We start from the raw sequence: 57671 nt of genomic DNA, 5'->3' as shown, positions 1-57671 counted from the left end.
TTAAGAATGCACCAAATAAAACAAACAAGAAAATGTATGTTGCTGATACTCCAATTGCAGTCCCAAATATTCCTTCTGTTGTTAAGTACATATAGGTAGCAATATCTTCAATACTATAACCTCGATGGGCAATAATTCGTGGAAGGTACGGACCAAAATAAGCATAAAGCAAAAACAAAGCTGACAATATTGTCAAACCGTTACCGACAACTCTACGTCCGCCTTCTAACACAAGAATCACACTAAGGATACTAAAAAGCAGGTCGTTTAGGTTAGGTAACCCAGCACGATTAACAATGCCTAAGTAATCAACAAAAATGTAAATAATCGTAGCAAAAGACAACAGTGCCATTAAAATATCAATGATAGATGCTCGTCTTTGTGGTGCCTTTTTTCGTGAAGGATACAACAAAAAGACAAGGGCTAAAATCACACCTGTGTGCAAGGCACGGTGTTTTAAAGTAACTAACGGGCCGGTAAAAGAGGTAATAAGATGAAACAATGCCAAACCAACGGATAGAAATGTAACAAGCCTAATCATCCATGGTATATTCAGATTTCTAAACCTAGACTCAGAATCATATTTTTCAACAAGCTTCTTTTTTTTATCTTCCGTTAGCTCTGCAGTTTGCTCTACTGATTTTTGCTTCATTTGGTCCATCCCTCCCTACAATAATTTAACTTTTAAGCGCAACCACTCATATATGCTCAACGTTTCGTAATGGATTTGTACTTTGGTATAGTCGGGAACAACCTGTGACAATGGATACCTCTTGTCCTTGTGTTCGAGATAATAGTTTGACATCGGTACATAATATAAGGAATAATATGGAATTGTCCTTTTAATCCCAGTAACGCGGACAAAACCATTTTCTAGAAATTCCACTTTCCCACTTGTATCTGGAGTTCCCGCACCATAGGATTTATAAGTGGTAGATTGGAAGGTTAGTTCACCGGAATTTGTTACGGCATATGTTTCTTTCCAAGGTGTTAATTCAACCGAATGCCTCCATCCAATCGTCACATTTGTTTTCCCCCATGGATAAAAATGAAGGGGAGCACCCTCTATATTTGTTAATAGAAAACCGGATTGAACCGGAATCAGCCAGATCCCGGTTATGATTAATACGAATCCGCAACTTGCTAATATTTTTTTCACCATAAATAACCTTCTACTAATCGTTTATTCTGAAATACCTTGTTCATCGAAATACTTTTTTGCACCAGGATGTAGTGGTGCCGGAAGATTTTCTAACGCCTTTTCCATATCAATGTCTTTCGCAGCATTATGCGTATCTTTTAATTGGTCAAGGTTTTCAAAGATCCCTTTTGTCATTTCATATGCGACCTCATCAGAGACGTCCTTATGTGTAAGCAAAACATTATTAACTCCAATAGTTGGTACATCTCTATCCGTATCGTATACATCCTTTGTTACTGTAGCAGGGAAGAACGCAGGATAATCCTCTTGCATTTTCAGGACTTTCTCCTCGGCAATTTCCACGATCACAATTTCTTTACTTGTTTGGAGTTCCAACACACCAGCGTTTGGTAACCCAGATGAAATAACCACGGCATCAATTGTTCCGTTTTGAATTCCTTCAACACCCTCGGCAAACGATAGGAAGTCTTCTTCAATATCTTCATACGTCATGTCATATGCAGCCAGTACACGTTTTGCACTAATTTCGGTACCTGAAGCAGGGGCCCCAACAGCGACATTTTGCCCCTTTAAATCTTCTACTGTCTTTATGCCAGATTCTTTAGTGGCGACAATTTGTAAATAGTTTGGATATAATGATGCAATCGAGCGTAAATTCTCCTGTGCACCTTGTTCTTCAAAACTATCGGTCCCTTTGTATGCATCTGAAGCGGCATCCCCCATAGAAAAACCGATTTCGGCTTTCCCTTGATTCAATGTTGTTGCATTCGCTGAAGATGCTGCAGTTGATTGACTATTCGCATTGGCGCCCATTTCTTGGTAAATCTTTGCTAATGCCCCTCCAAGTGGATAATAAACACCTGAAGAACCACCAGTAAGGATCGTGATAAACTCACCCTTTAAAGGTTGATCACCGTCTCCTCCTGTATCGTCAGCACTATCTCCCCCATCCTTTTCATTGCAAGCGCTTAACAAAATTGCGAAGAAAAAAAGCAAACATAAAAGCAAACTAAATTTTTTCATTTTATTCTCCCCCCCGTGTTTTTATTGTAGAGTCGTCACGTGTTAAGACGATGATGTGTACAAGCAAAACAGGTATAATTAATGATATGCCGTTATGTGAAAAATCATGTTTTCTGCTTGTGAATTAGATTAACAAAACAGCCTAGGTTGCTAACCCAGGCTGTTTTATTAATATCTGTTTTATTATTTTTCTCAACCAGTACTTCTATAAAATCAATCCCTCACCAACTTAAACGTCCCAACTCCTTTAGCTAACATATTCTCTTCCGCATCGTGCAACTCCCCTTCCGCTGTTACGGTGCGATAACCTTGCTGTAATATCCTTCCATAGGCAAATATCTCCCCATATTTAACGGCTGAAAGATAGTTTACATTCAAATTTATAGTCATACAACGCGTTTTCGTTATCGACCTGATCGTCATGCCGATTATCGTATCAAGCATTGTTGCATGAACACCGCCGTGTAAAGTGTCGTTAGCATTAAGTAGTTGTTTGGTTATTGGAAGTTTTAAAAGTACATTGCCTTCTTGAAAATGAATGATTTCAAATCCAATATGGGAAAAAAACGGACTCGATTCGAAACTTTCTCGTACATCAGCTTCAGTCAAATGTAACCACCTCCTCCACAAACCTACTTCCCACCAAACACCGCTTCACGCTTCCCTAAAAATGCTTCAACCCCTTCATCTTTATCAGACGAATTGAAGAGTACCGCTTGTGATAGTTTCTCAAGCATTAGGCCCGTTTTCATATCAGTCTCCGTCCCCATGTGTACCGATAGTTTTGCTAGCTTTACAGCTAAAGGTCCCTTGGCTAAAATTTTCTTGGCATATTTTTTAGTAGTTTCAGCGAGCTTCTCTGGCTCCACTGCTTCCGACACCAAACCAAATTGAGTCGCTTCGTTCGCATCAAGCAGTTTTCCTGTTAAAATCATATCTAATGCTTTTCCTTTGCCTACTAGTCTTGCTAACCGTTGTGTGCCGCCTGCACTAGGGATAATTGATAAATTTAATTCTGGTAAACCGAACTTTGCATTCGTTGAGGCAATGCGAATATCACAAGCCATGGCCAATTCACAGCCGCCACCTAAAGCATAGCCGTTTACCATCGCGATTGTTGGCTTTTCATAGCTTTCGATTAGGTCATACACATGCTGCATTCCTTCTTGCTTTAGTGCGTCAGCTGCGGTTTTTTCCTTCAATTGGTTAATGTCCGCTCCTGCAGCAAACGATTTATTTCCCTTGCCAGTAAAGATGATACAGCCTACTTCCTCGTTATGGGCGAGTGCATCAAGTGCGTGTACCATCTCATCCAATGTTTCTTGGTTTAGAGCATTCCGTACTTCTGGTCGATTAATTATAATATAAGCCAGTTTTTCCTTTCTAACTAATTCGATATATTGATATGTCACATCTACTCATCCTTTCCCTAATATAGTTTCTGTTTGATTTGTAAATAAATGGCGGGACAAGTAACCTGTCCCCATGTCCCAGTTCATCCTTATCCTAATGTAGTTTCTGTTCTATTTGTAAATAAATGGTGGGACAAGTAACCTGTCCCCATGTCCCGCTAAATATGTTCCAGCATTATTGCCATTCCTTGGCCGCCACCGGCACATAATGTTGCTAGGCCTATTTGATCGTTTCTTTTTTTCATTTCATGTAGTAGGGTGGTCATGATTCGTGCTCCACTTGCTCCGACTGGGTGGCCTAATGCGATTGCTCCGCCATTTACATTGACTTTTTCTGGATCTAATCCAAGCTCACGGATGACCGCTAGTGATTGGGAGGCGAATGCTTCATTTAACTCGACCAGATCAATATCAGCAAGTGACTTTTCCGTTTTGTTTAACAGCTTACGGACGGCTGGAATAGGGCCAATTCCCATGATTTCCGGGGAAACGCCAGCAGTTGCCCAGTCGATAATCCGAGCAATTGGTTGCAGTCCTAATTCTTTTGCCTTGGATTCCTTCATGATTACCAATGCTGTTGCCCCATCATTCCGTCCACAAGCATTGCCAGCTGTCACCGTACCATTTTCCTTGAATGCTGGTTTTAATTTTGCTAGTTTATCCTTCGTTGTAGTTGGTCTTGGGTGCTCATCTGTTTCCACAACAAATGCCCGTTTCCGTTCTTTAACTTGGACAGGAACAATTTCGTCTTTGAACTTTCCTTCTGTTATTGCTTGATTGGCTCGCCGTTGACTCTCCAAGGCAAACGCATCTTGATCTTCCCGGGAAATATTATATTTTTCAGCAACGTTTTCCGCAGTCACACCCATGCCAAGATTTTTTCCGTAAATCTCAGTTGGTTGTTGTCCCGCTTCTAGATTAGCGTCAACCATGGTTGGTTTATCCCCGCCAAACCTAGCATTGCGAAGATAAAGTGGAGACCTGCTCATGCTTTCGGTTCCACCTGCAACGATAATTTCAGCTTGATCAAACGTGATTTGCTGTACAGCTGAAGCGACTGCCTGCATACCGGATGCACATAAGCGATTAATTGTGTAGGCTGTGGCTGTTTCCGGTACTCCTGCCCGTAATGCAGCAACGCGCGCAACATTGGAAGATTCGGTTGTTTGGCGAACCTCTCCCATGATAACTTCATCCACTTGCTTAGGGGATAACCCTCCCTGATTGATCGCTGCTTCCATAGCAATCGAGGCTAAGTGCCCTGAACTCACATTTTTAAATGATCCGCCATATGCACCAATCGGCGTACGAACGGCACTGACAATGACAACAGATTCTTGCATCTAAAAACCCCCTCTTATTGTGTCCTTTCTTAACTATATTCCTTTTTCAATTGACCACTAATAATATTTTTCTGGATTTCCGATGTACCTTCATAGATTCTGGTGATTCGTGCGTCTCGGTAAAATCGCTCAATTGGAAAATCAGCGATGTAACCAATTCCACCATGTACTTGCACTGCTTTATCAGCTACTCGGTTGTATACCTCCGAGCCATATAGTTTAAGCATCGCTGCCTCTTTAATCACTTTCTTTCCTTCGTCAACCATACTAGCAACCCGATATGTGAAAGATCGTAATGCCTCCACTTCGACTGCCATTTCAGCTACCATATGTGCAACGGCTTGATGTTCGATGATCGGTACACCAAATTGTTCCCGTTCCAACACTTGGTTCATCGATAAATCTAGCAGTTTTTGACAAGAACCTAAATTTCGCGCCGCCAATCCAGCCCGACCATTTGCCAGGATCTTCAGGGCATTAACATAACCCTTTCCCTCTTCTCCTAACACGTTTTCAGCGGGAACCTCACAATCTTCCAAAATAAGTTCAGCTGAATGGGAGCCTTTTAATCCCATTTTCGGTTCTACAGCTCCAACTCGGAAACCTGGAAAATCTTTTTCTACGATAAATGAGGTAATTCCTTTTGCCCCTTTACTTGGATCGGTTACAGCCATTACAGTGAATACGTCTGCTTCGGTTGCATTGGTAATGTAATGTTTGGTGCCATTTAAAATATATTTATCGCCCTTTTTAACAGCGGTTGTTTTTAGATTACTAGCATTAGATCCAGCACTTGGTTCGGTTAGCGCAAATGCCCCAATTTTGTCACCTCTTGCCATTGGCGGCAGGTATTTTTCCTTTTGTGCTTTCGTCCCCAGCTCGACTATGCCCACAGTTCCAATTCCTGTATGTGCACCAATCAGTGTTGTATAGCCATTATGGGTTGCACCAATTTCTTCATATAGCGCACATTTTCCGACCATTCCAATTCCAAGACCCCCGTATTCCTCAGGGATGCTTAACCCAAACAAGCCCATTTCCTTCGACATGTCAATAATAGTGGCCGGTATTTTGTCTTCCCGTTCAATATCCATGGCAACTGCTTCTACCTCGGATTGCACAAAAGCACGAACATTTCTTTTTAAAAATAAAATATCTTCATCGAATTGATAATCCATTATCGTTCCTCCCTACGCTTTATAGTGATAAAAGCCCCGCCCTGTTTTCTTGCCCAGGTATCCAGCTTTTACATACTTGACGAGAAGTGGACAAGGACGAAATTTCTCACCAAGCGTTTGATGTAGGTACTCCATATTTGCAAGCCTTACATCCAATCCAACCAAATCAGCTAATTCCAATGGCCCCATCGGATGATTCAATCCAAGCTTCATCGCTTTATCAACATCTGCAATGGATCCAACACCTTCCATGACCATGTTCATTGCTTCATTGCCGATCAAACAATTCATGCGGCTGACGGCAAATCCAGGAAATTCATTAATTTTTACGCACTCTTTATCGATTTTTTCACCAAATGCAAACGCGCGTTTAATTGTTTCTTCAGATGTTTCTAGTCCACAAATAACTTCAATTAATTTCATTTTTGGTACTGGGTTGAAAAAGTGCAAGGCAATACATTGATCAGGTCGATTCGTTTGTGCTGCAATCTCTGTCGGGCTCATTGTCGATGTATTCGTTGCTAGAATCGTATGTTTAGGGGTAAATACGTCCAACTTTTTAAACGTTTCTATTTTTAGGGACATGACCTCTGGAACTGCCTCCACAACTAAATCCGCGTTTGATGCAGCCTCTTCAAGACTCATCGTATACGTGATGTTACGACTCAGCTGTTCCACTTGGTCACCGGTCAACTTCTCCCGATCAACATATTTCTGAAATTGACGCTGATGATATTCCTTCGCATCTGTTAGTCCTTGCCCATGAATATCCTGAACAATTACAGTCAACCCCGCAACAGCGCAAGAAAAGGCAATTCCTCTTCCCATTGTTCCGGCACCAATTACACTTATATGTTGCATCTTTTTCACCACCTGCCCTTAGCTGCTATATTCATAGAATCCTTTGCCAGTTTTCCGTCCAAGTTCTCCTTTTTCCACCTTTTCCTGAATCAATGCTGCGGGTTTATCCGCTTCATCACCGGTCTCTTGATAACGTTGCGACCTGACAAAGTAATTCACATCAATACCAGTTAAATCCATTAAAGCGAATGGACCGATCGGATGATTCAACGCCTTATTACAAACGACATCAATTTCCTCATGTGTGGCATAGCCATTTTCCAACAAGAAAACTGCTTCATCTGTCAGCTTGCCGAGAATACGATTGGCGATAAACCCGGAAATTTCCTTTTTTAGTAATACAGGCGTTTTATCTAAAGTCTGAATGAAATCAAAAGCAGTTTCAGCGGTTTTATCTGACGTATGTGGTCCTTTCACAACTTCAACTAGCTCCATGACTAGTGGCGGGTTGAAGAAATGGACATTACATACTCTGTCTGGACGTGTTGTTGCATCAGCAATTTTTGAACTAACAATTGTTGAACTATTTGTCGCCAAAATAGCATGATCGTTTGTGATCGCATCTAGTCTGGAAAATAACTCCCGTTTGATATCCAACTTTTCCACGATTGCCTCCACAACGAAATCGGCTTCTTTCACGGCGGCCAAATCCGTGACAAAAGCCATTCGGCCAAACGCTGCTTCCACTTCTTGTTCTGTCAGTTTCCCCTTTTCTATCCGGCGATTCATATGTCCTGCAAGTGATTCTCTAGCCTTGATCAGACTTGAATCCTCAATATCATTCAGTAGGACGTCATACCCTTTAAGTGCACATACCATAGCGATTTGCGCACCCATTGTACCCGCTCCAATAACAGCAACTTTATTGATTTGCATCATTCATCATTCCTTTCCATTTTTCTTTTCTTGATCGACCAATTTGCGCTTTAATAGCTTGCCAACTGTATTTCTTGGTAATTTCTCCAACACTTCAAATTCCTTTGGTACCTTATATGGTGTTAAGTTCTTATAGCAAAACCCAGTCAATTCCTCCACATCGATCGAGCATCCTTCTTTCGGAACAACATAAGCTTTGGCAATTTCCCCCTTTTCCCGATCAGGCAGACCTACAACAGCTGATTCCTTCACGTTAGGATGTTCATATAAAACGCTTTCAACTTCTTGTGGATAAATATTGAATCCACCCATAATAATCATTTCCTTTTTCCTTCCCACAATATAAAAGTAGCCATCCTCATCCATCATCGCCAAATCACCTGTGTGGAGCCAGCCATTTTGCAGTGCTTGATTGGTAGTTGTTTGGTTGTTCCAGTATCCCTTCATAACTTGTGGTCCTTTAATTAGTAATTCACCGACGGAATTTGTCCCCATTTCATGCTGTTCCTGATCAATTATTCGGCAATCTGTTTCCGGAACAGGGATACCGATACTACCAACTTTTACTTCTCCAGTAATTGGTGTCCGATGTGTCGTTGGCGATGTTTCCGACATGCCGTATCCTTCAAGTATTTTCGTCCCTGTGATCGCTTCAAACCGTCGATGAACTTCAATTGGCAATGGAGCAGACCCGGAAGAACAAACTTTCAAGCTATCCAGTCCGTACATTTCGGCATCCGGATAATTGATAAATGCATTATACATTTGTGGTACGCCTGGAAAAAATGTCGGCTGATAATCTTTTACAAGCTTCATCACCTCGTCAATGCGAAACTTCTCTATTAATAATATGTTCGCTCCCATATAGATACCTAGATTCATCGCGCTTGTCATCGCATAAACGTGATACAACGGCGTAGCGGCTAGCACGATTTCTTTGCCTGGGGTTGCTCTTTCTTTGTACATGGCATAACTTTGTAAGACATTCGTTATGATATTTTGATGTGTTAGCATTGCCCCTTTTACCTCTCCAGTTGTCCCGCCAGTGTATTGAATGACCGCCACATCGCGTTCCACATCAATGAATACCGGACTTTCAAGCACAGCTTCCTCTTGAATAACCTCTTCAATACTTAATACAGAATCACTTGTCTCAGACGTTTTTTGCGCTACAAAAATCTCCTTAAACGTATAAATCGCTTCCATTTCATTCACTGTTTTTAAGGAAACAGCATCAGCAACAATATAAGTAACCTGAGAATCCGTTAAAATTTTAAAAAGTTCCCTTTTGGTGTAAGCAGGATTGATTTGCACAACAATTAACCCCAACGCAAGTGCCGCATAATAGGAGATAATGTAACTAGGATGATTTCCAACCATCAACCCAATACGTTCCCCCTTCTTAAAATTTCGCTTTTTCCATCCGCCTGCTAATTGATCAACACGACGTTTTAATGCTTGATACGTGATATTTCCCCCGGCAAACGTAATCGCTGTTTGGTTCCCATAATTTTTTACAGTTTCCTCTAATATAGAGTAGAATGACCCTTTAGGAATTTCCAATTTCATTGAATCACGATGATACTTTTCCCATGGTCGATGCTTAATTTCTTGCAAACTTACCCCTCCCAATAGATTGACGTTCATTAATTGGATTCTTGTGCCGCTGGTGATTCTAGTGGTTGCTTCTTGTTCACGTTTGGTTTTACCAACACCGTAAATAAACCAGCAAAAATCAAGACGATGACAGCCATCGCGAGAACTGAATAATTGTAGCCCAATATTTTATCTGATCCGGAAAGGCCAATAATAAATCCTGTGAACATCGGACCAACAATCCCAGCAACATTCCCGGACGATGTTAAAATACTTGTCATCAGCCCACCACGCTCAGGCATTTCGTTAATCATGATCGTTGGGCCGATTGGTAATATCGCATAAGTTAACCCCTTAGCTAGACACATCGCTGCAATCACCCAAACCGGATGTTGAAAAATCGTAATCGATGCCATGCTTAATGCTCCTATCACCATTGAAATGCCCACAACGAACACCCGAGAAGACCGCCAATTTTGGCTTTTCTTATACATGTAATCAGACACCATCGAAACGGACATATAGATCAACGTAGAAACAATGCCAATGACCATCACACCATATCCCATTTCAACCGATGTCATATTTACAACTTCAACCAGATAAATAGGAAGCCAGACCGAAATCCAGACAACTAAAATATATGTTGAGAAATAAGCTAATGTCGTGAATAAAGCAGATGGTGATGCAAGTAATTTCCCAAAATCTTTTAAGTTAATTTTTTCTAATTTAGCCTTTCTTTTTGCCTTTTGCTCCTTGTACGCCTCAACCGGACTTTCTTTTGTAAAAATCATAAAGATGACAGCCCAGATAATACTTGCAGCACCTAAGCAAGCAAACGCTATTTTCCAGCCGAATATGCTGATTAACGCTACTAAAGCTGGTGCAACAACCATTGCACCAACCGTTGCTCCAGAAACAACGACTGAATTAGCAAATCCCCTAAGCTTTGGCGGAAACCATTTATGTGCATGACTGTAAGCTACAGGGCTAAACGGCCCCTCAAAAGCCCCCAGCAATACACGATAAATAATCAGTAATGGTAAAGCTGTGATCGCCAATACGCCAAATTGCAGCACTGCCCAAATAAACATTAGTGAACACAACATTTTTTTGGCCCCAATTTTATCGGCCCAGGCTGCACCAAAGATACCTGTAATTGGATAAAGCCAATAATAGCTACTACCCACAATTCCCCATGCCTCATAAGAAAGATCCAAATCCTTCATAATTGGTTCTGCCGCAATACCTATAATTGATTTATCAGCAAAGTTTATAATCATGCCAAGAAACAAGATACTTAGAACAATCCAACGCATATACACCCTCTTTTCTGTAATTGTGTGTTCAAAAAGGAGGATAAAAAAGACCAAGAAGTTCAAGGCGGCGTAGCTTTGAGTACCGGAACGGGCTTCCATAGGATGTGGTGACTTCTGCGTTACCCACAGGACGTGGGCGGTTTTAGCAGAAGTTCCTTAGCCCGTGAGGAACGGTGAGTCTTGCCAACGAGCTTCCACAGGACGTGGTGACTTCAACGTTCGACATAGGACGTGTCGGTACTTAGTTGAAGTTCCCCTTAACGATGTGTCATTTTTACCAGACTTTTTGAACAACCTCTATAATTAATTTTGTTCTAAAACATTCCTAGCAATAATCAGACGTTGAATTTCGTTTGTCCCTTCATAAATCTTTGTAATTCTCGCATCACGATAAAACCGTTCAACAGGATATTCCCCCATGTAACCAATTCCACCATGAATTTGCACCGCTTTATCTGCAACCTTATTGAAAACTTCCGAAGCAAATAACTTAGCCATGGAAGCTTCCTTAATCACTTTTTTCCCATCATCGATCTTTTCCGCTGCCATCATCGTCAACGTCCGAGCTGCCTCTGTTTCCGTTGCCATATCAGCAAGCATCCATTGAATCGCCTGATTACTGGCAATTGGTTTGCCAAATTGAACTCGCTCCTTCGCATAACTCGCTGACAGTTCGATTAGCTTTTCACTAGAACCAACAGCCCTAGCAGCCAATCCCACTCGTCCTTCACCAAGGATTTTTAGCGCGTTCATGTACCCCATACCAACTTCGCCGATCACATTTTCTTCTGGAACCATACAATCCTCAAAAATAACTTGTGCAGTATATGAACCGCGTAATCCCATCTTTTTATCGCTTTTACCGATAATAAGTCCAGGAAAATCCCGTTCAATCAAAAATGCCGTGATGCCACCCTTCGCACCTTTTTCTTTATCTGTCAATGCGAACACAGTGAAAACATCAGCAACAGGTGCATTGGTAATAAAATGTTTTGTCCCGTTAACCACCCATTGATCGCCAACCTTTTCTGCTTGTGTCGCCAAATTAGTCGCATCAGACCCTGCACCTGGTTCTGATAAAGCAAATGCACCGATTTTCTTCCCAGCAGCCATGTCAGGCAAATACTTCTGCTTCAATGATTCAGATGCAAGTTTCACCAATCCCGTACTGCCAATTCCCGTATGTGCACTGATTAACGAAACAAAACCATTATGCGTCCGGCCCAACTGTTCAAGCACGATCGCTTTCCCAACCGAATTTAGGCCAATGCCACCATATTCTTCCGGAATACTCATGCCAAATAAGCCAAGTTCTTTTGCCTTTTCGATCAAATGTTGCGGAATCGCATCTTCCTCTTCAATTTGCTGTGCATATGGTTCTACTTCCTTTTCAACAAAATTGCGTATCATTGTCTTCATTTGTTGCAACTCATCTGCTACTACTGTCGTCATTAAAAATTCCTCCTCATAACTCTTCTATTCTAACTATTGCAATAATCATGCCAAATTGTGCTATGTAGTCGGTAAAAGCCTTGATGAGAAGGGGATTTTAATGTTGTTGGGCGAGTGGATATTTTTTAGTTTGCCAAAAAAGATTCAAAATTGAATTAAAAATGGAGGGGATGCGTATTGTTTGTGATTCATTTTTAAATCAGGTGATTCATATTTGAATGAAAAAAGGCCATGTCAAGTTGACTGGTCCAATAGTGTGCATCTTTTGTAAATGTGGTGTTTTATAAGTTGGTTGGCTTCGTTCGGAGGATACGTGCGGTGTGTTATTTGGGGGCGAGCGTTGTATCTTGGTGTTCGCGTGAGTGTCCGGCGAGTTTGTGCGATTGTTCAGCGACTTTTGGCGTTTGTCCGGCGACTTCGGGCGGGGGTCCGGCGACTTTTCACTTTTGTCCGGCAACTTTCGGCGAGGGTCCGGCGACTTTTCGATTTTGTCCGGCGACTTCGGGCGGGGATCCGGCGACTTTTCGATTTTATTCGGCGACTTCGGGCGGGGGTCCGGCGACTTTTCGATTTTATTCGGCGACTTCGGGCGGGAATCCGGCGACTTTTCGATTTTGTTCGGCGACTTCGGGCGGGAATCCGGCGACTTTTCGATTTTATTCGGCGACTTTGGGCGGGGGTCCGGCGACTTTTCGATTTTATTCGGCGACTTCGGGCGGGGATCCGGCGACTTCTTTGATTGGTTTTTGCTTGCTTATGTCACCTGGGTGAATGATCATCTAATAAATTCCCAGTCACTCAAGATTTTTCACAATGAATCATTTCACTTTAAATATTCAGCTTCCCATTTCTCCTGTTTTTCAATAGGATCCATTTGGGAAACATCATCATAACTATAATCTATATTCATTTTTCCTGTGTTATCTAAAGTAAAAGTTAAGTTAGTCCATTCTTCTTGTTCTTGCTCTTTAAATTCTTTGCGTAAACTTGAAAAACAATTGTACAAATTATCTTCTAGATCCTCAAACTCATCCTCATCAACATTAAATAAATCAGGAATATCTAGACTATATACTGGTTCACCACCAGCTTCAGGAAAATAGTAGAAAAAAACCTTTCTATAACCTTTTCTAACCTCTGCATATAAATGAATTTTATTCCATTCTTCGGGAATTGTATTAACTAATGTATCAGCAATTTGTTGATATATCTGTTCCATTATTTTAGTTTCCATCTTCCTAACCTCCTTGATAATTAGGTAATCTGTCTGAATACTTTTTACCATCTATTGTATAATTATTTTAAATTCACTTGGTCTAATAGATTGCCCACCATATTTTGGTTTCACTTTAATATTCACTTCTTTATCCTTTTCTAAAGCTTTTTTCCAAGTATTCTCTAATGTTTTATACTCACTCCTATTTAATTTAGAATTCATAGGCACTAAGTTATCAATATCCCCTGATCCTTTAAAGATACTTGCTATAATGTGACCCCCATCATCATTAGGTAATCTGTCTTCTCTGCCTACAGTTCTTTGAGCATATGAATTTCTATCTGCTTTACCTAATTTCAGGGTAGCTTCAGCACTGGCAATACGTCCTTTTTCGTCCGTTGTATATTTGTATCCTTCTTTTGTCGTGTATTTTATATTAGGTTTTAATACCTTTTTGCGATTTACTTTCGTGTATTGTTCGCCATACTCTACTTTTTTTGTACCCTTATCAACTTTCCTAGCGTCCCTAACCTTATCTCCAGCCTTAAATGCTTCTGCTCCTTTTCCAACTAACTTAACAGGCTTTGCAAACAGAAACAATCCCGCCATCAACCTATCCTCAGCTGTCGAATCTGGATCAATCATAGTCCCAATATCTTCAAAAGCAAAATTAAATCCGGCAGTTGCGATGTGCCCCATCATGAAGGAATCTCCTGCCAGATCCGAATAGCCGCCAGCGACTTCTTGTGTATGCCAGAAGGTTAATGGCTCCCTTGCCGAGTAATATACTTCTTCTGACGACTGAGGTGATTCAACGTTTACTTCGCTTTCCATTTCTTGCACATCTATTTCCGGTTCATCTGTGTACTCTCTTCTCAAATAATTGGCTATTGCAATGGATTCTGGATCTGTCAATCTGTTTTGTTCGGCAACTTCTTTGATTGGTTTTTGCTTGCTTATGTCACCTGGGTGAACGTTTCCAGCATTATGATTACGGTATGTTATCGGGAACAGCATATTCGGGTTAAGTCTTATTTCAACCGAAGTCTTCCCATCCGTGAGATTTCTGCGTACAAGAGCTATACTCATCCTCCTAGTATTTACTGTCAGGGTACAAAAAAGAAACCTTGAAAGGCATTGAGCCAATCAAGATTTTCCTGTTAGTATTGCATATCAATCAATATCTTTTTTAATTCCTTAAAAATTCCCTTAAAACCTGATTAACGCCTCACAAAGTTAATCAGCACCTAAAATTCTATCATCAAGCTTTTCTCTATCTTCAGCAATTTGTTCATGTGAACGAATAAGATTATTAACATAATCAATTTGAACTTCCCTATTATCTTGAAACAAATGTACAGTAGCCCCTTTACTTATTAAGGCCTCCATTGTTTTCTTGAAGCCCTTTAGTTCATCTGTATCAAAATAATCACATTCTAGGATCACATTATTATCTTCTACATTTCTCTTAATCTCTTGAATACTTGCTCCATTATTCTGTCTGATAATCGATACATACTTTAATTTATTTGAATCATCATCAACTTTGAGTCTCATCTTCACCATAAAATCATACCTCCCTAAAAATCTTTAATTGGAATTATAGGCTCACCTGGAATACTATTCCTCCAATTCCTTCCGTGCCATCCGATAAAATGTTCACGAAAGGTTACTGGATAGATTATTTCTCCCTTATCAGCCAAATGCGGATATTTCGAAGCACTATAACTGTGATGCCCTGCAATTGGCTTACCATCAAATTTAGGAGTTTTACCATCAAGAATATCTTGTACCTGTTCTCGAGACCAATTTCGAGTAGGCGGTTCTTTATTTAATATTCTTTGTTGTTCTTGGTACCAAAATTCTTTAACGCCTTTATCTCTTCTTTTAGCAAATTTCTTATTCCAGATGTAGTCTGCATACTCTTGTTTTGTAATAGTTCTATTATCAATCCTTTCTCTTAATTCCTTCATTTTCTTAGAACTCATTTGTTTTGTAATAGTTTGATGTTCATTTAAATCTAATCTTTTTGTTCTCTCTGCTATAACATCTTTTGCTTCTTTTACATGAGGCACATCAGAAATTTCTCTAATAACTTCTTCATTACCCTTATCAACTTTCCTAGCGTCATTAACCTTGTCTCCAGCCTTAAATGCTTCTGCTCCTTTTCCAACTAACTTAGCAGGCTTTGCAAACAGAAACAATCCCGCCATCAACCTATCCTCAGCTGTCGAATCTGGATCAATCATAGTCCCTATATCTTCAAAAGCAAAGTTAAATCCGGCAGTTGCGATATGCCCCATCATGAAGGGATCTCCTGCCAGATCCGAATAGCCGCCAGCGACTTCTCGTGTATGCCAGAAGGTTAATGGCTCCCTTGCCGAGTAATATACTTCTTCTGACGACGGAGGTGATTCAACGTTGACTTCGCTTTCCATTTCTTGCACATCTATTTCCGGTTCATCTGTGTACTCTCTTCTCAAATAATTGGCTATTGCAATGGATTCTGGATCTGTCAGCTTATATTGTTCAACAATTTCATTGAAAAAAGCATCCGTCTTACAGGGACCACCATAAAGTAAAACTAAAAATATAAATTGCTAATACATTATATCGGGATTACAAGAGTTACATTTAGCCTCATATTGATAGACAATTTATTCGGTACTGGGTAGTAGATTTAAAAAAGCCACCTTAAAAGTGTTTTGCCAATTAAGGTGGTTATAATTAATTATATTGCTTTCAATACTTCATCTACAGAATTGCCAAACATATCTGGGTCTTCACTTTTTATGTCTCTTAATAAGTTTATTATTATCTCTCTAGTCTTGATATCTAGTTTAGATAGTACATTACCGTATATTCTTCTTACTTGTTCATGATTTAAAATTCTGTAATGTAATACTTCCATCCATTCTCTTGCCCTGTCAATAACACTTGGGACAGCTGAAGCGATTAAATATAACCCTTCTTCAATATTTTCTTTATAAAGATGCTCTATTCCATGTACTAATCCGAACATTATTTCATATTGTTCTGTATCATCGTCAAATCCCATGCATAATCCTGTAATAACTGATTTATCCCCTAAACCAATGAGATTATTTAAGGCTACTTCAAATTCAGATATTTCTTTTTGAGATTGTAAAAGTCTATTTGTGTAGACTTTCTTTAATTCCAATTTCACGTCCATACACTTCCACCCCACTTACTTATTAAATAACTCAGGATATAATTCTCTGTTCTTTCTAATTGTATTTATAAGCTCCTTTTTTATTTCAGGTGTGTAGACACCATCCTTCGTGTATATCCTTCTTGCGTCTAATATATCATTAGCAAGGGCATCACGGTAACTTAGGTTTAAATATTCTTCTAATTTATTTCCACTTAAACCATAGGTATATGTTTCTCTATGCCTTCCTCCCACTCCTGGATGGGGCTGTTCCATATTCATACTAACACCATCGTTCCTTTTCACCCCTGCTCGTTTCATCTTAGCTGCAGAAGGCATATGATGTGGTGTAATATTATCAAATGCTGTACCTTGTTTTGAAAGTTCCTTGAATGTCCCTACTTTACCTTCTGTAGGCAAAAGAGGTTTACCCGTACCCTTATCAACTTTCCCAGCATCCCTAACCTTATCCACACGGTTAGCACCGCCAACCACCTTATCCGCAGCTTTCAACGGCTTACCAAACAGAAACAATCCCGCCATCAACCTATCCTCGGCTGTCGAATCTGGATCAATCATAGTCCCTATATCTTCAAAAGCAAAATTAAATCCCGCAGTTGCGATGTGCCCCATCATGAAGGGATCTCCTGCCAGATCCGAATAGCCGCCAGCGACTTCTTGTGTATGCCAGAAGGTTAATGGCTCCCTTGCCGTATAATATATTTCTTCTGACGACGGAGGGGATTCAACGTTGGCTTCGCTTTCCATTTCTTGCACATCTATTTCCGGTTCATCTGTGTACTCTCTTCTCAAATAATTGGCTATTGCAATGGATTCTGGATCTGTCAATCTGTTTTGTTCGGCAACTTCTTTGATTGGTTTTTGCTTGCTTATGTCACCTGGGTGAACGTTTCCAGCACTGTGATTACGGTATGTTATCGGGAACAACATATTCGGGTACATCATCATCACATATGGCCCAGCAACACGGTTAAACTGGTTTTGTTTTCTCAATGCCGCATATGTAACTCTCTAAAAAGACCTTGTAAGAACGTATCTTCCAAAGTCTAAATGTTAATTTACACTTTTTCTATATAATGTCTAGCCTTTGACAATTAAAGGATAAAAAATCACCATCATTTATATCTCCTGGTAATGTTGTCTAACTTCAGTAATAGTTTACCACCATCACTGTTTCAGGTTGTTTATCAGCTAATTTTCCCGACAAACCATAAGCAAAATATTCTCCAAGTTTATCAATAGTATAAACTTCTCTGTCTAACTTGAGAATATTTGTAACATTATAATAGAGTATTGGATCATTTAATTCACCACCTACTTGATGATTGAATGGTTGTGCAAGACAAATTATTTCAAATTCTCCATCTGTAACCAGTACTTAAGCTTCAGAATCCTCTTATGATAACCAAACTACTTTTTTAATTCCTACAGTTATCCTCCTTTACTTTATTCCTATACCTAAACTTGGTGTTTTCTTAGAAAGTTCTTCGACAATAGCGGAACCGTATTTTCAATAAAATAATATGTACTTTCCCCTTCTTTTGACCTCTAAAGATTTGCAATGATAACGTTAAAATGCAAAAATGCGTAGAAATGAGGTGGTTTTTTCACATTACTACGCATAAATGTATTTATTATAGAATAAATACGAGAAGTTTCTCCAAGATTCCTAATGATCATCTAATAAGGTCAACAGCCACTCGAACTATTTACAATATATTATTCACTTTAAATATTCAGCTTCCCATTTCTCCTGTTTTTCAATAGGATCCATTTGGGAAACATCATCATAACCATAATTTATATTCATTTTACCTGTGTTTTCTAATTTAAATGTAAGGTGTGTCCAAGGTTCTTGATCTTGTTCTTTGAATTCATTCCATAAATGCCTAAAATACTCATATAGCTTTCTTTCCATTTTCTTAAGTTCCTGGTAATCAATATTAAAAATTTCATCAATATCTAAACTATAAATAGGTTTATTAGAATTCTGTGGATAATAATAGAAAAATACAGTGGCCATTCCCTCTCTTACCTCGGCATATAATAAGATTTTTTCCCATTCTTCTGGTATCATTGCATTCAAGTGGTTTGCTACCTCTTGATAAATACTTTCCATCCTTTTTGTTTCCATATTAATTGGCTCCTTCATTATAATTAGTTAAATGAGTTCTATGCTTTTTTCTATCTATCTTATATTCTATTTCAAATGATTGTGGTCTTACTGAATTCCCACTATATATTGGTTCAATTTTCACTTTAACAACTTTATCATTATCTAAAGCCTTTTTCCAAGAGTTCTCAAGTGTTTTATACTCACTCCTATTTAATTTTGCATTCATAGGCACTAAATTATCAATATCCCCTGATCCTTTAAAAATACTTGCTATAATGTGACCCCCATCATCATTAGGTAATCTGTCTTCTCTGCCTACAGTTCTTTGAGCATATGAATTTCTATCTGCTTTACCTAATTTCAGGGTAGCTTCAGCACTGGCAATACGTCCTTTTTCGTCCGTTGTATATTTGTATCCTTCTTTTGTCGTGTATTTTATATTAGGTTTTAATACCTTTTGGCGATTTACTGTCGTGTATTGTTCGCCATATTTTACTTTTTTTGTACCCTTATCAACTTTCCTAGCATCCCTAACCTTATCTCCAGCCTTAAATGCTTCTGCTCCTTTTCCAACTAACTTAACAGGCTTTCCAAACAGAAACAATCCTGCCATCAACCTATCCTCGGCTGTCGAATCTGGATCAATCATAGTCCCTATATCTTCAAAAGCAAAGTTAAATCCCGCAGTTGCGATATGCCCCATCATGAAGGGATCTCCTGCCAGATCCGAATAGCCGCCAGCGACTTCTCGTGTATGAAAGTTAATGGCTCCCTTGCCGAGTAATATACTTCTTCTGACGACTGAGGTGATTCATCGTTTACTTCGCTGTCCATTTCTTGCACATCTATTTCCGGTTCATCTGTGTACTCTCTTCTCAAATAATTGGCTATTGCAATAGATTCCGGATCTGTAAGTTTATATTGTTCAGCAATTTCCTTAATCGGCTTTTGCTTGCTTATGTCACCTGGGTGAACGTTTCCAGCACTATGATTACGGTATGTTATCGGGAACAACATATTTGGGTACATCATCATCACATATGGCCCAGCAACACGGTTAAACTGGTTTTGTTTTCTTAATGCCGCATATGTAACCGGGGTATCTATCAGCATGTTTTGGTAGAATCCGATACTATCTACTATATATCTTTCTATATTATGCAGATTAATTGCACAAAAAGACGGTTACCTTTTACGTAGCCGCCTTTAATCGGTGTGTTACTTCTATCTGATCGTCCTTAAATGAATATCACTTATTTATTACCTCCTTTAACCAAACTTTAAATCATCTAGCTCTTCATTTTGTTGTTGTATTTCTTTATATCGATAGAACACATTCACTAGATCTTCCACTGACAGCTCTCCTCTGTGCATGGTGCAGGCTGTTTTGTACTTAAGTTGGTTCCTTAACTTAAAAACTCTTAAAGGCATAAAGGGCCAATCAGGTTTTTAATCTATTAATTTAAAAAGGTAGATAACTGGTTTAACCAATCTATAAAGTTTTCAGCTTCTTTTTCTATATTGTTATCTTCATGTGTTAAATTGGTAAACAATATCCATTACCTAAGTGAATATATAGATTATCTTTATTATCTTTTTTAAAAACCTCCCACTCCTCATTTACTCCCTTATCAAGATAAGCAATGAAACTTTCCCAATTGTCTTTACCTTCTATTATCCTATCTTTTTTTAATGCCCATTGATTTTCAATAAGATTATAAAAAATTGTATCCCGATGTTCTAAACTTGTAGAAAGTGCAATGGTATTCTTTTTAACTGATTTAATTAGACTTGATATATCATCAATTCGTTCTGTCCCTCTAGCCCCAATCAACCACATTAGTTTTAATTCATCTGCACTTATATTTTTTATAATTTCTAAGTCATCTTCTGCCTTATATTTCAAGAATGTCCATAATTCTGTAAACTGCTCTGAATTTAATATAATAGTTTTGTATCTATAATCTGAGTCTAAAGGATTTTTGGGAATCCATACTATATGGTCACCATATTTTCTAGCAATTACCGAAGAAGTATTACTCGTACCATAATTTAGTTTTAACTCTAAATCACCTGTTACTGAAGTTACTAAGTTATCTGTATATCCCTCATATATTATTTGTGAGTCATACTTGAAATTTAACAATTCGTTTGTAAATTCTCCATAAGTTTTATAATCAAGTTTTTTCAAGTGCTTTCAACCTCCTATTTATGGAGTAACTTGGGATGGTAACTTCCAACGGTTAGAATACCGTTTCCAATCGCTCTGTGGAATAAACGAACGATGGGTTACTACATCGTCTTTAAGTGTTATATGATAGACACCTTGTTGACCATTGATAGTTCCTGTGTGTAAATATTCTGCACGTCCATCTGGTCTAACAACTGATGGCTTGTTAGATAAAATCGTTTTGTCAAAAGATGTAGGGAAGCTATGATGTCTACCTGTGTCTTCTTTCATCCTTTTTAAAACTCTGTCATCATATTGATTATCCGCACCCTTATCAACTTTCCCAGCATCCCTAACCTTATCCACACGGTTAGCACCGTCAACCACCTTACCCGCTGCTTTCAATGGCTTTGCAAACAGAAACAATCCCGCCATCAACCTATCCTCGGCTGTCGAATCTGGATCAATCATAGTCCCGATATCTTCAAAAGCAAAGTTAAATCCTGCAGATAAAATGGTGGTAACTGTTGATTTTATGATTAACTTTATGAGGTATTAAATCGATCAAAAGCGGTGTACGTACTATATAATTCATAAAAATATAATATATGGGTTACAAGGGTTATCTCTATTCTCTAAATAACAAGCAGTATATTCAGCTAGCCCAACACAAAAAAGAAACCTTGAAAGGCACTTTGCCAATCAAGGTTTTTCCATTATTTTATATTTCTTGCTTAACTAAATCCAATAAGAAATCACCAAAGTCGTTAGCAATTATTTCATATGTTTGGTTCTCTAACTCAACTCCAGGTACAAAAGATACTACTTTAGGTTCTCTATTTTCATCACGTTGATTATAGTCTAAACAAAAAAGTTCATCACTTCCAGTATCATATATAATCAACAAATTACTAGGAAGATTAATTTCCTGTCGTTCTGTTAAAGTATACCATATAGCATCTGGAACAGAAGAGTTCTCAAAATCATTACTAATAATTCCGTAAATCTCTTGGGCTCCAAAGTTACCTGCCCCAAATGTCTGTAAATAGTCTAAATATAAACCAGTAAACTTTAACCCTAACTTTTCTTCAGCCGAATTTATTAAATCACTTGTACGACCTCCAACAAAGTCAGCAATATCATCATTCAATATTATTTGTTTTGCTTCATTATAAGCCTCGACACTCATTTTTATCCACCATTTTCACATTAAAAATCATCGGCTCTATTTTTCCAGTAACTAGTTCTCCACTTATTAAATTCAGTTCTATTTATTCCCGAAGGTACAGTATTAGGATTAATATGAATTATAGAACTATTTTCTTTATGAAATGTCTGTGTAACCTCTGCTATTGAACTCTCATTTTTCTGTGTCGTGTGATGAAGATTTACAGACTTTCCATCTGGTCCAAGTGGAGCTAATCCCTTTTTCATTCTCTCAAGATTAGTTTTTCCACGTGCATCTTTCATATTTATGTCTATAATATCATCTCTTTGATAAGATCTCGAATTTTTAAATTCCTCGTTTTATTCCAATAGTTATAACCATTACCCGTACCCTTATCAACCTTCCCAGCGTCCCTAACCTTATCCACACCGTTAGCACCGCCAACCACCTTATCGGCTGCTTTCAATGGCTTTCCAAACAGAAACAATCCTGCCATCTGTTGTTTTTCGCCACGAGCTTTGTCATTATCGTTAGTTTGTAAGCCGTTCCATATCATAACTATCCCTGCCGTGTAAAATGTCATCTCGCCCATTTCTCATTCCTATTAAGTTCCGCCAAGTATCAAAACGATACTCCTTGATGGTACAACAATCACGAGTTATGAATTTCATTAGCATTTTTTATATTGTCTATAACTCATAAAAAACACTTGATGCCCGAAATGGCAATCAAGTGCTTTATAGCTAGCTATATGATTATTGTGAGTATTAATACTTTATAAATTTAAACTTCTTCTCCTTTTAATCAGTAGTTGTCCTTAAAAATTCTATACTTATTCTATCAACTTTTATTTCAATATATTTATTCATCAATTCAGGATAATCAGAGAAATATTCATCTTCATCAGTAAAAATTACTCCTGCATCAATTGTATCCTCATGTAACAAACCTCTTATATAATAATCATAACCCAAACCAATACGTTCTATTTCTTTTTTCTCTCCCTGGATTTCTCGAATCATTAACTCATTTAAGATAGTAAACCCTATTGATACAGGATAACTTTTTCCTGCTTCAATTTTATAAGGACAAATAAATGCAAATCCTGTAAATTCAATACCCTCGATCTCAATTGTCACTTCTTCCTCAATTTGTGGGTCTAGCCTTTTAATAAGAGCCGTATATACCATATATAAATCCTCACTTCCTACTCTGCTGGATTAATCACTGGAATATTTTCACCATTAATGGTCTTCCAAATTTTTTTGCCACTCTGAGTATGGTAGGTCGTAATATCCCCATTATTATTAGTACCTACAAATTCAAATTTTGCTTTACCATTTTTGTTATTCCCCATAAACTTGACATATCCTGTCCTTATTTCACCTTTATATTCATACTTCACCTTTATGCCATTATTAATAACCTTTTTTGCACCTTTAAGATACTCGTCGGCATTTTTATATAATCCGCCAAATTCCTTCCCATGTTTATCAAAATGTCCTTCTAGTTTAGCACGATCTGCAAAATCTGAAGGGCTTTTACCCGTACCCCTATCAACTTTCCTAGCATCCCTAACCTTATCTCCAGCCTTAAATGCTTCTGCTCCTTTTCCAACTAACTTAACAGGTTTGCCAAACAGAAATAATCCCGCCATCAACCTATCCTCAGCTGTCGAATCTGGATCAATCACAGTCCCTATATCTTCAAAAGCAAAGTTAAATCCCGCAGTTGCGATATGCCCCATCATGAAGGGATCTCCTGCCAGATCCGAATAGCCGCCAGCGACTTCTTGTGTATGCCAGAAGGTTAATGGCTCCCTTGCCGTATAATATATTTCTTCTGACGACGGAGGGGATTCAACGTTGGCTTCGCTTTCCATTTCTTGCACATCTATTTCCGGTTCATCTGTGTACTCTCTTCTCAAATAATTGGCTATTGCAATGGATTCTGGATCTGTCAATCTGTTTTGTTCGGCAACTTCTTTGATTGGTTTTTGCTTGCTTATGTCACCTGGGTGAACGTTTCCAGCACTGTGATTACGGTATGTTATCGGGAACAACATATTCGGGTACATCATCATCACATATGGACCAGCAACACGGTTAAACTGGTTTTGTTTTCTCAATGCCGCATATGTAACTGGGGTATCTGCCAGCATGTTTTGGTAGAATCCGATACTCGCCACCGTATGTCTATCTATATTATGCAATGTGATTTCACCATTTGTAAACACGGACTGGATATCAATAATGTAATCTTTCATCGTTCTAAGCTGATCCTCAATTGATCCAAGTGCCTTTGTCTGCGAATTATCTAAATCATGAAGCTGCTCAACGGTTTCTTTTGTTCTCTTTTTGCCACGTTGTACGTGATGTAAAAATTCTTCGTCATCAAGCTTTGGAAGGGCAACGATATCCTGCACACTATCCATCACGGAATTTGCTTCATCGGTTAGGCCTGTTGTAACATTTTTAACCTTTTCCAATCCTGACGTCACATCATTTTCCAAAAAGTCCTGTCTTATCATGCCGTTTGTTTCCGGCTCATACGACAGAACCGCCCGCTTCATCTGATCCAGGATTTCCTCATAATCTATTAAAAAATTGTACATGTATATTAGGAACGGTTGATGACACTCATTATAAAAAGCGCGAATTGCCTCTCCACCTTTTCCTTTCAGTGATTCATGCAGCGTCGTTATACCGCGAACAGCCTTTTGGATTGATGTGATTTGACTTTGAAAATGGTGAATCTCCTGTTTTGTTTCATCGATTCCTGTATGTAAACTCTCCGCATCTAATACCTTCACAAACGTCCTCCTTCCCGGCTCAGCTAGTCTTAGCTGCTACTTAATAAATTGAATAGCAGATGCGATGGTCTTCTCATTTTCAATGAATGATTCGATCGCTTGTCTGGTTTCCTCCACATTAGTTGTCAGTAATGTTTGATAAGACGTGAGAATTTCTTCATACGCTTGTTTTATTCCATTCACTTTGTCGACCATTTCAAGTATATTTTCCCCATTAATTTCTTTTGAAAAAGTCGTTTCTAGTGATTGGGCAGCCACATTCAAATCCGCTAATGCTGCTTCAATTGAGTATGGAACAACCTTAATTTCCTCGCTCATTTATGCAAACTCCCTTCTTCTTTGGCTAATCAAACTAGAGAGGCTAGCATTTTGGGATGCAATGCTCGCCTCCAAATCGAGAATCGTCTGTTTAACCTCTTGAATCTTTTCTGCCAATTTTGCAAGTGCATCCTGTAATTGTTCATCTGAAATGACGATATAACTTGCCTGTAATTCATTTTCTCTAAGAAGGTCAAAGTCTCCGGCTAATTTTCCGTGCCAAGTCGTTGGGGTTAATTCCGGCTTCAAACAAAGATGCTGATTGCTGTTGAAATCACTTTGGCAATCCAGTAATTGTGATTGGGCCCTATTTAAGCGCTCTAACTCTTCTCTTTTAATATTTAGCTGATGATTCATGCTGCTGATGGAACTCTGGAGGGAAGCTATTTGGCTGTTAAGACTGGATATCGTATTCATTTTTATCACCTCTGAATACTATTTATAGGTAGGAAAAATAAACCAATTGTAATAATTATATGATACATCCGATGTGTGTTCGAGATGTATTTTGATCTATTTATCTTGCTTCTGTCATTACTTTTTACCTAAATACAACTTAACATTTTATGGTATATTGGCCGTAATTTTACCCACGCAGGTCATGGATAGACGAGTTGTTTGGAAGGATAATGTCGTCTTAGTCAAAATGGAATGGAAGTAAAGTAGAAGGGGGGATCAGCACCATACTTAAAATCCCCTTTGTTTTGAGGTGTGAAGCTTCGTATCTAATTTATATTTTTTCAATTTCCTAACCACAGTTGGCTGACTAGTTTCTAGTGCATCTGCAATTTCATACGTATTGTTATATTTCTCTACCGCAAGCTTAAGTACTTTCTCCTCAGCGGCCTCCACTGCTTCTTTTAAAGGAACAATCGAGTTAATGATCGTCTTATTTGTGTCGCAATAGTCTGGAGGGAGGTTTTCCATCCTGATTATTTCATTTGGTGTCGTTACAACAAGCCGCTCAATCAGATTGGAAAGTTCTCTAATATTCCCCGGCCAATCATAAGCATAAAAGAAGTCTTTCAAATCATAATCGAATCGCTTTTTCATGTTATATTTCTCATTGAATCGGTTTAAAAACAGTTCTATCAACGGAATAATATCATCGCGCCGTTCTCTTAACGGAGGAATCACGAATGGAATTACATTTAATCGGTAAAATAAATCTTCCCGGAAGTCACCCGACTCCACCATATCCTGTAAATTGCGATTGGTAGCTGCGATAATGCGTACATCTATTTTCTTCGGTTTTGTACTACCTATTCGTTGAAGTTCACCTTCCTGCAAAACGCGCAGTAATTTTACTTGCAATGTTAATGGTAGTTCTGCAATCTCATCCAGAAAGAGAATCCCTTGATCGGCCATTTCAAACATGCCCGGTTTACCTTTCTGATTTGCACCGGTAAATGCTCCGCTTTCATACCCGAACAATTCAGATTCCAATAAATCAGGTGGAATGGCTCCACAGTTAACTTTGACCAAATCCCCTTCTTTTGCGCGAGTACTGTTTGAATAGATATAGTTTGCTAGCACATCTTTGCCAACACCGGTTTCACCTAATATTAAAACCGTCGCATCAATATTGGCTATGCGTTTGGCTGTGTCATAAATTTTTTCCATCTCACTACTCTTTGTGATGATTCCCTCTAATTGTTGGGCATTATTTTTTAAGCGAATGATTTCCTCTTTATATTTGTCATTAAGTTGATTTACCTTCCTTAATTCCGTCTGCAGTTCATTCAAATCGGACAAATCGCGTATATTTGTTACGATTTTTTCAATGTCCCCTTCTTCATTAAATACGGGGGTTCCCGTTAGCAGTGTCTCTTTACCTGTGTAATTTTTCTGCACGACTGAAACCGTTCGCCGGTGCTTCAAAACTTTTTCTGTAACAGATTTATTTAATATTCCTCTTTTAATAAGTGCACTGACATTTTTTCCGATGTAATATTCTTTCGGTATCCCGGTAATTCTTTCGATGGCTGAGTTTGTTTTCCACGTTACTCCGTTGTGATCGGTTATATAAATACCGTCATAAGAATTTTCAATAATGGCATCTAATTCCCGATTCAGATTTTTAAGTGTGTTATTTTCTGTTCTTAACGACGTCAGGGCTTGCGTTTCCATACCAATTAAGAGCCTGCTTGCCGAATCGGAATCAAAGGCCTCCTCCATAAAAACAAAACTTTTATCATCATACATGGCTGTAATCAATTTCGAGTCAAGATTACGACCCCAATGTGTAAACAGGTTTTTAATGTTATAGCCTTTTTTGATTGTATTTTTCAAGCAAGCTCCCATTTTATCGTTGTAAGAAACAATTCCTTCATCCGCGTCAATCACGATAGCAGGGAACGGGATAACTTCAATTGCATCTAGACTAAGCATTTTTTTGCCTCCAGAAGTTTTTATGACGTTGTTGCATATAGAACGTGTTTAAAAAGTGCCAAATTAGAAGCAAGAAGGTCGAGGCGGTGTAGTTTTGAGCACAAGCTTCCCCGAATTCACATCCCACGCGGGAAAAGTCATTTTCTTTTCCAAGGAGCGGAAAAACAAGCCAACGAAGAGATTCATAGCTTATCATTTGGTAGCTTTTTGAACAACCTCATATAGAATTAATTCGATATACTATTTGAAAATCCTTCATATTTGGATCATTTTCACCACTTTACATCCTAATATGTAGATATTTGCACGAAGCAAAATATTGGAATACTTTACGTGCTTTTTCACTGCCCCACACATGTAGACAAATGTTTTGGAAAAATTAGCAACTCCATCTTATTTTTTAGGTTTAAAGCAACAATTATTGAATACAATGATAATAATACATTAATGTTTCTAAAGTTTCGATCTTGTGTTAAAATGGAGGTAAGAAGGATGGTGTTTAATTTGGCTCTAATACTCAAACAAGTACCATTAAAACCTGAACAGGAAAAAGTCATCACTAGTGAACAAGTAAAAACGTATATAAAGATGGCAATTCTTGAACAAAAAATTCAAAAAGATAAGAACGAGCTTTCAAAAACACTTACAAAAAAAGAAAAGCAATCCATCGATGCATATTTCAATGTTCCAAAATATCTTACCGTCCGCGAAGTATCAAATCTTACAGGTCTATCACAACAAATTATTCGCCGTCATTGCGCTAACGGAAAATACAAGGGTTACCAAGCTTCTGGACAAAATGGAACCTGGCATGTTGAATCTGAGCAATTTACTAATTTGCCGAATTGGATCGAATTCATAGCAAAACGCGCCGAAGAATTTGAACAAACCAAAACAGCTGCCAGACTTGCACAAAAACTGTTAGAGGAATCTGATGTGGATTAGGAGAAAATGATGGAACCACAAGAGGAACTAAAATCACAGCAAATCACAAAGTTGTATATGCCTGATACCAATTGTTTCAGGTACAAAGCATATGTCATTCATAGCACTAATTCAGATAGTGAAAAAGATAGAAGACGAAATAAAGAAGCTGCGATTCGATTTTGGAATAAGATTATTTTAGAATCTGATGCACAAAAATCAAAAATTTTAGTTAGTTCGGAAGTGGCTCATGAGTTAAAAGTACAATCTTATACGCTAAATAACAAGGAAAACAATAATATTAACAAATTAATTTCCGCTCTAGACATCGAAACTGCAGAAGTTCCACAAGATGTAGAATTTCTTTTACGTGAATTTAGTAATTATGCTAGGAAAAATTATGGGAGTTTACTAACTCCTCCGGGATTAAAAATGGATTATCTAAGAGCATCTGATGCACGTATCTTTGTGCATAGTTACTTAAACGACGGTATTCTTACAACAGCAAACATTAAAGATTTTCTTCTATATCCACTTTTCTTTGGACATACTGAACAAAAATTATACAACATTTTGAGTTCGCAATTTATAACAACTCCTTTGGCGAGTCGAGAAATAGTAGAACAAGATATAATGTTCCAGAATTTATTATATAAAATGAGAGATTTAAAGTACTAGACTTTTATAATCTCTCATTCTACATTTTAGAAAAACTCGGCATCCGCCACGTCTATAGCGGGTGCCGAAGTTTTTCTTATACTTTAATCTTATAAAATTTTATCCTTAAAGTGTAAAAAAGCTTAAGATAGAATATCAAATAATAAGCATGGTCAAGCTTCTAGTCACCAATCAAAATAGCTTGAGAATTATATTCTACTTGATCACGGTAACATCCATTAAATTGTAATAACGCCTATAAGTAACGCGATAATTAACAACACAATACTCAGTCCCCACGTCCATAGTAAAGAATAGCGGATGTGACGACCCATTTCCAATCCTGCTAATCCAAGTGCAAGCCAAAGCGCCGGTGAAAACGGGCTGATGAATGTACCTACAATGTTTCCAATAATCATCGAATACGCTGTGGATAGTGAAGCTATATCAAAGCCTGTAGCAATTTGATCGACTACTGGTAGCAGTGCAAAGTAATAGGCATCCGTACTCAATAATAACTCAAAGGGTATACCGAATAATCCGATAATGAGATGTAAATATGGGGCAACGAATGCCGGTAATATTTGAACAAGGTCTGTTGCAATAGAATCCAGCATCCCCGTTCCAGTCAATATTCCTAAGAATGAACCTGCAGCAAGAATAATTGTCGCCATTGTCAAAGCATTTGGTGCATGTGCACGAATTCTTTCAGTCTGATCTTTCATTTTTGGATAATTAATCGGTAACGCAATACAGACACCGATCATAAAGGCAAAACCTGCTGGAATGATTCCCCAGACTAAGATCGCGATAACACCAATTGCCAATATAACGTTTACCCAAAACAATTTTGGACGGACAAGTGTATTATCCTTTGTTGAAACTTCCTTGTTCTCTTCCGCTATTTGATCACATGAAACGTCGACGTCGAGTACTGCAGCTGTTTCTTCATGTCCATAACGTTTCGTGATTCTACGTTTTTCCATAAAACCGAGAAATCCGGCCAATATAATCATTAGCACCATTCCGATAATCTGAATTGGAATAAGTGGTCTCCACAATTCCGTAACATCCATTTCCAAAACAGAAGCAGTTCTTCCCAGCGGTCCTGCCCATGGTAACATGTTCATGATACTAGCACTTCCGGCAATCAGCAAAAGCAGCAAATATGGATTCATTTTCAGCCGCTTATACAAAGGAAGCAATGCTGGAATCGTAATTAAAAATGTGGATGCACCTGATCCGTCCAATTGAGCAATTGCTGCAATAATGACGGTTCCAATACTTATAGTAATCACATTTCCCCGTGAAATGGCAATCATTTTATTAATTAATGGATCGAAAAGTCCTACATCTTGCATAATACCAAAGAATAGAATCGCAAAAATAAACATAATGACAACGTTTATAACAGATGCAATACCTTCATTAAAAAATTCACCAATATCTCCCATACCAAATCCCGCGACAATTGCAGCGACTATAGGTACTAAAACCAGCGCGATAATAGGTGTTATTCTTCCGCTTATAAGCAGTAATACAATAATTAATATCGTTGCGAATCCTATCAAACTCAAACTTAACATCGTTTTTCCCCTTTCTTTCATACTAAAGATAGCCTTTCCTGATGAATGTACATATTCCACGCTTCAATGAAAACGCTCGCATTTTTTTATTGAAAAAATAACTTCAATAATTTTTAGACTTCTTAAATTTAGCATGAATAAAAAGTGGGATAAACCTTCTCGTCATAATTTGCTTATTCGTCATACTGCTTATTTTGTTCATAAAATTCACGTAGTACATATTGGCGCTCGGGTCTACCGACATTCCCGTATTTAAGTGTTGGCCTAGCCTCCTTAATGGACACTAAATATTCCAGGTAGCGTCTAGCTGTAGAGCGACTGGTTCCGACTTGTTTACCGAGTTCAACAGCAGTAATTCCGTTCTGTCTGTTCGATTTTAGTAACTGCCTTATATCATTTAATGTAATCGAATCAATTCCTTTTGGCAGATGACTATTGGATGTAGGGTTGGAGCGAGCTACATCATTAATTCTAGTAACGCTATCAATATCTTCCTGTTCCATTACTTCCTTCGATGCTAAAAAACAAAGCCGCTCTCTATACCGCTTTAACGATTGCTTCAAACGACTCGCATCAACTGGCTTCACTACATAATCGAAAATGCCCCCGCGTAATGCTGCCCCAACGTTTCCGTTTCTTTAGCGGCAGAAACAACAATTATATCGATTTCATGATAGGTCTCGCGGATTTGCCACAATAGATCAAGTCCCTCTACATCAGGAATATAAATATCCAAAAGAATGAGATTTGGCCGATTATCGCAATGCTGTAAATAAGCTAAAGCCTCTGCTCCTGTTTTGACTACCTTCGCTGCGACAAACCCGTCCATTTTTTCCACAAATTGACGATGAATACCCGCTATCCGAAAATCGTCCTCTACAATGAGTACATGAATTTTTTCATCCATTCGTAATCCCTCCATTTTTGGGAATGATCATCACGAAACATGCTCCGCCCAGATCCCCTTCTTCCAGCGTAATTTCTCCGCCAATCGCATGCAGGACGTGCTGTGTTAATGCTAGTCCAGTTCCCCGGTGCTTGCCCTTCTTCGTTGAAAATCCTTGTTCAAAAATAAAAGCCGCATCCGCTGCCGAAATACCTGATCCAGAATCTTCTACCTCCACTACTATATCTTCCCCGATATCTGTAAAAAAGATGGACACCTGCCGCCTCGTTTCCTCCTGGTCTTTTACTGCTTCCATTGCATTTTCAAGCAAATTACCAAGCCCTGTTATTAGTGCTTCTCTTTTCGTCCCATATATGCGGTCGGTCAGCTGGCTATCCGGGTGGATGGATATCTTCACCCCAAGCTCATTTGCCTGATTAAACTTCCCTTGCAACAGTCCATGAACCATTGGATCTGTTACATTTTCGAGCAGAAAACGTGACCATTTCTGCTGCATATTTGTTACCTTTTTTATATACGCAATTGCTTCCTGTTTTTGATCCAGCTGAAGTAACCCTAAAATGATATAGAGCTTATTGGAAAATTCATGTGTTTGGGCACGTTGCGCATTGGCATATTGTTTAATTTGCAATAACTCCTTTGTCACATGTTCTATTTCTGTTTTTTTGCGAAACGTGGAAACAGCACCAATCGTTTTCTCTTCATTATAAATAGGCATTCGATTTACCAACACAACATTTTCTCCAAGCACCATTTCCCTGTCATGATGATTTTCACCATTTTCCAGCACATCGAACAGTGCGGTGTGTGGCAATAATTCCTCTATTGGCGTTCCAATAACGTCACTTGCTTGCTGCTCAGATTTAAACAAAATTCGTTGTGCCGCTTTATTCATCATCGTTATGAGCCCTTTATGATCAACAGCAATAATTCCTTCGTGTGTAGACTGTAATATTGCTTCCTTCTGTAACAGCAAATGCGAGATTTCCTCCGGTTCCATATTAGATAGTAATTTTTTAATATAATGGGAAATAAGAATGGCACCTATAATACCCAGTAGCACAATACCAAGTAAGGTTAGCCATAACGATTTACTCTGTTCTTTAATAATGCCTTGTACATCATCATTCAGAAACCCGACAGATACCAACCCGATAACGTCTCCCGTTTCATTGTAAATCGGCACCTTCCCGCGGATGGATAATCCTAATGACCCGATTTTCTTAGAAACATAGGATTCCCCTTCAAACAAAGCACGGTCATTGTCCCCGCCAACCATTTTCTTTCCAATATGATCATGTCTTGGATGGGAGTACCTAATTCCTTCCCTATTTCCAACCACAATAAATTCAGCACCTGTTTCCTTTTGGATTGGTGCGACAATTTTCTGAATCACGGAAGCAGGGTCATCTAACTGAAATGCCTTTTCTATCTCCGGAATGTTGGCAACACTCCCCGCTACCCCCAATGCCCGCTTGCCAATTTGATTTTCGATTGTATTGGAAATAAACGAATGAAGAAACACAGAAAAAACAATAAATATACCAATAATCAATAAACTGATCAGTGCTATCATTTTTACTTTCAGATTAAATTTGACAGATGAATATTGGTTCCGATTTTTGTTTTTTTGGTGTTGGTGAATCATGAGGTATGGCTCCTTCGGGTTTGGTCTAGTCTGTTTCATAACATCATTATATATCATTTGACGGAAACCAGTTTAACAGAATCGGTGGTGAAAAACACGATAGATGAAAAACTTAAACGCATTCAGCAGGAGTGTCTACCATCTACTATACGAGCGAAAGAAACACCCCGATTTTCCAACGTCATTCGGGCATTTTACTAACATTCAATTTTGATAAAGCCGTCACATCCTAATTATAATCCTCGACGACTCCCCTTTTGCAAGGTTATCAAATCCTTCATTAATTTTATTTCGTGTCATTGTATTGAATGCAACTCCAGTGAGGATAAAATTGGAGGCAATCAAAAAGCTACTCCAACCAAAAACGTTGCTTTATCCCATTAAAGCATGATACAATCCAACACAATATTCAAAAAGAAAGGATGGAATAAAATGTCACTTGAAAGTGTAAAAGAGCATTTTAAACAGTGGAACCGTGATCAGGACATTATGGAATTTGATAATTCAAGTGCCACGGTTAGTGAGGCAGCTGATACGATTGGTGTCGCTCCAGCGCGAATTGCGAAAACGCTATCCTTCAGAGGAGAAGGAGAAAAGGCGATCCTGGTTGTAGCGGCAGGGGATGCCAAAATTGATAATAAAAAATTCCGTAACACATTCCACCTCAAGGCGCGCATGCTTTCACCTGATGAAGTACTACAACAGACTGGACATGCCGTCGGTGGCGTTTGCCCATTTGGATTGGCAAATGACCTTGACGTCTTTCTGGATGTCTCTATGAAACGCTTTGAAACACTGTTCCCAGCCTGCGGAAGTACAAACTCAGCAATTGAATTAACCCAAGATGAATTATTTACCTTTTCAAATGCAAAGGAATGGGTCGATGTTTGTAAAGGCTGGGAAGAAGAGCAGACGAAAGAAACTGTGGGTATGAAAAATATGACGTAATCGTACTTTCTTCAAGTAGTTCAGGCAACCTGGGTTCTTGGTTCATTAGCTTAGGTTGCTTGTTGTGTTCATCAAATGAGCATCCATCCAGCAATCCCGCAACGCCCTAGCAAATGAACAGAAGCAGCTATCAAACTACCCCCACTCCCCCACTATTTCCTGTGTCGACGTGATTAGTTCCCTTAATTTTTCAATCGGTATTTGCCCCGGTGCTGAGCTTTGGACCCCCAAGCCGAAAGTCATAGCGGATCCATATGCCCAGCCGATTATTCTGCTCAAACTGCCGATTTTCCCCATGGACATACTTATAATTGGTATCGTTAGTGCCTCGTCAGCTTGTTTGGTCAGTTCCAATAACTGTAATACATCTTCTTTGTCTTTTGGCATCACGGCTATTTTTGCTATGTCTGCACCAAAAAATTCAGCCATAAAAACCCGCTTCATCATTTCCGAATTGGCTGGTGTGAAAGTAAAATTATGATAGGACAAGATTAATTGCTTCTTATTTTCTTTTGATCGCTTTCTCAGCTCGTGAATATGTTCAGGTCTGTTGGATACTTCAAAGTCAATCACATCAATCGCTTGGTTTTCACACATTTGGCTCAACAACTGAACCTTTTCTTTCTCGGACAAGGATATTTTCTGTCCACCCTCTTTTTCCGAACGAATGGTAAAAAGCAGCGGAACATCAATGACAGCAGCTATCCCTTCAGCAATCGATAGAACATATGCAGTATTACTAATTTCCTCCAAGAAATCCGCTCTCCATTCAATGACATCCGGCTTTTTCGGAATAATGATTTTCAGTTCATCCATGATCTCCTTTTTATTAGTTCCTGTCAGTGGCGTACAAATATATGGTGCCTTTCTATCAGAAAAAAATGTAGTTGTCATCCAAGCAACCCCCGATTCAGTTTAGAATAATCCACAATAATACCACTATCTTAAACTGTCATCCTCATTTTTACAATTGGGACATGGGTGGCGGGACATGGGGACAGGTTTGCTGTCCCAGCAAAAACCTGGTCAAGAAACCCGGTCCTCCGCCCTTCTTGCCCTAGCAAAGGTCGGGACAAGGGACCTGTCCCCATGTCCCACTAGTCTATTTTTCCTATTAAACTTGAAATATTTACTAAACGAATTGTGACTTTGGTCGATATATATATAGTGTGTTTTAATTTACAGCGAAGAGTACTGGAGGAGTATATATTGAAGAAAAAGAAGTCTGGCAAATTTTCATTTAGCTTAAAGAGTAAGCTGATTTTATCTTTTCTAATTGTTTTGCTGATTCCCAGCATTGTTATCTCTCTTACATCCTATAAGAGTGCAAAGAATAATGTTGATGAGCAGATGCTTGATCAAGCGCAAAAAGACGTTGATTTGGTAAGTCAAGCAGTCAACCAGTTTGTACATGCCCAAATGGAGAATGTTGAATATCTATCAAACGCGATTACTCCTGGCGATATTGTTAAAAATAGTGATGACCAAACAAGAAAAATACTTGATACCATTCAAGACTCGAAGGCAGATGTGGAACAAACTTATGTGGGGACAGAGTCTGGGGAGTTTATGAATTCACCGACGTCGTTTAAGAATCCAGCAGACTATGATCCACGCGAACGGCCTTGGTACAAACAAGCGATGGACAACGAAGGTACTGTCATTATTACGGATCCATATGTATCAAAGTCTTCAAAGCAAGCAGTCGTAACACTGGCAAAAGCAACTGTGGACGGTAAAGGTGTTGTCGCTGTCAACCTGAAGCTTGGAAGTTTATCGGATATGATTAATAACATTGCGATCGGAAATGATGGTTATTTATTTTTATTAGATAAAACAAGCCATTACATTAGCCATCCTGTTAATGAAGCGGGTTCAGAAGCAACACAGTCTTTCATCAAAGACATTTATAAATCCGAATCCGGGAAATTTAATTACACGTTAGATGGCGATCAAAAGAAAATGGCCTTTACTACAAATAATATGACAGGCTGGAAAATTGCCGGGACCATGTATCAAGACGAAGTAGATCAAGCAGTCAAGCCAATCCTAAATATAACATTAATCGTCATTATTATTTCACTTATTTTAAGTGGAGTTATTATCTTTTTCATGGTCCGTTCGATTGGAAGACCGATCAATCAGCTAGTAGGCGCAACGGATAAAATGCGCAAAGGTGATTTAACGGTTGAAGTTGATCTGCATCGAAATGACGAATTAGGTAAATTAGCACAAGCGTTTAATCAAATGAGAACTCACCTTCGTGACGTCATTTTACAAGTTCGGGAAAAAGCTAGTAATCTAGCAGCATCATCCGAACAGTTAAATGCAAGTACGGAACAAAATACACTTGCAACGGAACAAATTTCATCATCGATCCAAGAAGTGGCATCTGGAGTGGAAAGCCAGTCGGCAAACATTGAAAAAAGTTCCGAAATGGCAAATGGTATGTCAAATTCGATTCAACAAATTGCCACTAGTTCCAATGAGGTTTCGACCACAGCGGTTAACGCAACATCGGTTGTGGAATCCGGTAATCAGGCAATCAAAACAACTGTTGAACAAATGGAATTCATTAAGCAAACCGTCCATGATTTATCAGCTAATATTGAGGGGCTAGGAAAACATTCACAAGAGATTAGTAAGATTGTCGATGTTATTACAGATATTGCTGAGCAAACAAATTTACTTGCACTGAATGCAGCTATCGAGGCAGCAAGAGCCGGAGAACATGGCAAAGGTTTTGCGGTTGTTGCCGACGAAGTTCGAAAGCTTGCAGAGCAGTCATCCCAATCATCTGAGCAAATTAAACAGATGATCGTTGCCATTCAGGATGTGACAAACGATGCAGTGAAATCTATGAAAACTGGAACCGCAGAAGTAGATAAAGGAATTGAAGTCGTTAGTCATGCGGGACAATCATTTACAAATATTACAAGTTTTGTTAATACCGTAACAGAACAAATTCAGCAAGTTACATCGAAAATTCAAGAAATCTCATCCGGAGCAGAACACTTTGTCACCACATTTGATGAAGTAACAGCCGTAGCAGAAACAACATCAAATGGAGCCCAAAACGTTTCCGCATCAACACAAGAACAATTGGCCTCCATGGAAGAAATCACAAGCTCCGCCACATCCCTATCACAAATGGCCGAAGAACTACAAGAACTAGTCGACCAATTTAACGTATAGCGGGACATGGGGACAGGTTTGTTGTCCCACTCGAGAAGCCATGGGGCGCAAGCATATCGTGCTGGGACAAGGGACCTGTCCCCTTGTCCCATTCCCTTGTCCCATTCTTGTCCCAGTTACGATCAACGCCAAAAGAGAGACTGCTCTCTTTTGGCGTTTTTTTAATTTGGATTCACCTATTTGGCCGGCTTGCTGATCTGCAATCATTCCCTAGTACCGCTACACCACCTCCCCCATTTATTAATATTTCACACTGTGACTTTACACTATCACGTACCCACGTACGACATTAACACTCAAGTAAGTTAAAATTTTCTACCTATTTTCAAAAAACAATTGATTTATAATAGTTGAAGTTATATAATATCTATCAATTCCTATATTAGGTAGTTTATTATCTTTCACCTAATGTAAATAGATACTATTTTAAAAACTATCCACATTTTTATCACCAAAGTTATTAATTCAAGTATCGAAAGGAGGTAATGCATTGGAGTATGAAATCGATGAGTTAGATCAAAAATTAATTCAACTATTATCTGTCGATGGAAGAATGTCTTTTAGAAAGCTTGCTGAAGAACTGAATGTCACCGAAAAGACTGTGCGTCTGCGGTATAAAAACTTACGCGATAGTAATACGTTAGATGTTGTCGGGGTGGTCAATCCAATTGCGCTGGGCCTTAAAGCTGGGGCTATTATTCAACTAAAGGTGCATCCGCAAACAATAAATCAAGTAATTGAAGAACTCGGCACCATGAAAGAGATCCGATATGTCACATTAACATCAGGGGAATATCCGCTGCTTGTCCAAATCAATGTCGCCGATCAAGAAGCGATAACAAAAACCGTTTTAAAAATTACCGATCTCGATCAAGTGACGGATATTAATACAATTGTCCAGTTACAAATCTATAAAAATACCTTTGAATACTTGTAATAGGAGGCTACATACATGATCGATCTACTAAAACAGTTAACCGCATTAAATGGCCCATGTGGTTACGAACATCAAGTTACCCGCTTCATTGAAAGTTATGTAAAACCAAAAGTCGATTCCGTCGATGTTGATTCTATTGGAAATGTCATTGCTAGAAAAAAAGGGACAAAACCTGGACCCGTAATACTGTTAACCGCACACATGGATGAAGTCGGCTTCATTGTTAAAAAAATCGAACCTAATGGGCTGCTTCGTTTTGAAAAACTTGGTGGACATGACGATCGAATTCTTCCTGCTCAACAGGTCAAAGTCCTTGGTTCAAAAAAAGAAGTAGACGGATTAATCGGAACAATTTCCGCCCATTATATGAAATTCGACGATCCTACGAAGGTTCGTAGGCATTCTAGTCTTTATATAGACGTTGGCGCCTCGTCAAGAGATGATGTTTTCGATTTAGGAATTGAAGTTGGCACACCGATAACATGGTCTACGGAAAGTAAGCTAACTGGCTGTAAAGGAAATGAAGTGGTGATTGGAAAAGCACTTGATGATCGTGCAGGTTGTGCTACACTCCTTCAAGTACTAAACGAATTGCAGGATAAAGAATTTGCCGGTGAACTCATTTTCCTATTTGCTGTTCAAGAGGAAGTAGGTCTACGTGGCGCACAAACTGCTATCAATGGATTAAATGTTGACGCAGCTATTGCCGTTGACACAACTGCAGTTAGCGACACCCCTGAGGAAATAATGGATGATAGCTTGCGTTTAGGTGCAGGTACCGGAATTAAAGTAATGGACTCCAGCCTAATTGTGCAAAAGACAATAAAAGATCACCTCATCAAGCTAGCTAAAGAACAAGCAATTGACTATCAACTTGAGATTTTCACAGGGATAGGTACAGACGGTGGTGCCGTTGCACTTGCGAATAAAGGCGTGCCAACAGGGGTATTATCCATCCCATCCCGTAACGCCCATTCTCCCGTTGAGCTAGTGAACGTAAATGATCTAAAAGCAACAAAAGAACTACTTCAATCATTTATTTTGCGTATCAATGAAAAAACACGTTTTCCGTTTCAATAACCAAACAATCAAGATCAATACTGGAGGGATATTTTAATGAATAAGAAAAAATGGTCTACACTGATCGTATTCGTAGTAATGATGAGCTTTATACTCTCCGCATGTGGTGAAGATAATTCAAATGCAACAGATGGCAAAGATGATAAAAAAGCCAAACTAGCCGATGAACAGGTTTTAAACGTGAATATCAAAACAGAGCCACCATCAATGCACCCTGGACAAGCTACAGACACGACATCTGTTGCTGTGCTTAACCAAACTTTTGAAGGGCTGACAAGGCTTGATCAAGATGGAAAAACGCAAAAAGCAATGGCACAAGAGGTTGAGGTTTCAGACGATCAAAAAACCTACACATTCACGATCCGTGACGATGCAAAATGGTCCAATGGAGATCCTGTAACGGCAAAAGACTTTGAATATGCTTGGAAATGGGTGCTGAATCCAGAAAGCCCTGACACAGATTCCGCCTATTATTTATATTCGATTAAAAACGCAAAAGCCGCGAAAACCGGAAAAGCTTCTTTAGACGAAGTTGGCGTAACTGCAAAAGATGATAAAACGCTCGTTGTTGAACTCGAACAGCCAACACCATATTTTCTTGATTTAACAGCGCTTTATACGTATTATCCGGTAAATCATAATGTAGTAGACGGCCAAGATGACTGGGCTCAAGAAGCCGGTGAACAGTATGTAACAAACGGACCATTCTCACTGGAATCATGGGAACATAAAAATCAAATTATCCTTAAGAAAAACCCTAATTACTGGGATGCTGACAATGTGAAGCTCGAAACAATTAATATGTACATGATTGAAGACGAAAATACCGAATTACAAATGTACAAAAATGGTGAATTAGATTGGGCAGGTTCGCCAACAGGAGCTATTCCACTTGCCGCAATACCAGCGTTAAAACAAGAAGGCACATTAAATGTTAAATCCAGAGCTGCTGTTTATTACTATGCTTTTAATACGGATATGAAGCCGTTCGATAATGTGAACATACGAAAAGCATTCGCCTTATCGATTGATCGTCAAGGCATCGTTACCAATATAACAAAAGGCGAACAACAACCAGCAATGGCCTTAGTTCCACCGGCTATGTGGGAGGAAAATGAGGAAGGATATTTCCAAGATAACGATATTGAACAAGCAAAAGAATATCTGCAAAAAGGATTAGATGAACTAGGTCTTGATAAATTACCAACGATAAAACTATCATACAATACCGATGAAGCACATGCGACAATTGCACAAGCATTACAAGATATGTGGAAAGAAAATCTAGGTGTGAAGGTAGAACTTAATAATCAAGAGTGGAACGTCTATTTAAATAGTTTGTCTGAAGGCGATTTCCAGATGGGCCGTATGGGCTGGGTTGGCGCAGTAAATGATCCAATCAACTTCCTGGAAATCTTCCAAACGACAGGAGGCAATAACTATACAAATTGGGAAAGCGACAAGTATGCTAGTTTACTAGAAAAATCAAATACAATCGCAGAACCTGCAAAACGAAAAGAAGTTTTACAAGAAGCGGAACAAATATTCATGGATGAAATGCCAATCGCACCAATCTACTTCTACACAAATGTATGGGTAAACAAAGATTACGTCAAAAACGTCAAAGTCCCCCCAATCGGCGGCATCCAATACAAATGGGGCTACATCGCCGAACATTAATGGCGGGACATGGGGACAGGTTTGTTGTCCCGCCTGAGAAACCGCGGAACGCAAGGGTTTGATGCTGGGACACGGGGACAGATCGTGACCACTGGAAAAGTCCGGTTCACAAAAATGAAGAGTATACTATCTGCAATATAAATGATCGTATTTAATAACGACGCCAAATATAGTGGTTTGTTCAATGACATCTAATATAAAGGTCATTTTTTCAGTGGCCTCGGACAGGTCTGTTGTCCCAGTTAAGGATGTTAACACAAAAAGAGAGCTAGTATGCTCTCTTTTTGTATTTGAAGTGGAATACCGGTTAGCATGTGGGTGGGTCATCGGCGTGAATGTGGAAACCAACGCGTGGGTGAGAACATGGGCGCGTATGCTAAATCATCAGCCCGTGTGCTAGAACATCGGCGCGTATACTAAATCATCAGCCCGTGAGACAGATCATCGGCGCATAACCTAAAACATCAGCCCGTGAGACAGATCATCGGCGCCTGCGCAAAAACTTCAGCCCGTAAACAAAATCATCGGCACAGGCTGGGATAAGGGACCTGTCCCATGTCCCAGCATCCACACGTCCCAATATATCCCTCTTCCCTCTCATCTATCAATTTGATATAATAGTGTTTGTTCGTTTATACTTTTTTAAGAAGCTGTTGGAAATATCTTAATATTGAAATTTGGTAGTTTTATGTCGTTACATATAGGAGGGACATCCCGTGAAATTAAAATTCAATTTAGTCACGCAAATCTTTTTTGCCTTTGTTATAGCCATCATTCTTGGGGTTATATTCGGAGACGAGATCAGTGTGATTCAGCCCCTTGGTGATCTATTCTTACGGTTAATTAAATTTATTATTGCCCCACTCATTTTAGCAACACTCGTTGTTGGTGTTTCTAGCGGTGGAGACCCGAAACAGCTTGGGCGGATGGGAATCAAAACGGTTGTGTATTATATGCTGACCACTGGAGTCGCTATAATTGTTGGATTGGCGGTTGCATTCGCATTTTCGCCTGGTAAAGGATTGGATATTTCAGTAGAAGAATCCGAGATGGCAAAAGAAGCTGCATCCCAGGAACCGCAAAGCGTAATCACGACTTTTCTAAACATCGTACCAGAAAATCCGTTTAACGCACTTGCGGAAGCGAACATTTTGCAAATTATTTTCTTTGCTTTGTTCATAGGAATTGCTATTACATTGGTCGGGGAAAAAGCACAGCCTGTCTATCGCTTTTTTGATGGTTTTGCCGAAATCATGTATAAAATTACTGGTATCATTATGAAAATTGCTCCGATTGGTGTACTCGGATTGGTTGCACCGGTTATTGGCGAATATGGATTGTCTGTACTATTGCCACTAATAAAAGTAATTGCGGCCGCTTTTGTCGCTTGTATTGTCCATGCCATTCTCGTCTATTCATCGGCTGTTAAGATATTTGCAAAGATGAGTCCATTAGTATTTTTCAAAGGCATCTCACCGGCTGCAATTGTTGCTTTTAGTACGGCGAGCAGCGCGGGCACATTACCGATAACGTTGAAAAACACCCAGGAAAACTTAGGCGTACCAAGCAAAATTAGTAGTTTTGTTCTTCCACTTGGCGCAACTATTAATATGGACGGAACTGCCATTTATCAAGGGGTTTCCGTTATTTTCATCGCCCAATTCTATGGCTTGGATCTTTCTTTCATCCAATTGCTTACCGTCGTCGTTACAACGGTGCTCGCATCGATTGGAACAGCTGGTGTTCCTGGTGCAGGCTTAATCATGCTTACCATGGTCCTTTCCTCCATTGGCTTGCCATTAGAAGGAATCGCATTGATCGCTGGTATCGACCGCATTCTGGACATGTTAAGAACATCGGTGAACATTGTTGGGGATGCTTCTGCTGCAGTAGTTGTGGCAGGGTCGGAAAAAGAATTAGAGAGTCGAGCTTGAATTTAAGTTTATCAGCAAAAGCGTCACATCTTGAAAAATTTTCAGGGTTGTGACGCTTTTTTGTTTTGAACTAACTCCTCTGTTAATCATCGGTACCAAATAGTAGGCTCCCAAATACTTCATGAATAACCCCCTCACAAATTGATTATACATGTAGTACAATGAATTATACGTATATTCGCACATTTGAATGCAATACAAGTATACTGAAGGTAGGTGAAGAAAATGAATGAAAGTGGGATTAACATGATCATAAAAGAAAAAGAATATATGTATTCAGACCGTTTGGATGATGAAACACTAATCCCTGGCAGCCAGTCAAATCAAAAAGTAGGCAAGTTATCCAAATTATTCTCCTTTATCCCATCTGGTTCACTTCGAATAATATCCCGCCCATACTTATAAAAAACATCAACATGCGCAAGTTTTCCAGCTTTTGCTTCGTCCAATGCCGTCACATAATCCAATTCACGTCCTGTATTTGTCTGAAACGCGATGATATCACCATCATCATTTTTGCGAACCGCTGCTATTGATTCTTTTCCGTCCAAATTTTCTTGTCCCGCTTCCTCACTAGCCTGTTGCTCACCTTGTTCCTTATATGTGTTATATACTTGTTCATAATCTTTTTCCATCACGATCCCTCCTTGTCCCCATTACTATCTCCTAAACGAACATTTTTATTAAAAAATTACCATGAAGTGAACAGCACTATTTAGGAAAGCCTATTTAGTAAGGAGGCGTTATACGTGGCAAATAAAGATTTAGAACAATTAAAAGGGCAAGTTATGAAAGCAAAAGGATACGATGTGAACAGCGCTAATCCTAATGATGTGAAATACGAAGTGGCTAACGAACAGGGCATTCCGTTAAAAGAAAAATATAACGGCCAGCTTACCTCCGAACAAGCGGGTAAAATCGGTGGCCCAATCGGTGGGAATATGGTGAAAGAAATGGTAAAAATGGCGCAAGAGCAAATGAAACGCAGGTAAAATAAATGCTGGTCGTCAACAACGACCAGCACATCCAGTTAGCTCTGATTTTTCTTCCGGACTTCCTCACGATCTGTATCACTGTAAACTCCAGTACCATGTCCACCAGTTGTTTTTGCAATAAATTCTTTCGCTTCATTATACGACATGCCAGAATCATCATTTTGTTGTTTTACCGTCTCAATGTCTGTCCCAGCTGCTGTGTATTTTTTATTTCCCATCATAGCACCCCTTTTCACCATTACTTTTTCCAAAAAAGATGCTTTTAAACTTGCCGCTTCTGCACACTCAATCAAAAAAAGATCCATGCCGCATCATCGACATGAACCTCAACTTTTATTTCAAAAGATCCTGAATTACTTGAATTACCCGCTCTTGCTCCGCGTCCGTCAAATCCGATCCACTCGGCAGACAAACACCTTTTTCGTACAATTCATCGGATATACTATTTCCTTCTTGATGTTGATAGTAATCCATTTCAATAAATAGCGGCTGCAAATGCATTGGCTGCCATACTGGACAGGCCTCAATATTTTCTTCTTCAAGTGCGCGAATAATATCATCACGAGAAACCCCTGTTTTAGCTGAGTCAATCGTAAACGCGGTTAACCAGCGATTCGATGTTGCCTCTTCCAATTCTGGTTGAAACTCAATTCCGTCCAATTGGCCAAATGCCTCATGGTAACGGTCAAACACCGATCTTCTCTTGGCAACATGGTCATTTAACACTTCCAACTGTGCCCGTCCGAAACCAGCAACAATACTATTCATACGATAGCTATAACCCTCGATGCTATGCTGATTGTGGAGTGCAGGGTCACGTGATTGCGTTGCTAAAAATCGCGCTTTCTTCAACGCCTCCACATCATTTGAAATCAGTGCTCCGCCTTCAGATGTCGTGATGATGCTACTTTCGTCAAATGAGAAAATGCCAAAGCGACCAAATGTACCACTTTTTCTCCCCTTAAACTCACTGCCAAGCGATTCCGCAGCATCTTCAATCACAGGAACGCCGTATGCATCACAAATTTCCAATAACTCGTCCATTTTTGCACTTTGGCCATATGAATTAACGATTACGACTGCTTTTGGGAGTTTCTTCTGTTCGATCGCATCTAAAAAAGCACGTTGCAATGCATCTGGTGACATATTCCATGTATCCGGCTCAGAATCAATGAAAACCGGTTTTGCCCCATGATAGACAATTGGTTTCGCACTTTCCACCGAAGTTAACGAAGAACAAAAAACGGTATCACCTTTGCCAACGTGTGTTAAGCGCAAAGCCAGTTGAATCGCTGCCGTTCTAGACGTAACTGCTGTCGCATCGTTAATCAAATTGTATGTGGCCAATTCATTTTCAAACGCATCAACATTATTTCCAAGCGTCGATGCCCAATCACGGCCGGTTGGCATTTGAATGTATTTTTGCTCATTTCCGCTCATATGTGGCGATGAGAGGAAAATTTTTTCTAATGTTTTTTCCATCGAATTTCCTTTCTGTGTTACGTAAATTTTGTTGGTTCTTGTTAGAAAATTAAATTATAAAATAGAGCTTTATTGTGAGGGGATTCCCATTAATTCGGGATAAATCTACTTACTACTATATTCCTATTATATCACGCTGTATTCGTGTTGAAAAATAGCAACGATTAGAAAATCTAGTTGCTCCCATTTCAGTGGCCAAGTAAAAAAGCGAACATTCCCCCTAAACAATGACAAATTAAACTATCGAAAATAAGCATAATAAAAAGCCCGCACTCCATCAGCCAAGTGCAGGCTCCCTTCAATTTATTTTGTTAACATATCATGCACCTTGGCAATTTCCGAATCAGGCACAATCAAATAATAACCGCCGCCAATCCGCGTGCCATTTCCCTTCATCATATAGCTAACCATATTTTTTCGTACATCCTTATAGTTGAAAAGCAAATTTTTCATATCATCAAAGTCCAGGTTGGTTGCCATATTGTTTCCAAGCACATCGATCATATCATCAATTTTATTAACCGATGCGATACTTGCACCTTTATCAATAATAGCCTCGATAACTTGACGCTGGCGTTTTGTCCGGCCAAAATCACCGTTCGGATCCAGATGCCGCATGCGAACGTACCCCATCGCTTGCGGACCATTCAGTGTGATTTTGCCTTTTTTATAATGGTACCCTTTTTTGTAGTATCCTTCATCATACCAGTCAAGCTCATTATTAACGGTTATCCCGCCGACAGCATCGACCATTTTCGACAACCCTTCCATGTTCATCTCCACATAATAGTCCAACTCGACATTGAGGAAATTCTCAACAGTTGCGATGGACATGTCTGTTCCGCCATATGCGTAGGCATGGTTTATCTTGTCCTCACGCCCTTTCCCGACAATTTCTGTACGAGTATCACGCGGTATACTGATCAGCTGCATCTTATCTTTTTTCGGATCCAATGACATCACCATTAATGCATCCGAACGCCCGCGATCACCTTCACGCTTATCAACGCCAAGCAGTAAAATGTTAAGCGGTTTTTCGGCATTAATTTTCTTCTTGCCATCTTTATGATCAATCGAGTCCACTATTTGATGCATTTTCTCGTTTACGGTTTGTTTTGCATTGTGATAAATCGAATATGCATACGCTCCAACACCGAGCACAAGTACTAAAATGACGGCTAAGCTTACCTTCAACCAACGGCGTTTTGGCTTTTTTCGTCTATCTGAACGTCTGCCTTCTACCATATTTTCATTCCTCTATCCATAAATTTCAGTGACTATTATACCATTTAATGATTAGGCTTTACAGTGTTTAGCGGATTAATACCTGTTGTACGCGAAGTAAAATTATGCATGCAAAAACTGCTAGCAAAAGTGGTGGGGAATCGCACCGCTTAGCTAACAGCCTGAGGAGATGTATTATTCTGGATTAACGGATGCATGTCTAATGACAACGCTAAAAAAGGAAACAGAGATTAATTCTTCTGATTCCGCTGATCAAAACGTCTCCTTCACAACAATTGCTTGCGTCACCTTTGTACGTTTGCAATCATCGAATTCCGCTTCATCCACGATCCCTAATTTAATTGCTGCTTCCAATTTGTCGGGATCCGGACGTTTCACGAGCACAATGCAATCCTCCAGGTTTAATTCTTCCAACTTCGCAACAGTCGTTTCATCATGATATCGACTCTGGGAACGCACTTGACGCTGAAGTTTATACCTTCCCCGCTCAAGCTCCCCTTTCTCCTCTTTCCCAATTGAATCATCCAACAATTGATGAAATTTATTTTTCAACTGTTTCATTTCCTGGTCAATTTTCTTCTTTTGATCGTTCAGTTCAACATACCGCTTCAAATCATCCTCCGAAATAATCAACGAACCCTCCACCACTAACTCCCCCAGTCCAAGCTTAGTTAGTTCAATTGTATGTTTGAAGTTTGATGGATATGCCACTGGGACATGGGGACAGGTCCCTTGTCCCAGTCAAAAACCCCGTATTTTAGGTGATTTCAGCCGGGACAGTTAACCTGTCCCCATGTCCCATCTCTATTGTCCGGTCTTTCTATCATGGGAAATGTCTTTGTTACTTCTTTTCTATTATGCGTCTGAATATTATAAAATTATAATAACTTATGGGAGGAGAAAAAAGGATGCTGAAGAACAAATGGCTCTGGTTTGGATTAGTAACCTTAACTGTCCTTATTGTAGCTTGTTCCAATGAGGAAGATGCCGAAGAAACGTCTGGGCTACCAACTGAACTTCCCTCCACGGAAGGCTTAGACCCTGACGACCCAATGACAGAGTATATACAATATGGGGAAAAACTGTTTGAGGAGACAGATACAGTTTTGGTTGAACGCGTTGGCAATGAATTATCTTGCTCAAGTTGTCACGCTGATGGTGGTATATCAGATACCATTTCCATGATTGGTGTTACAACAAAATATCCAGCCTATCGCTCTCGTGAAGATGTTATTTATACGATTGAAGATCGCATTAATGGATGTATGATTCGAAGCATGAACGGCGAAAAGATAGATCACGATAGCAAAGAAATGCGCGCACTTACATCTTATTTAACCTACGTCTCTAAAGGTTATGAAATAGAAGATGTCACATGGTTAGGGAACCCAGCAATGGAAGAAATACCTGAACCAAGTGTAGCAAGAGGTGATGAGTTATTCGAGAAGAAGAATTGTCTATCTTGCCATGCTACAGATGGTCTTGGCACAGGACCAAGATCAGGGCCAGCTTTGTGGGGAGATGGCTCTTTCAATGATGGAGCCGGAATGACTAGACTGTCCGATATGGCTGGTTTTATTCAACATAACATGCCACGATATGATCCAGGGTCATTAACAGACCAGGAAGCAGCAGATCTAGCAGCATATATACTATCACACGAACGTCCTGTTTGGGAAAGTCATGATCAAGATTGGAAAAAAGGGGGACGTCCAACTGATATTATAACCCAGGATCGTCGCGAAAAAATCCGTGCAGGTAAATTTGATTGGACTAAACTAGAGAATATTATACCAGCTGAAGAGGTTAACTATTAACTGTAAATTTTCACTATAGCGGAGGTGAGAGATTGCTTAAAAATAAATGGTTGTGGTTAACAATGATTGTGATACTCTTTGTAATTGCAGCTTGTTCTAATGATGTTGAAACGACAGTATATAAAAAAAACAATGAAAAAACAGCAGTTCCTGCGTTTAATCCTCCTTCCATGGATGATTTAGACCCAGACGACCCAATGACTGCGTATATACAATATGGGGAAAAAGTATTTAGTGAAACAAACGTTGTATTAGATGATCAAGTTGGCAGTGAGTTATCTTGTATGAGTTGCCATGCAGATGGTGGATTGTCAAAGAATACAACATTAGTTGGGGTAAGAACACAATATCCGCAATATGTTCCACGTGAGGGCATTGTGTCAACACTTGAAGATCGTATTAATAGTTGTGTGGTTCGTAGTATGAATGGCGAAAAACTCCCACATGATAGTAAGGAAATGCGCTCAATTGTTGCCTATTTGACGTATATATCTGAGGGAATTAAAACAGGTGCGGATATTCCTTGGGGCGAGAAAAATACGATGGAAAAAATTCCTGAACCAAGTGTGGAAAACGGAGAAGAATTATACGAGAAAAAGAATTGCTTATCCTGCCATGCTACAGATGGATCTGGTACAGGTGCTAATTCAGGCCCACCATTATGGGGAGATAAGTCCTTCAGTGATGGAGCAAGTTTGAGTCGCATAGGGAAAATGGCTGGATATATTAAAAATAATATGCCACCAAATAACAATGGAGCATTAACAAAGCAAGAGGCAGCAGATCTGGCAGCGTTTATATTATCACAAGATCGGCCAACTTGGGAAGAACATGATACTGATTGGCCAAATGGAGACCGTCCAACAGATATCATTACACAAGACCAGCGTAAAAAAATCCAAAAAGACACATTTGACTGGACTAAGATTGACAGTATCATACCCTCTAAATAAAAAGCGGGACATGGGGACAGGTTGAGGCCACTGAAAAAGTCCGGTTCACAAAAATGAAGAGTATACTATCCACAATATATAGATGATCGTATTTAATAACGACGCTAAATACAGTGGTTTGTTCAATGACATCTAATATGATGGTCACTTTTTCAGTGGCCTCGGACAGGTTTCTTGTCCCGTTTTGTGGTGGCGGGACGTGAGGATGGAGTCCTGGGACAAGGGGGACAGATCTCTTGTCCCGTTTTGTTCAATTTTTCCCCTGTAATTGCTGGTAATTTACTTGAATTTAGATAAAGATTGTTTTTAGTTGTTGGTAATTAAATCCTCCCAGTCCACTGTATCCTCCTTTAATACTTCTGCTAATGCTGACGATTCTTCTTTATCTAATGGTGTATTATCAGCCATTAAAATAATTTCATTTAAATCAGTTATCTTTTTCTGAGCAATTTTCTTTAATATTTCATAAGCAAGTGTAGTTTCTTATTCATTCATTCCTTCAACAAGCTTATAAATATCTTCTTTTCTAACACTCATTTTAAGCAGCTCTTCCTAAAAGTAATGTATTTAAATGGATTATATACTGAAAATGCAACTGTCTTTTTGGGAGTTTAATTATAGATAGGGGTAAGTCTTTTAAAAACTTTAATCGTATGTGGAATTGATAATGAAATGTTAACAACACATTTCAAATAAGAGGCATTACATATTTCCTTTATTGTAATACACTTCATTAATAAAGTACAAATTTATTCAAATATCTCACAACATACACAAAGCGGGACATGGGGACAGCGGGACATGGGGACAGGTCCCGCTGTCCCAGTCAAAAACCCCGTATTCTAGGTGATTTCAGCCGGGACAGTTAACCTGTCCCCATGTCCCACCTCCCTCCTTGACCCACAATATCAAAAAAGGGTAAACTATAATAGTTCCATTTTGAACAGTTCATTTTAGAAATGCTTTAAAAAGAAAGATAGGGTGGATGTAAATGAAAGATACTAATAATGAGCCTTCTCGTTCTTATACATTGATGCAGTCGTTCTGGCGGTTGCATCGTTTGATTATGCAGCAGGTCAAGCAAACAGCTGCTACCCATGACTTGTCACTGCCGCAATTTACCATACTTGTTACGATGACGCACTATCATCAAATTGCCCAGAAGCGGCTGCAGGTGCTAACGAATTTCCCGAAAAGCACACTAAGTCACGCGATTGACGGACTTGTACAGGCCGGGCTTTTGAATCGAACGTTTGCCAAGGACAATCGGCGGGAGATGGATTTGTCCTTAAGTACGGAGGGAAAAGCATTAATAGCAAGCATAAAAGAACAAAAAGATGGTGTTCCCAGCAGATTTCAGAAAGCAGTAGATTCCTTTTCAGCGGAAGAATTTAATCAATTACTGACCATCCACCGACATCTGGCTACACATTTTGAAGAAGGTAGTGAGGAACCATGCTAAAAATCCTAAAAAGATTGTCCGTCTATAAATGGTTGGTCACGCTTATTTTTATCCTTATTTTTGCGCAGGCGTTGACCGATCTATATTTACCAACCTTGATGGGAGACATTGTGGACAATGGTGTGGTTCAAGGTGACATCCCGTATATTTGGAAGATTGGCGGGCTGATGCTAGTTGTGACAGCTGTTGGTATCGGCGTTTCAATCATGGCAAGCTACTATTCTGCCAAGGTTGCCATGGGACACAGCCGAGATTTGCGCCGCAGTGTATTCAACCATGTACAGCAATTTTCACTGGAAGAATTTGATCAAATCGGCACAGCATCATTGATCACCAGAACAACCAACGACATTACCCAGATTCAGCGGGTCATGATGATGATTCTCCGTATGGTCATCACTGCACCAATCATGCTGGCGGGTGGTTTGATTATGGCCGTATCTAAGGATGCCAAGTTATCGCTTGTCATTGTGGCGACCATGCCATTTCTGATTTTTTCCATTTTATTCATCCTAAAGAAAGGCATGCCCTTGTTTAAAGCCGTACAAAAAAGACTGGATAAGCTGAATCTTGTCATGCGAGAAAATTTGACCGGCGTTCGGGTTATTCGCGCTTTTGCCAAGGAACATGAAGAGTCAGAAAGGTTAAAAACAGCCAACACCAATTTGACCGATGTATCGATCAAGGTGAATAAAATCATGGCCTTCATGATGCCGATCATGATGCTTGTGATGAATCTCACCATCGTCGCGATTATTTGGTTCGGTGGCATACGGATTGGCCATGGCGGTATGCAGATTGGGGATTTGATGGCATTTATCCAGTATGTGATGCAAATCATGTTCGCCCTTATTATGGCGTCGATGATGTTTGTGATCATCCCACGTGCCGCAGTTTCAGCAAACCGGATTAATGAAGTGCTGGAACTAGAGCCATCCATTACAGACAATGATACGGACACTGTTGAAAAGGAAAAAGGTACACTGGAATTCGACCATGTCACCTTCCATTATCCTGGCGCAGCGGAACCTGCCTTGACCAATATCGATTTCACTTCAAAGCCAGGCGAAGTAACAGCGATTATTGGTGGTACCGGATCTGGTAAATCAACACTCGTTAATCTGGTGCCCCGTTTCTTTGATGTGACCGAGGGCGCCATCCGAATCAACGGCTTGAATATCCGGGATGCTTCCCAGGAACAGACCCGTTCCAAAATTGGACTGATCCCACAAAAGGCACTGCTTTTTTCAGGAACGATTGCTGAAAATATTCGCTATGGAAAAAACGATGCAACGATGGAGGAAATTCAACATGCTGCTAAAATTGCTCAGGCAGATGATTTTATCCAAAAAATGGAGCATGGGTATGATTCCGTCATTGATCAGGGCGGTTCCAACCTTTCCGGCGGACAAAAACAGCGCTTGTCCATTGCCCGGGCATTGGTAAGAAAACCGGACGTGTACTTGTTTGACGATAGCTTCTCTGCGCTTGATTATAAAACAGATGCTGTATTAAGAAAGGCATTAAAAGAAGAAGTAAATCAAGCATCTATTGTCATTGTCGCCCAACGAGTAAGCACTGTAATCGACGCAGACCGCATTATCGTGCTTGATAAAGGCAGTGTAGCCGGAATGGGCACCCATGAAGAGTTACTGAAAAACAATGAAGTATACCAGGAAATTGTAAAATCACAGCTAGGAGAGGAGGAATCGGCATGAGTAAAAAGTCTTCCAAAAACAACCAGACGCAAATGATGCAAAAACAGAAGCCAAAAGATTTTAAAGGCACATTCCGTCGTCTCCTTGGCTATCTCGCACCCCGAAAAAAGCGATTAATCACCGTTTTCTTCGCAGCCATCTTGGGTACTGTTTTTACGATTCTTGGCCCGAAAGTAATGGGTAACACAATCACTGTCTTATTTGATGGTGCGTATGCCAAGCTACAAGGAACCCCCGGCGCAGAAATTAATTTCGAAAAAATTGCCCGAATGTTGCTCCTGCTCGGCGGCTTGTATGTTTTCAGTAGTTTATTTACATTTATACAACAATATTTAATGGCAAGTGTCGCACAGAAAACCGTCTTCGATATGCGCAGAGATATTTTCGACAAACTGAAAAAACTCCCATTGAATTATTATGACAGCCATGCACATGGAGACGTGCTAAGCCGTGTCACCAATGATATTGACACGATTGGAAACACGTTGCAGCAGAGCATCACTCAGTTTATCAGATCGGTAGTTACCATCGTCGGAATTGTGATCATGATGCTAACAATTAGTCCGTTGCTAACATTAATTGCCCTTGTCAGCCTGCCGTTATCTGTGTTTGTGATTAAACCATTTCTGAAAAAGTCACAACGTTATTTCGGTAAGCAGCAACGTACACTGGGAAATTTGAATGGACATATTGAGGAAATGTTTACAGGACATGAAGTTGTCAAAGCATACGGACAGGAAAAACAGGCACTAAAAACGTTCGATGAGGTCAACGAGGAATTGTATGAGGCTGGAAAGAGCGCCCAATTTATTTCCGGATTGATTATGCCAGTCATGAAATTCATCGGAAATCTCAGCTATGTGCTGATCAGTATCGTTGGTGGGATTATGGTCACACAGCGCACCATTTCGATTGGGGATATTCAGGCGTTCATCACCTATTCGAAGCAGTTTAACCAGCCGATTACCCAGACAGCCAATATTGCCAATGTCATCCAGGCAACGATTGCAGCTGCAGAACGTGTCTTCACTCTACTCGATGAAGCAGAGGAAAAAAAAGAAGTAACCACCGGAAAACTAAGTCAGACAACAGGCGCCGTTTCCTTTGAACATGTTGATTTCGGCTACGGCAACGAGCTTTTAATGAACGATTTGAGCCTTCACGCAAAGCCAGGCCAAACGATTGCCATTGTCGGTCCAACCGGTGCAGGAAAAACAACCCTGATCAACTTGCTACTAAGGTTTTATGAATTAAAAGGTGGAAAAATCACCATCGATGGCGTGGATATTCGATCGATGGCACGCGAAGAATTACGCAAAAACTTTGGCATGGTGCTGCAGGACACATGGCTATTTCACGGCACGATCAGAGATAACATCGCCTATGGGAAAAATAACGCCGCTGATGCGGAAATCATCGCAGCCGCAAAAGCAGCACATGCCGATCACTTTATTCGCACACTGCCTGAAGGTTACGACACCATTTTAAATGAAGAAGGATCAAACATTTCCCAGGGACAGCGGCAGCTACTAACCATCGCCCGCGCCATGCTAGCTGATCCGCCAATCATGATCCTTGACGAGGCCACCTCCAGTGTTGACACACGCACAGAGGTATTCATTCAAGAAGCAATGAATAAAATGTTGGAAGGCAGAACAAGCTTTGTCATTGCCCACCGCCTATCCACCATTCAAGACGCCGATAAAATACTGGTCATGGACAACGGCACAGTCATTGAACAAGGAACCCACCAGGAACTCCTGGAGAAAAAAGGCTTCTACGCCGACCTATACAACAGCCAATTTGCTGACCCAAAAGCAGGATAACCCGGGACATGGGGACAGGTTAACTGTCCCAGCTGAAATTCCCTCAAACACGGGGTTATTGACTGGGACAGTTAACCTGTCCCCATGTCCCACTTTCTGTCCCTGCAATTCCCGCTAATTTACTAATATCAACTTCATATTTCCCTTGATAACTTCTAGCAATCTCAGGAATCTCACTCTTTGGCCCGTAATAAATAATGTTAAAATCATCCTCAGCATATTGCACGACAAACAAATCATCAAAACCGGCAAATGTATTCTGATTAATTGTAATAAACCCTTCCGACTGTGCGGTTGTTTTAACACTAATTCGCCTTCCATTGCTAATCACATCAAAGCCATGCTGGTTTACTTGTCTAGCTAACGTCCCATTGGTATGAATGGCGCAAATAAATTCCCCAATTCTTCCTATTAAATGACGCAATTCTGTTGGCTTTCAGTTTAATAGATTCATTTCATTTCTAAAAATTTCATTGTAATTCTCATATAACTTCACAATTTGCTCGCTGCTTATATTCTCCAATTGCGTTTTAGGATTATTCGAATTTACAGGGCTTTGCTCATAAATTGCTTTTTCGCCATTCTTCCATTCACCAACAACTATTTGTTCATCAGTTCCTTTCAATTTATGAAAAATCAAGCCTGTGTATGGATAATGTTCACCTAAATATTTATAGAAACTTCTATTTATGTATTGGAAGAGGTGCTTGTTAAAAGGAATTCCTTTATTGTAACGGTTATAGCAGTAGTCTGATAGAATGACGCTGTTTGGATTGGTTCCGAATTGCTGTTTTAGCTGGGCCTTAACTTCTAAAGGTGTAATAACGTCGTTTACTCTATTGGATAAGGATTGCTTTAATTGTTCATAGATTGTCACTAGAATCTCCTCCCTCACACATTTAAGTTTAACACGCTTGAAGTAGGACATGGGGAAATGGGACATGGGGACAGGTCCCTTGTCCCAGTCAAAAACCCTGTATTTTAGGGGTTTTTAGCCGGGACAGTTAACCTGTCCCCATGTCCCACCCACTTTCTTCGCAAAATTTGGATAGAATTGATACGATGCATTCATGGAGGAGATAGTATATGAAAATAAATGATATCCCATATAATATGAAATTTATATTCGGCCCAAATCTGAGGGAAGTTCCAATATCTAAAATTCAGATGCTTCATGGAATGATATACATTGGAACAACTTAAAACCAATGATTGCAGTGAAGAGGAAAAAGGAAGATGGAATGGTATGCTTGGCTTCTTTTTACGAATTGTTGGTGAGCTGGAGGAAAGTGAAAAAAGTCTTCATACCTCAATTGAAATGTACAATGACCTTGACAATCAACATGGGGTATTTACAAACAAGCTTGGACTAGCACATACATATCAGTGGTGGACGAAGTACGAAATGTCCAACCAACTATTTAATGAATTACTGGAAATAGCGGAAACTGATAGTGATTACACCTATTTCCTAGATTTTGTTTATCAGCATTGTGGCAAAAATGAATTTGACCAAAAAAGTTTTCCAGAGGCATTGTCCTTTTTTGAAAAAGCACTGGAACTCCGCTTGGAAAAAGGTGATCAAGAGCTTATTTCGCAAACAGAATCAGCTATTGAAGCTTGCAATTATAGGCTGGAAAATCAAGGTTAAAGAAGCAAGGGAATAGCTCCCTTGCTTCTTTTTGCTAAATTACAGACGCATGAGATCCTCCCCATGCTTCCACATTATACCGCTTCTGAAACCTTATTTATCTCATGCCCGCGCCCGGTTTCTTGCTTATCTCCCCGCAGACTAAGCATGACGATGAATGAAATACAGTAAAGCCCTGCAAGATATACCATCGCAACAGACATACTCGCATGTTCCAAGATAAAACCAACTAGAATTGGGGACAAGCCACCTACAGCCCTGCCAAAGTTAAAGATGGAGTTTGTTGCTGTGCTTCGAATGTCCACACGGTAAAAGCGGCTGATCAATGCACCATATCCAGCAAACATTCCATTAGAAAAGAATCCGACGATCGCGCCGCCAATTAATACTCCTGCACTGCCTGTAGCATAGGCATATAAAAATACGGCTGCGGCTGATGCAAGCAGGAATATACCATAAGCGGTTTTCAGCCCAAATCGGTCAATAAATCTACCAAACGTCAGCATGCCTAAAATCATGCCCACTGCTGTACTGATTGTCCAAATAGCTGAGCTTGATACAGATAATCCTTGCGTCCGCTGTAGCATGGTCGGCAACCAAATCATCAAGCCATTATAGCCAGCAATTTGTACGGTAGCCATGATCGCCAATCCCGTAGTTGTCAATGCCATTTTCGGTGTGTTTACCAACTGGATCAACTTACCTTGTTTTTGAATGGATGGCTTTTGTTGTTGAGCAGCCAACCAAGCAGGTGATTCCTTCAGATTTTTTCTAACAAAATAAGCGAATATGACCGGAATAATACCAACGAAAAACAACGCCCTCCAGCCGAAAAGTGGCAGTAATACAGAGCTGAGTACGGCGGCGATAATCACACCAAACTGCGCACCAACGCTGACATAAGACGATGCGCGTCCTTGCTTATTTTTCGGCCAAGCCTCAGCGACGAGTGCCATACCAATCCCATATTCACCACCAGCGCCTAGCCCTGCAATAAACCGAAATATATATACCTGTTCAATATTCGTGGCCACTCCCGTTAAACCCGTACCTATTGCAAATAAAAAGATTGTATAAGTGAATACACGTACCCGGCCAAATCGATCAGCCAAGATACCAAAAATCATTCCACCGACAAGCATGCCGATATTGGTGACAGAAGAAATAAACCCTCCCGTCGTCAACCCAACATGGAAATCCGCGACAATTAGGGACATGGCAAAAGAAATGAACATGATATCCATGCCCTCAAGTGTTAAACCTGTCACAGAAGCTACAACTGTTTTATTACGATATTTCATTTTTCCCGCTCCTTTCGAGACTCTCTGGACTCGTTTAAAAGATTTTTATATTTGAGTGGCTGAATACGAAAGGCCACCCTAAATAGTGTTTACACCCGGCTAATGGTGTCAATTGAACA

58 protein-coding genes and 1 pseudogene (1 of these 59 running past the window's edge) are annotated in these 57671 nt (G+C 39.6%); 16 read left to right on the top strand and 43 right to left on the bottom strand.

Annotated features, from left to right (window positions below):
- From ACW2QC_RS04085 to ACW2QC_RS04030, 12 genes are all read right to left on the bottom strand, one after another.
- A protein-coding gene (locus ACW2QC_RS04085; RefSeq protein ID WP_457542707.1) for a TRAP transporter permease crosses the window boundary here: on the bottom strand, positions 1-652 show its 5' portion. The gene continues 1331 nt to the left of window position 1, outside the view; 652 of the gene's 1983 nt are visible here — the first part of the coding sequence; the start codon lies at positions 650-652; its stop codon lies beyond the left edge, outside the window.
- 15 nt (positions 653-667) lie between these two features.
- Positions 668-1162, bottom strand: coding sequence for a DUF1850 domain-containing protein (locus ACW2QC_RS04080; RefSeq protein ID WP_457542706.1), 495 nt, complete (start codon positions 1160-1162; stop codon positions 668-670).
- Positions 1163-1183: 21 nt separating this feature from the next.
- The gene (locus ACW2QC_RS04075) at positions 1184-2185 is read right to left on the bottom strand and encodes a TAXI family TRAP transporter solute-binding subunit (RefSeq protein ID WP_457542705.1); all 1002 of its coding nucleotides are present in this window, start codon (positions 2183-2185) and stop codon (positions 1184-1186) included.
- Between the two features lie 213 nt (positions 2186-2398).
- On the bottom strand, positions 2399-2794 hold the full coding sequence (locus ACW2QC_RS04070; protein ID WP_457542704.1) for a PaaI family thioesterase: 396 nt from the start codon (positions 2792-2794) through the stop codon (positions 2399-2401).
- Positions 2795-2817: 23 nt separating this feature from the next.
- Positions 2818-3597: an enoyl-CoA hydratase/isomerase family protein gene (locus tag ACW2QC_RS04065; protein ID WP_457542703.1), complete on the bottom strand. Its 780-nt coding sequence runs from the start codon at positions 3595-3597 to the stop codon at positions 2818-2820.
- A gap of 158 nt (positions 3598-3755) precedes the next feature.
- Positions 3756-4940, bottom strand: coding sequence for a thiolase family protein (locus tag ACW2QC_RS04060; protein WP_457542702.1), 1185 nt, complete (start codon positions 4938-4940; stop codon positions 3756-3758).
- Between the two features lie 29 nt (positions 4941-4969).
- On the bottom strand, positions 4970-6118 hold the full coding sequence (locus ACW2QC_RS04055; protein ID WP_457542701.1) for an acyl-CoA dehydrogenase family protein: 1149 nt from the start codon (positions 6116-6118) through the stop codon (positions 4970-4972).
- Positions 6119-6130: 12 nt separating this feature from the next.
- A complete protein-coding gene (locus ACW2QC_RS04050; protein ID WP_457542700.1) occupies positions 6131-6979 on the bottom strand; it encodes a 3-hydroxyacyl-CoA dehydrogenase family protein in 849 nt (282 codons plus the stop codon).
- Between the two features lie 18 nt (positions 6980-6997).
- On the bottom strand, positions 6998-7855 hold the full coding sequence (locus ACW2QC_RS04045; protein ID WP_457542879.1) for a 3-hydroxyacyl-CoA dehydrogenase family protein: 858 nt from the start codon (positions 7853-7855) through the stop codon (positions 6998-7000).
- Between the two features lie 6 nt (positions 7856-7861).
- Positions 7862-9472 carry a long-chain-fatty-acid--CoA ligase gene (locus tag ACW2QC_RS04040; RefSeq protein ID WP_457542699.1) on the bottom strand — a complete coding sequence of 537 codons (1611 nt, stop codon included), beginning with the start codon at positions 9470-9472 and terminating at the stop codon, positions 7862-7864.
- A gap of 29 nt (positions 9473-9501) precedes the next feature.
- Positions 9502-10770, bottom strand: coding sequence for an MFS transporter (locus ACW2QC_RS04035; RefSeq protein WP_457542698.1), 1269 nt, complete (start codon positions 10768-10770; stop codon positions 9502-9504).
- A 303-nt stretch (positions 10771-11073) separates the two neighbouring features.
- Positions 11074-12222, bottom strand: coding sequence for an acyl-CoA dehydrogenase family protein (locus ACW2QC_RS04030; protein WP_457542697.1), 1149 nt, complete (start codon positions 12220-12222; stop codon positions 11074-11076).
- Between the two features lie 362 nt (positions 12223-12584).
- Here ACW2QC_RS04030 and ACW2QC_RS04025 point away from each other — a divergent pair, with 362 nt between their 5' ends.
- Positions 12585-13115, top strand: a complete 531-nt coding sequence (locus ACW2QC_RS04025) for a hypothetical protein (protein ID WP_457542696.1) — start codon at positions 12585-12587, stop codon at positions 13113-13115.
- Here the strand turns inward: ACW2QC_RS04025 and ACW2QC_RS04020 are convergent.
- The 19 genes from ACW2QC_RS04020 to ACW2QC_RS03930 form a co-directional block, all read right to left on the bottom strand.
- Positions 13046-13456: an immunity protein YezG family protein gene (locus ACW2QC_RS04020; RefSeq protein WP_457542695.1), complete on the bottom strand. Its 411-nt coding sequence runs from the start codon at positions 13454-13456 to the stop codon at positions 13046-13048. The two genes, ACW2QC_RS04025 and ACW2QC_RS04020, sit on opposite strands and share 70 nt — an antisense overlap.
- Positions 13457-13507: 51 nt before the next feature.
- Entirely contained in the window at positions 13508-14527 is a 1020-nt protein-coding gene (locus tag ACW2QC_RS04015; RefSeq protein WP_457542694.1) for a DNA/RNA non-specific endonuclease, read from the bottom strand.
- A 147-nt stretch (positions 14528-14674) separates the two neighbouring features.
- Positions 14675-15004, bottom strand: a complete 330-nt coding sequence (locus ACW2QC_RS04010) for a hypothetical protein (protein WP_457542693.1) — start codon at positions 15002-15004, stop codon at positions 14675-14677.
- 14 nt (positions 15005-15018) lie between these two features.
- A complete protein-coding gene (locus ACW2QC_RS04005) occupies positions 15019-15744 on the bottom strand; it encodes a hypothetical protein (RefSeq protein WP_457542692.1) in 726 nt (241 codons plus the stop codon).
- Between the two features lie 425 nt (positions 15745-16169).
- Entirely contained in the window at positions 16170-16631 is a 462-nt protein-coding gene (locus ACW2QC_RS04000; RefSeq protein ID WP_457542691.1) for an Imm30 family immunity protein, read from the bottom strand.
- Positions 16632-16646: 15 nt separating this feature from the next.
- Positions 16647-17624 (bottom strand): hypothetical protein, encoded by a 978-nt coding sequence (locus ACW2QC_RS03995; protein ID WP_457542690.1) that lies wholly within the window; start codon positions 17622-17624, stop codon positions 16647-16649.
- 730 nt (positions 17625-18354) lie between these two features.
- Entirely contained in the window at positions 18355-18765 is a 411-nt protein-coding gene (locus ACW2QC_RS03990; protein ID WP_457542689.1) for an immunity protein YezG family protein, read from the bottom strand.
- Position 18766: 1 nt separating this feature from the next.
- The gene (locus ACW2QC_RS03985; protein ID WP_457542688.1) at positions 18767-19453 is read right to left on the bottom strand and encodes a DNA/RNA non-specific endonuclease; all 687 of its coding nucleotides are present in this window, start codon (positions 19451-19453) and stop codon (positions 18767-18769) included.
- Entirely contained in the window at positions 19450-19860 is a 411-nt protein-coding gene (locus ACW2QC_RS03980; protein ID WP_457542687.1) for a hypothetical protein, read from the bottom strand. Before ACW2QC_RS03980 ends, ACW2QC_RS03985 begins: the two co-directional genes overlap by 4 nt.
- 424 nt (positions 19861-20284) lie before the next feature.
- Positions 20285-20938 (bottom strand): hypothetical protein, encoded by a 654-nt coding sequence (locus ACW2QC_RS03975; RefSeq protein WP_457542686.1) that lies wholly within the window; start codon positions 20936-20938, stop codon positions 20285-20287.
- A gap of 18 nt (positions 20939-20956) precedes the next feature.
- Positions 20957-21388 carry a hypothetical protein gene (locus ACW2QC_RS03970; protein WP_457542685.1) on the bottom strand — a complete coding sequence of 144 codons (432 nt, stop codon included), beginning with the start codon at positions 21386-21388 and terminating at the stop codon, positions 20957-20959.
- A gap of 250 nt (positions 21389-21638) precedes the next feature.
- Positions 21639-22106, bottom strand: a complete 468-nt coding sequence (locus ACW2QC_RS03965) for an SMI1/KNR4 family protein (protein WP_457542684.1) — start codon at positions 22104-22106, stop codon at positions 21639-21641.
- 20 nt (positions 22107-22126) lie between these two features.
- Complete coding sequence (locus ACW2QC_RS03960) at positions 22127-22387, bottom strand: HNH/ENDO VII family nuclease (RefSeq protein ID WP_457542683.1); 261 nt, start codon at positions 22385-22387, stop codon at positions 22127-22129.
- Between the two features lie 8 nt (positions 22388-22395).
- The gene (locus ACW2QC_RS03955) at positions 22396-22641 is read right to left on the bottom strand and encodes a hypothetical protein (protein WP_457542682.1); all 246 of its coding nucleotides are present in this window, start codon (positions 22639-22641) and stop codon (positions 22396-22398) included.
- Between the two features lie 244 nt (positions 22642-22885).
- A complete protein-coding gene (locus ACW2QC_RS03950; protein ID WP_457542681.1) occupies positions 22886-23275 on the bottom strand; it encodes a hypothetical protein in 390 nt (129 codons plus the stop codon).
- A 17-nt stretch (positions 23276-23292) separates the two neighbouring features.
- The gene (locus ACW2QC_RS03945) at positions 23293-24897 is read right to left on the bottom strand and encodes a ribonuclease YeeF family protein (RefSeq protein WP_457542680.1); all 1605 of its coding nucleotides are present in this window, start codon (positions 24895-24897) and stop codon (positions 23293-23295) included.
- Positions 24898-24933: 36 nt separating this feature from the next.
- Positions 24934-25215: a YwqI/YxiC family protein gene (locus ACW2QC_RS03940; RefSeq protein WP_457542679.1), complete on the bottom strand. Its 282-nt coding sequence runs from the start codon at positions 25213-25215 to the stop codon at positions 24934-24936.
- Positions 25216-25632, bottom strand: coding sequence for a YwqH-like family protein (locus tag ACW2QC_RS03935; protein WP_457542678.1), 417 nt, complete (start codon positions 25630-25632; stop codon positions 25216-25218).
- Positions 25633-25902: 270 nt separating this feature from the next.
- Positions 25903-27606 carry a sigma-54 interaction domain-containing protein gene (locus ACW2QC_RS03930; protein ID WP_457542677.1) on the bottom strand — a complete coding sequence of 568 codons (1704 nt, stop codon included), beginning with the start codon at positions 27604-27606 and terminating at the stop codon, positions 25903-25905.
- Between the two features lie 492 nt (positions 27607-28098).
- On the opposite strand from ACW2QC_RS03930, the gene ACW2QC_RS03925 reads away from it, so the two are divergent.
- Together ACW2QC_RS03925 and ACW2QC_RS03920 are read left to right on the top strand one after the other, a co-directional pair.
- A complete protein-coding gene (locus ACW2QC_RS03925) occupies positions 28099-28551 on the top strand; it encodes a hypothetical protein (protein WP_457542676.1) in 453 nt (150 codons plus the stop codon).
- A 6-nt stretch (positions 28552-28557) separates the two neighbouring features.
- Positions 28558-29208, top strand: coding sequence for a hypothetical protein (locus ACW2QC_RS03920; RefSeq protein WP_457542675.1), 651 nt, complete (start codon positions 28558-28560; stop codon positions 29206-29208).
- Positions 29209-29426: 218 nt separating this feature from the next.
- Here ACW2QC_RS03920 and ACW2QC_RS03915 read toward each other — a convergent pair whose 3' ends face one another.
- The 4 genes from ACW2QC_RS03915 to ACW2QC_RS03900 all read right to left on the bottom strand — a co-directional run bounded on the left by ACW2QC_RS03915 (position 29427) and on the right by ACW2QC_RS03900 (position 33328).
- Positions 29427-30773, bottom strand: coding sequence for a CitMHS family transporter (locus ACW2QC_RS03915; RefSeq protein WP_457542674.1), 1347 nt, complete (start codon positions 30771-30773; stop codon positions 29427-29429).
- A 173-nt stretch (positions 30774-30946) separates the two neighbouring features.
- A complete protein-coding gene (locus ACW2QC_RS03910) occupies positions 30947-31336 on the bottom strand; it encodes an HTH domain-containing protein (protein WP_457542673.1) in 390 nt (129 codons plus the stop codon).
- 23 nt (positions 31337-31359) lie between these two features.
- Entirely contained in the window at positions 31360-31680 is a 321-nt protein-coding gene (locus tag ACW2QC_RS03905; protein ID WP_457542672.1) for a response regulator, read from the bottom strand.
- Positions 31673-33328, bottom strand: a complete 1656-nt coding sequence (locus ACW2QC_RS03900) for an ATP-binding protein (RefSeq protein WP_457542671.1) — start codon at positions 33326-33328, stop codon at positions 31673-31675. The genes ACW2QC_RS03905 and ACW2QC_RS03900 overlap by 8 nt, the downstream gene beginning before the upstream one ends.
- 432 nt (positions 33329-33760) lie before the next feature.
- Between ACW2QC_RS03900 and ACW2QC_RS03895 the strand changes: the two genes are divergently transcribed.
- On the top strand, positions 33761-34276 hold the full coding sequence (locus ACW2QC_RS03895; protein WP_457542670.1) for a YbaK/EbsC family protein: 516 nt from the start codon (positions 33761-33763) through the stop codon (positions 34274-34276).
- Between the two features lie 135 nt (positions 34277-34411).
- Here ACW2QC_RS03895 and aroD read toward each other — a convergent pair whose 3' ends face one another.
- Entirely contained in the window at positions 34412-35170 is a 759-nt protein-coding gene (gene aroD / locus ACW2QC_RS03890) for a type I 3-dehydroquinate dehydratase (protein ID WP_457542669.1), read from the bottom strand.
- Positions 35171-35485: 315 nt separating this feature from the next.
- On the opposite strand from aroD, the gene ACW2QC_RS03885 reads away from it, so the two are divergent.
- The 5 genes from ACW2QC_RS03885 (at position 35486) to ACW2QC_RS03865 (ending at position 43102) form a co-directional block, all read left to right on the top strand.
- Positions 35486-37471: a methyl-accepting chemotaxis protein gene (locus ACW2QC_RS03885; RefSeq protein ID WP_457542668.1), complete on the top strand. Its 1986-nt coding sequence runs from the start codon at positions 35486-35488 to the stop codon at positions 37469-37471.
- 490 nt (positions 37472-37961) lie between these two features.
- Positions 37962-38408: an Lrp/AsnC family transcriptional regulator gene (locus ACW2QC_RS03880; protein ID WP_457542667.1), complete on the top strand. Its 447-nt coding sequence runs from the start codon at positions 37962-37964 to the stop codon at positions 38406-38408.
- A 15-nt stretch (positions 38409-38423) separates the two neighbouring features.
- A complete protein-coding gene (locus tag ACW2QC_RS03875) occupies positions 38424-39488 on the top strand; it encodes a M42 family metallopeptidase (protein ID WP_457542666.1) in 1065 nt (354 codons plus the stop codon).
- A gap of 36 nt (positions 39489-39524) precedes the next feature.
- On the top strand, positions 39525-41168 hold the full coding sequence (locus ACW2QC_RS03870; RefSeq protein ID WP_457542665.1) for a peptide ABC transporter substrate-binding protein: 1644 nt from the start codon (positions 39525-39527) through the stop codon (positions 41166-41168).
- Positions 41169-41884: 716 nt separating this feature from the next.
- A complete protein-coding gene (locus ACW2QC_RS03865) occupies positions 41885-43102 on the top strand; it encodes a dicarboxylate/amino acid:cation symporter (protein WP_457542664.1) in 1218 nt (405 codons plus the stop codon).
- Positions 43103-43425: 323 nt separating this feature from the next.
- On the opposite strand, the gene ACW2QC_RS03860 is transcribed toward ACW2QC_RS03865, so the two are convergent.
- Positions 43426-43740, bottom strand: coding sequence for a DUF3892 domain-containing protein (locus ACW2QC_RS03860; RefSeq protein WP_457542663.1), 315 nt, complete (start codon positions 43738-43740; stop codon positions 43426-43428).
- Between the two features lie 111 nt (positions 43741-43851).
- On the opposite strand from ACW2QC_RS03860, the gene ACW2QC_RS03855 reads away from it, so the two are divergent.
- Positions 43852-44094, top strand: coding sequence for an alpha/beta-type small acid-soluble spore protein (locus tag ACW2QC_RS03855; protein WP_457542662.1), 243 nt, complete (start codon positions 43852-43854; stop codon positions 44092-44094).
- A gap of 38 nt (positions 44095-44132) precedes the next feature.
- On the opposite strand, the gene ACW2QC_RS03850 is transcribed toward ACW2QC_RS03855, so the two are convergent.
- The 4 genes from ACW2QC_RS03850 to ACW2QC_RS03835 all read right to left on the bottom strand — a co-directional run bounded on the left by ACW2QC_RS03850 (position 44133) and on the right by ACW2QC_RS03835 (position 47469).
- The gene (locus ACW2QC_RS03850; RefSeq protein ID WP_457542661.1) at positions 44133-44402 is read right to left on the bottom strand and encodes a hypothetical protein; all 270 of its coding nucleotides are present in this window, start codon (positions 44400-44402) and stop codon (positions 44133-44135) included.
- 28 nt (positions 44403-44430) lie between these two features.
- Entirely contained in the window at positions 44431-45579 is a 1149-nt protein-coding gene (locus ACW2QC_RS03845; RefSeq protein ID WP_457542660.1) for a DegT/DnrJ/EryC1/StrS family aminotransferase, read from the bottom strand.
- A gap of 303 nt (positions 45580-45882) precedes the next feature.
- A complete protein-coding gene (locus ACW2QC_RS03840) occupies positions 45883-46824 on the bottom strand; it encodes an LCP family glycopolymer transferase (protein ID WP_457542659.1) in 942 nt (313 codons plus the stop codon).
- Between the two features lie 252 nt (positions 46825-47076).
- The gene (locus ACW2QC_RS03835) at positions 47077-47469 is read right to left on the bottom strand and encodes a hypothetical protein (protein WP_457542658.1); all 393 of its coding nucleotides are present in this window, start codon (positions 47467-47469) and stop codon (positions 47077-47079) included.
- 263 nt (positions 47470-47732) lie between these two features.
- Between ACW2QC_RS03835 and ACW2QC_RS03830 the strand changes: the two genes are divergently transcribed.
- The 5 genes from ACW2QC_RS03830 (at position 47733) to ACW2QC_RS03810 (ending at position 54600) form a co-directional block, all read left to right on the top strand.
- Positions 47733-48641 carry a c-type cytochrome gene (locus ACW2QC_RS03830; protein WP_457542657.1) on the top strand — a complete coding sequence of 303 codons (909 nt, stop codon included), beginning with the start codon at positions 47733-47735 and terminating at the stop codon, positions 48639-48641.
- Positions 48642-48673: 32 nt separating this feature from the next.
- On the top strand, positions 48674-49594 hold the full coding sequence (locus tag ACW2QC_RS03825) for a c-type cytochrome (RefSeq protein ID WP_457542656.1): 921 nt from the start codon (positions 48674-48676) through the stop codon (positions 49592-49594).
- A 991-nt stretch (positions 49595-50585) separates the two neighbouring features.
- Positions 50586-51056: a MarR family winged helix-turn-helix transcriptional regulator gene (locus ACW2QC_RS03820; RefSeq protein ID WP_457542655.1), complete on the top strand. Its 471-nt coding sequence runs from the start codon at positions 50586-50588 to the stop codon at positions 51054-51056.
- The gene (locus tag ACW2QC_RS03815; protein ID WP_457542654.1) at positions 51050-52774 is read left to right on the top strand and encodes an ABC transporter ATP-binding protein; all 1725 of its coding nucleotides are present in this window, start codon (positions 51050-51052) and stop codon (positions 52772-52774) included. Before ACW2QC_RS03820 ends, ACW2QC_RS03815 begins: the two co-directional genes overlap by 7 nt.
- Positions 52771-54600: an ABC transporter ATP-binding protein gene (locus ACW2QC_RS03810; protein ID WP_457542653.1), complete on the top strand. Its 1830-nt coding sequence runs from the start codon at positions 52771-52773 to the stop codon at positions 54598-54600. Before ACW2QC_RS03815 ends, ACW2QC_RS03810 begins: the two co-directional genes overlap by 4 nt.
- Before the next feature lie 55 nt (positions 54601-54655).
- Here ACW2QC_RS03810 and ACW2QC_RS03805 read toward each other — a convergent pair.
- Positions 54656-55477: pseudogene (locus ACW2QC_RS03805) on the bottom strand (DUF7225 domain-containing protein).
- A gap of 312 nt (positions 55478-55789) precedes the next feature.
- Here ACW2QC_RS03805 and ACW2QC_RS03800 point away from each other — a divergent pair.
- The gene (locus ACW2QC_RS03800) at positions 55790-56251 is read left to right on the top strand and encodes a tetratricopeptide repeat protein (protein WP_457542652.1); all 462 of its coding nucleotides are present in this window, start codon (positions 55790-55792) and stop codon (positions 56249-56251) included.
- Positions 56252-56325: 74 nt separating this feature from the next.
- Here ACW2QC_RS03800 and ACW2QC_RS03795 read toward each other — a convergent pair whose 3' ends face one another.
- Positions 56326-57552, bottom strand: a complete 1227-nt coding sequence (locus ACW2QC_RS03795) for an MFS transporter (RefSeq protein WP_457542651.1) — start codon at positions 57550-57552, stop codon at positions 56326-56328.
- Positions 57553-57671 lie beyond the last annotated feature (119 nt).

The sequence above is a fragment of the Virgibacillus sp. FSP13 genome (genome assembly GCF_054048505.1).
This window is presented reverse-complemented; position numbering and strand designations above follow the sequence as displayed.

Coding starts and splice junctions, on each gene's coding strand:
- ACW2QC_RS04080 (WP_457542706.1), bottom strand. CDS start 1,162: ATGGTGAAAAAAATATTAGCAAGTTGCGGATTCGTATTAATCATAACC.
- ACW2QC_RS04075 (WP_457542705.1), bottom strand. CDS start 2,185: ATGAAAAAATTTAGTTTGCTTTTATGTTTGCTTTTTTTCTTCGCAATT.
- ACW2QC_RS04060 (WP_457542702.1), bottom strand. CDS start 4,940: ATGCAAGAATCTGTTGTCATTGTCAGTGCCGTTCGTACGCCGATTGGT.
- ACW2QC_RS04055 (WP_457542701.1), bottom strand. CDS start 6,118: ATGGATTATCAATTCGATGAAGATATTTTATTTTTAAAAAGAAATGTT.
- ACW2QC_RS04050 (WP_457542700.1), bottom strand. CDS start 6,979: ATGCAACATATAAGTGTAATTGGTGCCGGAACAATGGGAAGAGGAATT.
- ACW2QC_RS04045 (WP_457542879.1), bottom strand. CDS start 7,855: ATGCAAATCAATAAAGTTGCTGTTATTGGAGCGGGTACAATGGGTGCG.
- ACW2QC_RS04035 (WP_457542698.1), bottom strand. CDS start 10,770: ATGCGTTGGATTGTTCTAAGTATCTTGTTTCTTGGCATGATTATAAAC.
- ACW2QC_RS04030 (WP_457542697.1), bottom strand. CDS start 12,222: ATGACGACAGTAGTAGCAGATGAGTTGCAACAAATGAAGACAATGATA.
- ACW2QC_RS04020 (WP_457542695.1), bottom strand. CDS start 13,456: ATGGAAACTAAAATAATGGAACAGATATATCAACAAATTGCTGATACA.
- ACW2QC_RS04015 (WP_457542694.1), bottom strand. CDS start 14,527: ATGAGTATAGCTCTTGTACGCAGAAATCTCACGGATGGGAAGACTTCG.
- ACW2QC_RS04010 (WP_457542693.1), bottom strand. CDS start 15,004: ATGGTGAAGATGAGACTCAAAGTTGATGATGATTCAAATAAATTAAAG.
- ACW2QC_RS04005 (WP_457542692.1), bottom strand. CDS start 15,744: ATGATGGGGCATATCGCAACTGCCGGATTTAACTTTGCTTTTGAAGAT.
- ACW2QC_RS04000 (WP_457542691.1), bottom strand. CDS start 16,631: ATGGACGTGAAATTGGAATTAAAGAAAGTCTACACAAATAGACTTTTA.
- ACW2QC_RS03990 (WP_457542689.1), bottom strand. CDS start 18,765: ATGGAAACAAAAAGGATGGAAAGTATTTATCAAGAGGTAGCAAACCAC.
- ACW2QC_RS03985 (WP_457542688.1), bottom strand. CDS start 19,453: ATGATGGGGCATATCGCAACTGCGGGATTTAACTTTGCTTTTGAAGAT.
- ACW2QC_RS03980 (WP_457542687.1), bottom strand. CDS start 19,860: ATGCTGATAGATACCCCGGTTACATATGCGGCATTAAGAAAACAAAAC.
- ACW2QC_RS03970 (WP_457542685.1), bottom strand. CDS start 21,388: ATGATTGATCCAGATTCGACAGCCGAGGATAGGTTGATGGCGGGATTG.
- ACW2QC_RS03965 (WP_457542684.1), bottom strand. CDS start 22,106: ATGAGTGTCGAGGCTTATAATGAAGCAAAACAAATAATATTGAATGAT.
- ACW2QC_RS03960 (WP_457542683.1), bottom strand. CDS start 22,387: ATGAAAGATGCACGTGGAAAAACTAATCTTGAGAGAATGAAAAAGGGA.
- ACW2QC_RS03955 (WP_457542682.1), bottom strand. CDS start 22,641: ATGATATGGAACGGCTTACAAACTAACGATAATGACAAAGCTCGTGGC.
- ACW2QC_RS03950 (WP_457542681.1), bottom strand. CDS start 23,275: ATGGTATATACGGCTCTTATTAAAAGGCTAGACCCACAAATTGAGGAA.
- ACW2QC_RS03940 (WP_457542679.1), bottom strand. CDS start 25,215: ATGAGCGAGGAAATTAAGGTTGTTCCATACTCAATTGAAGCAGCATTA.
- ACW2QC_RS03935 (WP_457542678.1), bottom strand. CDS start 25,632: ATGAATACGATATCCAGTCTTAACAGCCAAATAGCTTCCCTCCAGAGT.
- ACW2QC_RS03930 (WP_457542677.1), bottom strand. CDS start 27,606: ATGCTTAGTCTAGATGCAATTGAAGTTATCCCGTTCCCTGCTATCGTG.
- ACW2QC_RS03925 (WP_457542676.1), top strand. CDS start 28,099: ATGGTGTTTAATTTGGCTCTAATACTCAAACAAGTACCATTAAAACCT.
- ACW2QC_RS03920 (WP_457542675.1), top strand. CDS start 28,558: ATGATGGAACCACAAGAGGAACTAAAATCACAGCAAATCACAAAGTTG.
- ACW2QC_RS03915 (WP_457542674.1), bottom strand. CDS start 30,773: ATGTTAAGTTTGAGTTTGATAGGATTCGCAACGATATTAATTATTGTA.
- ACW2QC_RS03905 (WP_457542672.1), bottom strand. CDS start 31,680: ATGGATGAAAAAATTCATGTACTCATTGTAGAGGACGATTTTCGGATA.
- ACW2QC_RS03900 (WP_457542671.1), bottom strand. CDS start 33,328: ATGATTCACCAACACCAAAAAAACAAAAATCGGAACCAATATTCATCT.
- ACW2QC_RS03895 (WP_457542670.1), top strand. CDS start 33,761: ATGTCACTTGAAAGTGTAAAAGAGCATTTTAAACAGTGGAACCGTGAT.
- aroD (WP_457542669.1), bottom strand. CDS start 35,170: ATGACAACTACATTTTTTTCTGATAGAAAGGCACCATATATTTGTACG.
- ACW2QC_RS03875 (WP_457542666.1), top strand. CDS start 38,424: ATGATCGATCTACTAAAACAGTTAACCGCATTAAATGGCCCATGTGGT.
- ACW2QC_RS03870 (WP_457542665.1), top strand. CDS start 39,525: ATGAATAAGAAAAAATGGTCTACACTGATCGTATTCGTAGTAATGATG.
- ACW2QC_RS03850 (WP_457542661.1), bottom strand. CDS start 44,402: ATGGATCTTTTTTTGATTGAGTGTGCAGAAGCGGCAAGTTTAAAAGCA.
- ACW2QC_RS03845 (WP_457542660.1), bottom strand. CDS start 45,579: ATGGAAAAAACATTAGAAAAAATTTTCCTCTCATCGCCACATATGAGC.
- ACW2QC_RS03840 (WP_457542659.1), bottom strand. CDS start 46,824: ATGGTAGAAGGCAGACGTTCAGATAGACGAAAAAAGCCAAAACGCCGT.
- ACW2QC_RS03830 (WP_457542657.1), top strand. CDS start 47,733: ATGCTGAAGAACAAATGGCTCTGGTTTGGATTAGTAACCTTAACTGTC.
- ACW2QC_RS03820 (WP_457542655.1), top strand. CDS start 50,586: ATGAAAGATACTAATAATGAGCCTTCTCGTTCTTATACATTGATGCAG.
- ACW2QC_RS03815 (WP_457542654.1), top strand. CDS start 51,050: ATGCTAAAAATCCTAAAAAGATTGTCCGTCTATAAATGGTTGGTCACG.
- ACW2QC_RS03810 (WP_457542653.1), top strand. CDS start 52,771: ATGAGTAAAAAGTCTTCCAAAAACAACCAGACGCAAATGATGCAAAAA.
- ACW2QC_RS03795 (WP_457542651.1), bottom strand. CDS start 57,552: ATGAAATATCGTAATAAAACAGTTGTAGCTTCTGTGACAGGTTTAACA.